Annotated in this window: 52 protein-coding genes, 1 tRNA gene and 1 riboswitch (1 of these 54 only partly in view); of the genes, 13 read left to right on the top strand and 40 right to left on the bottom strand. The window is 71.0% G+C overall.

Annotation, left to right across the window (positions count from 1 at the left end; all coding sequences use genetic code 11):
- A protein-coding gene (locus ABD912_RS01780) for a LysR family transcriptional regulator (protein WP_345148009.1) crosses the window boundary here: on the top strand, positions 1-114 show its 3' end. Its footprint begins 828 nt before the window's first position; only the last 114 of its 942 coding nucleotides appear in the window; its start codon lies beyond the left edge, outside the window; its stop codon occupies positions 112-114.
- A gap of 164 nt (positions 115-278) precedes the next feature.
- Here ABD912_RS01780 and ABD912_RS01775 read toward each other — a convergent pair whose 3' ends face one another.
- The 11 genes from ABD912_RS01775 to ABD912_RS01725 all read right to left on the bottom strand — a co-directional run bounded on the left by ABD912_RS01775 (position 279) and on the right by ABD912_RS01725 (position 11976).
- On the bottom strand, positions 279-1181 hold the full coding sequence (locus tag ABD912_RS01775; RefSeq protein WP_425548008.1) for a spermidine synthase: 903 nt from the start codon (positions 1179-1181) through the stop codon (positions 279-281).
- Positions 1174-1773: a GNAT family N-acetyltransferase gene (locus tag ABD912_RS01770; RefSeq protein ID WP_345148008.1), complete on the bottom strand. Its 600-nt coding sequence runs from the start codon at positions 1771-1773 to the stop codon at positions 1174-1176. Before ABD912_RS01770 ends, ABD912_RS01775 begins: the two co-directional genes overlap by 8 nt.
- Positions 1774-1832: 59 nt before the next feature.
- The gene (locus ABD912_RS01765; protein WP_345148007.1) at positions 1833-2543 is read right to left on the bottom strand and encodes an O-methyltransferase; all 711 of its coding nucleotides are present in this window, start codon (positions 2541-2543) and stop codon (positions 1833-1835) included.
- Positions 2544-2551: 8 nt separating this feature from the next.
- The gene (locus tag ABD912_RS01760) at positions 2552-2887 is read right to left on the bottom strand and encodes a thiamine-binding protein (RefSeq protein WP_345148004.1); all 336 of its coding nucleotides are present in this window, start codon (positions 2885-2887) and stop codon (positions 2552-2554) included.
- A complete protein-coding gene (locus ABD912_RS01755; RefSeq protein ID WP_345148003.1) occupies positions 2884-4230 on the bottom strand; it encodes an acyl-CoA dehydrogenase family protein in 1347 nt (448 codons plus the stop codon). The genes ABD912_RS01760 and ABD912_RS01755 overlap by 4 nt, the downstream gene beginning before the upstream one ends.
- A 91-nt stretch (positions 4231-4321) precedes the next feature.
- Positions 4322-5560, bottom strand: coding sequence for an acyl-CoA dehydrogenase family protein (locus ABD912_RS01750; RefSeq protein ID WP_345148002.1), 1239 nt, complete (start codon positions 5558-5560; stop codon positions 4322-4324).
- 57 nt (positions 5561-5617) lie between these two features.
- On the bottom strand, positions 5618-7054 hold the full coding sequence (locus tag ABD912_RS01745; RefSeq protein ID WP_345148001.1) for an LLM class flavin-dependent oxidoreductase: 1437 nt from the start codon (positions 7052-7054) through the stop codon (positions 5618-5620).
- 99 nt (positions 7055-7153) lie between these two features.
- The gene (locus ABD912_RS01740; RefSeq protein ID WP_345148000.1) at positions 7154-8323 is read right to left on the bottom strand and encodes an ABC transporter permease; all 1170 of its coding nucleotides are present in this window, start codon (positions 8321-8323) and stop codon (positions 7154-7156) included.
- The gene (locus ABD912_RS01735) at positions 8320-9348 is read right to left on the bottom strand and encodes an ABC transporter permease (RefSeq protein WP_345147999.1); all 1029 of its coding nucleotides are present in this window, start codon (positions 9346-9348) and stop codon (positions 8320-8322) included. The genes ABD912_RS01740 and ABD912_RS01735 overlap by 4 nt, the downstream gene beginning before the upstream one ends.
- A complete protein-coding gene (locus ABD912_RS01730) occupies positions 9345-10922 on the bottom strand; it encodes a sugar ABC transporter ATP-binding protein (protein WP_345147998.1) in 1578 nt (525 codons plus the stop codon). Before ABD912_RS01730 ends, ABD912_RS01735 begins: the two co-directional genes overlap by 4 nt.
- Entirely contained in the window at positions 10906-11976 is a 1071-nt protein-coding gene (locus ABD912_RS01725) for a substrate-binding domain-containing protein (RefSeq protein ID WP_345147997.1), read from the bottom strand. Before ABD912_RS01725 ends, ABD912_RS01730 begins: the two co-directional genes overlap by 17 nt.
- A gap of 641 nt (positions 11977-12617) precedes the next feature.
- On the opposite strand from ABD912_RS01725, the gene ABD912_RS01720 reads away from it, so the two are divergent.
- Positions 12618-13691: an aldo/keto reductase gene (locus ABD912_RS01720; RefSeq protein WP_345148239.1), complete on the top strand. Its 1074-nt coding sequence runs from the start codon at positions 12618-12620 to the stop codon at positions 13689-13691.
- 10 nt (positions 13692-13701) lie between these two features.
- On the opposite strand, the gene ABD912_RS01715 is transcribed toward ABD912_RS01720, so the two are convergent.
- The 6 genes from ABD912_RS01715 to ABD912_RS01690 form a co-directional block, all read right to left on the bottom strand.
- Positions 13702-15153, bottom strand: a complete 1452-nt coding sequence (locus ABD912_RS01715; RefSeq protein ID WP_345147996.1) for an NtaA/DmoA family FMN-dependent monooxygenase — start codon at positions 15151-15153, stop codon at positions 13702-13704.
- A 48-nt stretch (positions 15154-15201) separates the two neighbouring features.
- Positions 15202-16908 carry an ABC transporter ATP-binding protein gene (gene nikE / locus ABD912_RS01710; RefSeq protein ID WP_345147994.1) on the bottom strand — a complete coding sequence of 569 codons (1707 nt, stop codon included), beginning with the start codon at positions 16906-16908 and terminating at the stop codon, positions 15202-15204.
- Positions 16905-17825 carry an ABC transporter permease gene (locus ABD912_RS01705; protein WP_345147991.1) on the bottom strand — a complete coding sequence of 307 codons (921 nt, stop codon included), beginning with the start codon at positions 17823-17825 and terminating at the stop codon, positions 16905-16907. The genes nikE and ABD912_RS01705 overlap by 4 nt, the downstream gene beginning before the upstream one ends.
- A complete protein-coding gene (locus ABD912_RS01700) occupies positions 17822-18829 on the bottom strand; it encodes an ABC transporter permease (RefSeq protein WP_345147990.1) in 1008 nt (335 codons plus the stop codon). The genes ABD912_RS01705 and ABD912_RS01700 overlap by 4 nt, the downstream gene beginning before the upstream one ends.
- A gap of 4 nt (positions 18830-18833) precedes the next feature.
- Positions 18834-20492, bottom strand: a complete 1659-nt coding sequence (locus ABD912_RS01695; RefSeq protein ID WP_345147989.1) for an ABC transporter substrate-binding protein — start codon at positions 20490-20492, stop codon at positions 18834-18836.
- A 222-nt stretch (positions 20493-20714) separates the two neighbouring features.
- On the bottom strand, positions 20715-21965 hold the full coding sequence (locus ABD912_RS01690) for an acyl-CoA dehydrogenase family protein (RefSeq protein WP_345147988.1): 1251 nt from the start codon (positions 21963-21965) through the stop codon (positions 20715-20717).
- Positions 21966-22259: 294 nt separating this feature from the next.
- Between ABD912_RS01690 and ABD912_RS01685 the strand changes: the two genes are divergently transcribed.
- Positions 22260-23681, top strand: coding sequence for an amino acid permease (locus tag ABD912_RS01685; RefSeq protein ID WP_345147987.1), 1422 nt, complete (start codon positions 22260-22262; stop codon positions 23679-23681).
- A 33-nt stretch (positions 23682-23714) separates the two neighbouring features.
- On the opposite strand, the gene ABD912_RS01680 is transcribed toward ABD912_RS01685, so the two are convergent.
- Positions 23715-24095 (bottom strand): hypothetical protein, encoded by a 381-nt coding sequence (locus tag ABD912_RS01680; protein ID WP_345147985.1) that lies wholly within the window; start codon positions 24093-24095, stop codon positions 23715-23717.
- A 100-nt stretch (positions 24096-24195) separates the two neighbouring features.
- On the opposite strand from ABD912_RS01680, the gene ABD912_RS01675 reads away from it, so the two are divergent.
- Both ABD912_RS01675 and ABD912_RS01670 read left to right on the top strand, forming a co-directional pair.
- Positions 24196-24825 carry an AAA family ATPase gene (locus tag ABD912_RS01675; protein ID WP_345147984.1) on the top strand — a complete coding sequence of 210 codons (630 nt, stop codon included), beginning with the start codon at positions 24196-24198 and terminating at the stop codon, positions 24823-24825.
- Positions 24826-24830: 5 nt separating this feature from the next.
- A complete protein-coding gene (locus ABD912_RS01670) occupies positions 24831-25142 on the top strand; it encodes a hypothetical protein (RefSeq protein ID WP_345147983.1) in 312 nt (103 codons plus the stop codon).
- Positions 25143-25284: 142 nt separating this feature from the next.
- Here the strand turns inward: ABD912_RS01670 and ABD912_RS01665 are convergent, their stop codons facing one another.
- The 3 genes from ABD912_RS01665 to ABD912_RS01655 all read right to left on the bottom strand — a co-directional run bounded on the left by ABD912_RS01665 (position 25285) and on the right by ABD912_RS01655 (position 27429).
- Positions 25285-25596, bottom strand: coding sequence for an AzlD domain-containing protein (locus ABD912_RS01665; RefSeq protein ID WP_345147982.1), 312 nt, complete (start codon positions 25594-25596; stop codon positions 25285-25287).
- The gene (locus ABD912_RS01660; RefSeq protein WP_345147981.1) at positions 25596-26456 is read right to left on the bottom strand and encodes an AzlC family ABC transporter permease; all 861 of its coding nucleotides are present in this window, start codon (positions 26454-26456) and stop codon (positions 25596-25598) included. The genes ABD912_RS01665 and ABD912_RS01660 overlap by 1 nt, the downstream gene beginning before the upstream one ends.
- Positions 26457-26571: 115 nt before the next feature.
- A complete protein-coding gene (locus ABD912_RS01655) occupies positions 26572-27429 on the bottom strand; it encodes a glycerophosphodiester phosphodiesterase (RefSeq protein WP_345147980.1) in 858 nt (285 codons plus the stop codon).
- 104 nt (positions 27430-27533) lie between these two features.
- On the opposite strand from ABD912_RS01655, the gene ABD912_RS01650 reads away from it, so the two are divergent.
- Positions 27534-28841, top strand: a complete 1308-nt coding sequence (locus ABD912_RS01650; RefSeq protein WP_345147979.1) for a DUF445 domain-containing protein — start codon at positions 27534-27536, stop codon at positions 28839-28841.
- A 39-nt stretch (positions 28842-28880) separates the two neighbouring features.
- Here ABD912_RS01650 and ABD912_RS01645 read toward each other — a convergent pair whose 3' ends face one another.
- From ABD912_RS01645 to ABD912_RS01610, 8 genes are all read right to left on the bottom strand, one after another.
- The gene (locus ABD912_RS01645) at positions 28881-29804 is read right to left on the bottom strand and encodes a hypothetical protein (RefSeq protein ID WP_345147978.1); all 924 of its coding nucleotides are present in this window, start codon (positions 29802-29804) and stop codon (positions 28881-28883) included.
- 85 nt (positions 29805-29889) lie between these two features.
- On the bottom strand, positions 29890-30189 hold the full coding sequence (locus ABD912_RS01640; protein WP_345147977.1) for a toxin-antitoxin system YwqK family antitoxin: 300 nt from the start codon (positions 30187-30189) through the stop codon (positions 29890-29892).
- 90 nt (positions 30190-30279) lie between these two features.
- Entirely contained in the window at positions 30280-31548 is a 1269-nt protein-coding gene (locus ABD912_RS01635; RefSeq protein WP_345147976.1) for an MFS transporter, read from the bottom strand.
- Positions 31549-31670: 122 nt separating this feature from the next.
- Entirely contained in the window at positions 31671-32477 is an 807-nt protein-coding gene (locus tag ABD912_RS01630; RefSeq protein ID WP_345147975.1) for an energy-coupling factor transporter transmembrane component T family protein, read from the bottom strand.
- On the bottom strand, positions 32474-34276 hold the full coding sequence (locus ABD912_RS01625) for an ABC transporter ATP-binding protein (RefSeq protein ID WP_345147974.1): 1803 nt from the start codon (positions 34274-34276) through the stop codon (positions 32474-32476). Before ABD912_RS01625 ends, ABD912_RS01630 begins: the two co-directional genes overlap by 4 nt.
- Positions 34277-34280: 4 nt before the next feature.
- A complete protein-coding gene (locus ABD912_RS01620; RefSeq protein ID WP_345147973.1) occupies positions 34281-34910 on the bottom strand; it encodes an ECF transporter S component in 630 nt (209 codons plus the stop codon).
- A gap of 28 nt (positions 34911-34938) precedes the next feature.
- Positions 34939-35607 (bottom strand): YkoF family thiamine/hydroxymethylpyrimidine-binding protein, encoded by a 669-nt coding sequence (locus ABD912_RS01615; RefSeq protein WP_345147972.1) that lies wholly within the window; start codon positions 35605-35607, stop codon positions 34939-34941.
- A gap of 32 nt (positions 35608-35639) precedes the next feature.
- Positions 35640-35749: riboswitch (TPP riboswitch) on the bottom strand.
- A gap of 202 nt (positions 35750-35951) precedes the next feature.
- A tRNA-Lys gene (locus tag ABD912_RS01610) sits at positions 35952-36024 on the bottom strand.
- 117 nt (positions 36025-36141) lie between these two features.
- Between ABD912_RS01610 and ABD912_RS01605 the strand changes: the two genes are divergently transcribed.
- The gene (locus tag ABD912_RS01605) at positions 36142-36801 is read left to right on the top strand and encodes a hypothetical protein (RefSeq protein WP_345147971.1); all 660 of its coding nucleotides are present in this window, start codon (positions 36142-36144) and stop codon (positions 36799-36801) included.
- 32 nt (positions 36802-36833) lie between these two features.
- Here the strand turns inward: ABD912_RS01605 and ABD912_RS01600 are convergent, their stop codons facing one another.
- A complete protein-coding gene (locus tag ABD912_RS01600) occupies positions 36834-38228 on the bottom strand; it encodes a DUF2252 domain-containing protein (RefSeq protein WP_345147970.1) in 1395 nt (464 codons plus the stop codon).
- A gap of 504 nt (positions 38229-38732) precedes the next feature.
- Here ABD912_RS01600 and ABD912_RS01595 point away from each other — a divergent pair.
- On the top strand, positions 38733-39350 hold the full coding sequence (locus ABD912_RS01595; RefSeq protein WP_345147969.1) for a hypothetical protein: 618 nt from the start codon (positions 38733-38735) through the stop codon (positions 39348-39350).
- A gap of 10 nt (positions 39351-39360) precedes the next feature.
- Entirely contained in the window at positions 39361-40380 is a 1020-nt protein-coding gene (locus tag ABD912_RS01590; protein ID WP_345147967.1) for an inorganic phosphate transporter, read from the top strand.
- A gap of 260 nt (positions 40381-40640) precedes the next feature.
- On the opposite strand, the gene pstB is transcribed toward ABD912_RS01590, so the two are convergent.
- The 4 genes from pstB to pstS form a co-directional block, all read right to left on the bottom strand.
- On the bottom strand, positions 40641-41420 hold the full coding sequence (pstB, locus tag ABD912_RS01585) for a phosphate ABC transporter ATP-binding protein PstB (RefSeq protein WP_345147966.1): 780 nt from the start codon (positions 41418-41420) through the stop codon (positions 40641-40643).
- A 60-nt stretch (positions 41421-41480) separates the two neighbouring features.
- Positions 41481-42587: a phosphate ABC transporter permease PstA gene (gene pstA / locus ABD912_RS01580; RefSeq protein ID WP_345147965.1), complete on the bottom strand. Its 1107-nt coding sequence runs from the start codon at positions 42585-42587 to the stop codon at positions 41481-41483.
- Positions 42587-43447: a phosphate ABC transporter permease subunit PstC gene (gene pstC / locus ABD912_RS01575; RefSeq protein WP_425548010.1), complete on the bottom strand. Its 861-nt coding sequence runs from the start codon at positions 43445-43447 to the stop codon at positions 42587-42589. The genes pstA and pstC overlap by 1 nt, the downstream gene beginning before the upstream one ends.
- 164 nt (positions 43448-43611) lie before the next feature.
- Entirely contained in the window at positions 43612-44721 is a 1110-nt protein-coding gene (pstS, locus tag ABD912_RS01570; RefSeq protein ID WP_345147963.1) for a phosphate ABC transporter substrate-binding protein PstS, read from the bottom strand.
- 331 nt (positions 44722-45052) lie between these two features.
- On the opposite strand from pstS, the gene ABD912_RS01565 reads away from it, so the two are divergent.
- The 3 genes from ABD912_RS01565 (at position 45053) to disA (ending at position 48738) form a co-directional block, all read left to right on the top strand.
- Entirely contained in the window at positions 45053-46123 is a 1071-nt protein-coding gene (locus ABD912_RS01565) for an FUSC family protein (protein WP_345147962.1), read from the top strand.
- 84 nt (positions 46124-46207) lie between these two features.
- Positions 46208-47596, top strand: a complete 1389-nt coding sequence (radA, locus tag ABD912_RS01560; protein WP_345147961.1) for a DNA repair protein RadA — start codon at positions 46208-46210, stop codon at positions 47594-47596.
- Between the two features lie 65 nt (positions 47597-47661).
- Entirely contained in the window at positions 47662-48738 is a 1077-nt protein-coding gene (gene disA / locus ABD912_RS01555; RefSeq protein ID WP_345147960.1) for a DNA integrity scanning diadenylate cyclase DisA, read from the top strand.
- 76 nt (positions 48739-48814) lie between these two features.
- On the opposite strand, the gene ABD912_RS01550 is transcribed toward disA, so the two are convergent.
- Positions 48815-49555, bottom strand: a complete 741-nt coding sequence (locus ABD912_RS01550) for a hypothetical protein (RefSeq protein ID WP_345147959.1) — start codon at positions 49553-49555, stop codon at positions 48815-48817.
- A 104-nt stretch (positions 49556-49659) separates the two neighbouring features.
- On the opposite strand from ABD912_RS01550, the gene ABD912_RS01545 reads away from it, so the two are divergent.
- Positions 49660-50667, top strand: coding sequence for an HhH-GPD family protein (locus tag ABD912_RS01545; RefSeq protein WP_425548006.1), 1008 nt, complete (start codon positions 49660-49662; stop codon positions 50665-50667).
- A gap of 68 nt (positions 50668-50735) precedes the next feature.
- Here ABD912_RS01545 and ABD912_RS01540 read toward each other — a convergent pair whose 3' ends face one another.
- The 5 genes from ABD912_RS01540 to lysS all read right to left on the bottom strand — a co-directional run bounded on the left by ABD912_RS01540 (position 50736) and on the right by lysS (position 56246).
- Entirely contained in the window at positions 50736-51242 is a 507-nt protein-coding gene (locus ABD912_RS01540; RefSeq protein ID WP_345147958.1) for an amino-acid N-acetyltransferase, read from the bottom strand.
- A 236-nt stretch (positions 51243-51478) separates the two neighbouring features.
- A complete protein-coding gene (locus ABD912_RS01535; protein WP_345147956.1) occupies positions 51479-53989 on the bottom strand; it encodes an ATP-dependent Clp protease ATP-binding subunit in 2511 nt (836 codons plus the stop codon).
- A 142-nt stretch (positions 53990-54131) separates the two neighbouring features.
- On the bottom strand, positions 54132-54428 hold the full coding sequence (locus ABD912_RS01530) for a histone-like nucleoid-structuring protein Lsr2 (protein WP_345147954.1): 297 nt from the start codon (positions 54426-54428) through the stop codon (positions 54132-54134).
- A 113-nt stretch (positions 54429-54541) separates the two neighbouring features.
- Complete coding sequence (locus tag ABD912_RS01525; RefSeq protein WP_345147953.1) at positions 54542-54712, bottom strand: hypothetical protein; 171 nt, start codon at positions 54710-54712, stop codon at positions 54542-54544.
- Between the two features lie 7 nt (positions 54713-54719).
- A complete protein-coding gene (gene lysS, locus ABD912_RS01520; protein ID WP_345147952.1) occupies positions 54720-56246 on the bottom strand; it encodes a lysine--tRNA ligase in 1527 nt (508 codons plus the stop codon).
- Positions 56247-56309 lie beyond the last annotated feature (63 nt).

Below are 56309 nucleotides of genomic sequence, written 5' to 3'. Positions count from 1 at the left end.
GCCGTGGCCGCCGTGGCGGAGGCGGTGCGGCAGGCCACCGCCGAGGCGGAGGGGTTCCTGTTGGGCGAGGCGCCCAGCCCCTTCCACGCGGCCGGGCCGCCGCCCTCGGCCTGAAGCGCCCCGCGCTCCGAGCCCCAGCAGCCGGAACCGGAACCAGAACCATCTTGCGCAAGTGGCTGGAATCCGCGCCGGTTTCCAGCCACTTGCGCAATAGGGTTTCCCGGCACGGTCGCGCCGCAGGGCCAGGGCTGCGGCGCCGGCCGCGGGTCCCCCTGCTGTCAGGCGGCGCTGCCCGGTGCGGGATCCCGGTTCGGTTCGGCGTCCCGGGCAAAGGCGCGCACCTGGGCATCGCCCCAGTGCTGGGCCGGGACCGCCCCGCCAAGCAGTTCGCGCAGCAGGCCCGGCCCGGCCGGGATCTCGGCGTCGCTGCCGGCGATGATGACGTTGCCGTAGCGGCGGCCCTTGAGCATGGGCGGGTCGGCGATGATCGCCACGTGCCGAAACACCGCACCGATCGTGGCTGCCTCGGCCCGGGCCCCGGCCAGCGACGGCGTGTCCCCGCAATTGACCACGTACAGCCCGCCGGCGTCGAGCACCCGGTGCACGTGCCCGGTGAATTCGAGGGTAGTCAGCGGCGCCGGCGTCCGGTCCCCGGCGAACACGTCGCGGATGACCAGGTCCCGGGTGGCGTCGGTGAGGGATTCGAGGACCTGGCGGGCCTCCCCCACGCGCAGGCGCAGCAGGGGCGCCCGTGGCAGGTCGAACCACTCGCGCACCAGTTCGGAGAGCCTTCCGTCCAGTTCGACGACGACCTGGCGCGCCTCGGGGTAGGCCGCGTGCACCCAGCGGGCCATGGAGCAGGCGCCGCCGCCCAGGTGCAGCGCGCGCAGCCGGCCGGCTTCCTCCGGCGGGAAGCGTTCGCGCAGCAGCGCCGCGATCCAGCGCATGTACTCGAAGTCCAGCCGGGACGGGTCGGCCAGGTCCACGTGGGAGCTCGGGACCCCGTTGACGTGGAGGATCCACCCGTCCGGGTTGTAGGAGTCCCGCTCCAGGGTGGCGGTGCCGGTGTCGATCGGGTAGTCCCCGGGCACCGGGCCGGCCGGGGCCTTGGCGGGCTGGTTCTTCGTCGCGGGATTTTTTGTGCCGGAGGCCTTCGGCGCCGCCTTGGCGCGCCTAGGCACGCCCGGCTCCCGCCCCCGACTCCGGCGCGGCACGGCGCACGGCGGAGGCGGCGATGCGGCGCACCAGGCGGACCTCGTTCAGCCCGGCCCAGCCGTCGGCCAGGGGCTCGATGCGCCCGTCGGGGACGAAGCCGTGCTTGCGGTAGAAGGCGTGGGCGCGGGGGTTGCGCTCCAGCACCCACACCAGGGCCGGGTGGGCGCCGATGGCAGCGTCCATGAGCCGGGCGCCCAGCCCGGTGCCGTGGGCCTCGGCGAGGACGTAAAGCATCTGCAGTTCGTGCCCCACGCGCGCGCCGGCGTCGTCCTCGCGGGCGGCCCCGCCGCCGGCGCACCCCAGGATGCGGCCGGCGTCGTCCTGGGCGATCCACAGTTCGGCACCGGCCTCGAGGCCGCGCTGCCACCAGTCGGTCTCCTGCTCGCGGGCCGCCTCGGCGCGGGCGAAGAACGCGGCGGGGCGCTGGTCCGCGTAGGTTTCCCGCCACGCGGCCAGCTTCATGGCGAGGGTCGCGGGGATGTCAGCGGCGGTGGCGCGGCGGACCGTGGTGTGGCGGGCGGTGGTGTGGCGGGCGGTGCGGTCGGGGGTGGAGCTCATGCCACCATCTTCCCGCACGCGCACGCCTCAGCCGCGCACCCCATCAAGCGCGAACCCCATCAGCCCCGCACAATGGCGAGCGCGAACCCGTCCCAGCCCTTGGCTCCGGTGGTCTGCACGGCGGTGGCCTCCACCCGCGGGTCCGAACCGAGCAGCTCCAGCGCGGCGCGGGTCCCGTTCGCGTCCCGGCCTTCGACGGTGTCCGGGTCCCCCGGGCGCAGCACCGTGCCGCGGCGCACCACGTTGTCCAGCACGATCAGTCCGCCGGGCCGCACCAGCTCCAGGGCCGCGCGCACGTAGTTGGCGTTGTTTTCCTTGTCCGCGTCGATGAAGGCCAGATCAAACGGAGCGGCGTCGAACGGAGCGGCCCGCTCGGCCCGCAGCGCCGCAAGGGTGTCCAGGGCGGGGCCGGGCCGGATGGTGACCAGGGACCCGACGCCGGCCGCGTCGAGGTTGGCGCGGGCCACCTCCGCGTGGCGGGGTTCGAACTCGCAGGTGACCAGCTCGCCGTCGGGCGGCAGGGCCCGAGCCAGCCAGGTGGTGCTGTATCCGCCCAGGGTGCCGATCTCCAGGATGCGGCGGGCACCGGCCAGCTTGGCCAGCATCATCAGCAGTTTGCCTTGGCCGGGGCTGACCTCGATGGCCGGCAGGCCGGCGGCGGCCGCGGCGCGCTTGCCCGCCCGCAGGGCCTCGTCCTCCCCCACGAGAGTGTCCGCAAGGTAGGCGTCCACCGCCTCGGGGGTGGCCTCCGGCGCCGCGTGCTGGTCCATGGCGGTCGCTACTCCGGCAGGTCCGTTCCGGCCGCGGGGCCGTTGAGGGCCTGCAGCGCGGATTCGAGCCGTTCGACCTTGCCGTCCAGCTCGCCGGTGTGCCCGGGGCGGATGTCCGCCTTGAGCACCAGCGAGACGCGGGAGCCGTGGGCGGCCACGGCCTCGGTGGCGCGCTTGACCACGTCCATGACCTCGTCCCATTCGCCCTCCAGTTCGGTGAACATGGAGGAGGTGCGGTTGGGCAGGCCGGATTCGCGGACCACCTTCACGGCGGCGGCGACGGCGTCGTGGACGGACCCGTCCTCGCTGGAAGTGGACGGGGCGACGGAGAAGGCAACGATCATGCTGGCAAGCCTGCCACCGCCTGTGCTGCGGTGTCGAGTCGCGGGCCCGCTTCGGATGCGCCGGCCACGGGCGCGCCAGGCTCGGACGCTCCGGACTCCCCCGCAACGGTCCCGGGCGCGGAGCCGACGGCCCAGATCGTGGGCCACGTCCGCCCGTTGACGGCCAGGTCGCCGACCAGCCGGGCCTTGAACACCCACGGGTTGTGGTTTCCGGCGGTCCGGGCGTTGCGCCAGTGGCGGTCCAGGTCCTTGCCGGTGCTGGTCGCGGAGGCGGCCAGCGCGTCGAAGGCGTGGGTGACCGCCGCCAGCGCCAGTGGCGTGAGGGCCACCTGCCCCTGGGCGGAGGCGAGTTCGGCGGCGTCGTTGGCCGCGGCGTCCTCCTCCTCGTCCACCTCCCCGGCGTGCAGGCGGAGCGCCGACTCGTAGGCCCCCTGCAGGGCCTCCGCCACGCGCGCGACCGTCGCCGCGCCGGCGAATGCCGCCGCCGAGACCTCCCCGATGACCTGGAGCAGCTGCGGGTCCTCCCGGGCCAGCGCGGCCGCGCCCTGGCTGAAGGTGCGCTTGCGGGCGGCGAGTTCGGCCGCGAAGTCGCGTTCGGCGGCCCGGGCCGTCCCGGCCAGGACCGCCAGGAGCACCGCCTGGTAGAAGGCGGCCTGGTACTTGAAGCGCGTGTCGAAGTCGATCAGGTGGGCCTCGTCGACGGCCGCGTCGTGGAAGACGGTGGTGCCGGTGCCGGTGGTGCGCTGGCCGAAGCCGTCCCAGTCGTCCTCCAGCCGGACGCCGGGCTGGCGCGCGGGAACCGCGGCGATCACCCGGGCCCCGGTGTCGGTGCGCTCGGCGTAGGTGTCGATCCAGTCGGCGAAGATGCTGCCGGTGGAGTAGTACTTGGTGCCGTTGACCACGAAGCCGCCGCTGCCGTCGGGGCTGACCTTCGTTCCCACCTCGCCCAGGGCGCCGTCGCCGACCTCGGTCCAGGCGTTGCCGACCAGGTCGCCCGCCACGAAGCGCGCCAGCCAGGCGTCGCGCTCCGGGCCCGGCGCGGCCACCAGGCGGTCCTCCACGAACGCGAAGTGCCCGCGCAGGGCCTGGGCGATGCTGGGATCCGCGGCGGCCAGCTCGGTGAGCAGGCCGAAGAGCTCGGGCAGGGTGGCGCCGGCCCCGCCGTCGGCCTCGGGGACGCGCACGGCGCCGAAGCCCGCCGCGGCCAGGGCTGCGATCTGGGCGTGCGGCAGGGCCTGGGTGCGGTCGCGCTCGGCCGCCCCGGCGGCGATCTCCTCGAAGAGCGGGCGGAACCGGGCGGAGAGGCGGGCCTGGCGGCTGCGGGGCAGGGAGGTGGCGGTCATCGGACCCTTCCAAGGTAGTGCGTATGTGGTGGTGCGGGTGGCCGGCAGGGCGGCCGGCACCGGGGTGCCGGCCGCCGCCGGGCCGTGGGGCCTAGGTGTAGAGCGAGAGCGGCTGCAGTTCCCCGTGCAGGAAGTACGCGCCGACCTCGATCTTCTTGTAGTCCACCGGGTCGTGCAGCGAGTGGGTGCGCACGTTGCGCCAGTACCGGTCCAGTCCGACGGCGTTGCTGGTGGAGCTGGCGCCGGTCACCTCGTAGATCCGGCTGGCGACCTCCACGCCGACCTCGGTGGCCACGACCTTCAGCTCCGCGATGGCGACGGCGTACTCGCCGCGCTGCTCGGCGGTCAGCGCCGACGAGCGGGCCACCTCGGCATCGAAGCGCCGGTTGAGCTTCTCGGCCAGGGCGGCAACGGCGGCGGTGCGCGCCTTCAGCTCGCCGAGCACGCGCTGGAACACCTTGTCCTGCGCGTAGGTCTCCGCCTCGGAGAGGAACCAGGCGTTCTTGCGGGCCAGCAGCAGTTCGCGGCCCTGGGCCAGCGCCCCCTCGGCCACGCCGAGGTAGAAGTTGCCGAAGCCCAGCTGCACGCCGGGGGTCAGCAGCGTGGCGATCGGCTCCTCGGTGACCTCGCCGAGGATGTCCTCGGGACGGACGGGCACGTCGGTGTACTTCACCGAGCCGGAGGCGGTCAGCCGCTGGCCCAGGTTGTCCCAGTCGCCGAGCAGCTCCAGGCCCTCGCGGGTGGTCTCCAGCACGAACGCGTAGACCTTGCCGTGGTTCTGCCCGCCCTCGACGGCGGCGTTGACGATGATCATCTCGCCCACGCCCGAGCCGGTGGAGAACCGCTTGAGGCCGTTGAGCCGGTAGCCGTCGCCTTCCGGGGTGAGGACCAGGGTCGGGTCGACCGGGTTGACCGAGTCGCCCCAAAGCCAGCCGCCCTCGACCGTGCGCCGCCACCAGCGGGGCTGCTCCGCCGGCTCCGCGTAGAAGCCGATGCCGGCTTGGTTGAAGTAGTGGTAGGCCAGCAGCTGCGAGATGGAGCCGTCCGCCGTGGCGAGGATGCGCACGGTTTCGAAGGCCGTCTCGAAGTGCCCTCCCCCGCCACCGAACTCGGCCGGGACCAGCAGGTCCAGCAGCCCGGAGGAGCGCAGCAGCCCGGCCTCGGCGACCGGGTTCAGGTTGGCGCGGTCGCGTTCCAGCACGTCGGCCGCCAGGCGGTCGGCAACGCCGCGGGCGACGGCCCTCCAGTGCTCGAGTTCCGCCTCGTCGGCGGTTCCGGACCAGGGGGTGCGCAGCGTGTTGGAGGTGCTCAGGGCGTCGGTGGTGCTCATCGTGTTCCTTCCGAATTCGGGTGGGCCGGGCGGGGCCACGGCGGGGGTGGGGCGTGGTCAGCCCTGGGCGAGGATGGCCTCGGGGGTGTCGGTCGCCTGGGCGTCCGTGGCGCTGGGGCCGCCGGCGAAGGCGCCCCGGTAGGCGGCGGCCGGGTGGGTATCGCTGACGCGGCTGTTGCCCTCGCCCGCGAGGTACTCGCGGAGCGTGGAGCCTTGGTACTTGTCCCAGACGCGGCCGCGCTTGCGCAGTTCGGGAACCACAAGGTCGGTGAACTGCTCGAAGGAGCCCGGCGAAATGGCGTAGGCGAGGTTGATCCCGTCCAGGCCCGCGACGTCGACCCAGCGTTCGATCTCGTCGGCGACCGTCTCCGGGGACCCGACGAGCACCGGTCCGATGCCGCCGATGCCGAGGTAGTCGGCGATCGAATTCGGGGTCCACGAACGCCCCGGGTCCGCCGTGGTGAAGATGGACAGCGCCGAGCGGGCGGCGTTGGTGTCCAGGTACTTCAGCTCCTCTTCGCTGGCGTACTTGGAGAGGTCCAGGCCGGACCATCCGCCGTAGAAGGTCAGGGCGCCCTCGCGGGAGGAGTAGGACAGGTACTCGCGGTGCAGCTTTTCGGCCTCGGCGTCGGAGTCGGCGACGACGGCGGTGACGAGCGCATAGAACTTGGCGGCGTCGCGCGGACGGCCGGCGGCCTCCAGCTCGTCGCGGGTCGCGTCCGTGGCCTTGCGGGTTATCTCGGGGCGGATCGAGTTCAGGAAGATCCCCTCGGCGTGCTTGCCCCCGAAGGCCCGGCCGCGCGGGGACGCGCCGGCCTGGAAGATCGCCGGGGTGCGCTGCGCGGACGGCTCGGAGAGGTGGATGCCCGGCACGTCGAAGTACCGTCCGTGGTGGTTGATCGGGTGCACCTTGGCCGGGTCGGTGTAGACGCCGCGCTCGCGGTCCTTGACCACGGCGCCCTCATCCCAGGACCCCTCCCAGAGCTTGTAGACGACCTCCATGAACTCGTCGGCCAGGTCGTAGCGGGCGTCGTGGTCCAGCTGGCGGGTCATGCCCAGGTTGCGGGCGGCGGATTCCAGGTAGCTGGTGACGACGTTCCATCCGACGCGTCCGCGGGTGAGGTGGTCCAGCGAGGAGAACTTGCGCGCCAGGGCGTAGGGCAGCTCGTAGGTCAGCGCGCTGGTGACCGCGAAGCCGAGGTTCTTGGTCACGGCGGCCATGGCGGAGATCTGCATGAAGGGGTCGTTCAGCGGCACCTGGTCCGCATCCAGCAGCGCCGGGGCGGAGGAGTTCCGGTAGACGTCGTAGATGCCCAGGACATCCGCGAGGAACAGCGCGTCGAAGGTGCCGCGCTCCAGGATCTGGGCCAGGTCGGTCCAGTACTCGAGGGTGTTGTAGGTGTCCGCCCGGTTGTCCGGGTGGCGCCACAGCCCGGGGCTCTGGTGGGTGGGCGTGGTCATGTCGAAGGCGTTGAGGCTGATGCGCTGTGCCACGGGGATCCTTTCCGGGAAGGCATGCTGCGGGCGGAGTGGGGTGACTGGATGAGGTGGCCGGATGCCGGGCGGGGCGAACCGCCCCGCCCGGCGGCGCCGCTAGCGGCGCGCGGAGGCCAGCAGGCGGCGCAGCGGACCGCCGCCGCCCTCGCGGGAGAGCACGACGCCGGCGAGCAGGATCAGCAGCAGCGCCACGCCGCGGCCCAGCCCCTGCCAGAAGAAGGAGAGCCCGATCAGGTTCATCCCGTTGGCCAGCAGCGCGAAGATCAGCACCCCCACCAGGGTTCCGGGCACGCTGGGCCGCCCGATGCGGCTGAGCGTTGCGCCGATGAAGACGGCTCCGATCGCGTCCAGCACGTACAGCTGCCCGCTGGCCGGGACGAACCCGTTGGTGCGGGCCGCCAGCAGGACGCCGGCGACGGCGGCCAGCAGGGAGGCGATCACGTAGGCGCTGAACGTCAGCGCCGAGACGCGCCGCCCGGCGATCGCGGCCGCGCGGGGCTGTTCCCCGGCCGCGGTCAGCGCGCGCCCGAAGCGGGTGGTCTCCAGCAGGGCCCATCCGAGGACGGCGACCGCCAGCGCGGCGACGATGGCCACCGGGATGCCGACGATCAGCCCGCTCCCGCCGAGGAACGCGAACTCCTCGGGCACCCGCGGGCCGGAGAGGTAGATGGGGGCGCCGCCGCCGGTGAGCAGCTGCTGCACGCTGGTGCCCACGAACCAGACGCTGAGGGTGGCCAGGAACGGCGGGATGCGCAGGCCCACGATCAGCAGCGCGTTGACCAGGCCCACCAGGGCGCCGAACCCCAGACCGGCCGCGATCGCGACCCAGGCGTAGTAGCCGTCGGCGATCAGCGCCGCGGCGGCCAGGGCCGCCAGGTCGATCGCCACGCCCAGGGACAGGTCGATGCCTCCGGCGCGGACGACCAGCGTCATGGCGACGGCGGCGAGCGCCAGCAGCGCGCTTTGGTTCAGCACCGCCGCCAGGTTGTCCGCGCGCAGGAACTGGTCGCTGAGCAGGGTGAAGACGAGCAGGATCGCGGCCAGGGCCAGCGGGGCCACGAGCTGGCGGGCATCCAAGCGGCCAAGGACGCCGCGGCGTCGGGACGCCCTGTCGCGTCCCGGTTCGGGGGTCCCCTGAGCCGGTGTCCCCTGAGCTGATATCCCCTGAACCGTGGTCCCCGGAGTTGGGGCAGCGTGGGCCGGGGCCGTCGTGGCGGCGGGGTTCACGGGCGCGTTCACGGGTGCTTCCGCGGGTGAGTTGCTCATCGGTTTCCTGCCTTGGATCGAAGGACGACGACGGTGAGCACGGCCAGGATCAGCGCGCCCTTGACGGCTCCGACCCACTGGCTGGCAATGCCGGCCAGCGTCATGCCGTTGGACAGCGCGGTCACGAACAGGGCGGCCAGCAGCGTCCCGCCGATCGTGATGACCAGGCGGCGGGAGAAGACCGTGGACATGTAGGCGACCAGGATGATGTCCAGCAGGATCTGGGTGCCGATCCCGGGCACGGCCGCCGAGAGGCGGGAGGCCAGCAGGATGCCGGCGACGCCGGCGAGCCCCGAGGAGATCAGGTAGCTGGCGAAGCGGTAGCGTCCGGGATTCAGTCCGGCCACGCGCGCGGCGGTCGGATTCTGTCCCACGGCGTAGGCGTTCACGCCCAAGCGGGTGCGGTGGAAGACCCAGATCAGGGCCGCGGCCACCACCAGCAGCACCACCACGGCGCCGGAGACGCCGAGTCCGCTGGCGTCGCGCAGCCAGGTGAAGGTCTGCCCGTCGAGGGCGATCTTCATGTTCTGGCTGATCACCAGGTCCAACGAGGTGGCGATGCCCATGGTGGCGAGGGTGGCCAGCAGCGGGCGCAGTCCCAGGCCCACGGCGACGCCGTTGACCGTACCGATCAGCAGCGTGGTGCCGAGCGCGGCGAGGATCGCCAGCACCGGGGGCACCCCGGCGGTGGTGAGCACCGCGGTCACCGACCCGGCCACGGCCGCGGTGGCTCCGACGGAGAGGTCGATGCCTCCCTCGACGACGTCGTCGCCCCCGACGATGATCACCACGGCCAGGCCCATCCCGGCGATGGCCGTGACCGTCGCCTGGTTGATGATGGAGGCTATGTTGGCCGGGTCCGTGAACACCGGGGAGACCACGGCGAACAGGGCGAGCACCAGCACCACGACGCCGTAGCCGGCGTAGCTGGTCCACCCGGTGGTGCGGATCGACCGGGGCCGGGCACCGGCGGGGGTCGGTGCGGCGGCCGCGGCCGGCACCTGCTCGGGAGCGGTGGTGCTCATGCTGCCTCCTGCGTTGTGGTGGTGCGGCTGGCGCCCGAGGCGTAGCCGAGCACCGCGTCCACGGTGGTGTCCTCGCGCGCCAGTTCGGCCACGCGTTCGCCGCGGTAGAGCACCACGGTCCGGTCGGCCAGTCCCACCAGTTCCTCCAGGTCGACGGTGATCAGCAGCACCGCGGCGCCCTCGTCGACGAGCCGGTTGATCTGCTGGTAGATCTGCGAGCGGCTGCCCACGTCGACACCGCTGGTGGGCTGGTCCAGCACGAAGATGCGCGCCTTGGCGGCCAGCCAGCGGCCCAGCACGACCTTCTGCTGGTTGCCGCCGGAGAGCCGCGAGGCGATCGCGGTGGCATCGGCGGGGCGCACGTCCAAACGGGTGATCAGTTCGTCGGCCTGCCGCCGCTCGGCGCCCCGGCGCAACAACCCGAGACGGGTGCTGATGGACCGCAGGGAGGCCAGGGACAGGTTCTCGCGCAGGGATGCGTTGACCAGGAGCCCGTCGCGCCGCCGGTTGGCCGGCACGTAGGCGCCTCCGCGGGCCACGAAGCCGACGGCCCCGCGGTAGCGGCGCCCGGCGGCGAGGGTCTGGCCCTCGTGCGGGCGGCGCCCGGCGATGGCGTCGGCCAGCACCTCCACCCCGGAACCGACCAGGCCGGTGATTCCCACGATCTCCCCGGCGCCGACCTCCAGGCTCAGCGGGGCCAGGTGCCCGGGGACGGCCAGTTCGCGCAGCCGCAGCAGGGGTTCGCCGGGCCGGGCGGTGCGGGATGCGCGCTGCTCGAACTCCTCGACGCTGCGGCCCACCATCAGCTCGACCACACGCTCGAGCGCGCCGTGGTCGGCGTGTTCGCCCAGCGCCACCTCCCCGGCGTTGCGTCCGTTGCGCAGCACCACCGCGCGGGTGGCGATCTGTTCGAGTTCCTGCAGGTAGTGGGAGATGTAGATGATCCCCACCCCGCGCTCCCGCAGCGTGCGCAGCGTCGTGAACAACTGCTGCACCTCGGCGGCGGCCAGCGGCGCGGTCGGCTCGTCCAGCACCAGGAGCCGGGGCTCGGCCAGCACGGCACGGGTGAGCTGGATCAGCTGCTGCTGGGCCACGGTGAGGTCATCGATCAGCACGCGGGGATCAAGCCGCTGCCCGGTGGCCCGCTCGATGTCGGCCGCCGCCCGGGCCTCCAGCGCGCGGCGGGAAGCCCCGCGCGCGGCCGGCGTGCCCAGATACAGCTGTTCGGCCACGGTCAGCCGTCCGGCCAGGTGCTGGTCCTGGTGGATGACCCGGATGCCGAGGCGTTCGGCGTCGGCCGGACGGCTGATCTGCACGGGCTGCCCGTCGATCCGGATCTGCCCCGCCTCGGCGGTGTGGAACCCGGTGAGCACCTTGATCAGCGTCGACTTGCCGGCGCCGTTTTCGCCCACGAGTCCAACGATCTCCCCCGGCTGGACGCTCAGCTCCACCGCGTGCAGCACCGTGGCCGCACCGAAGGACTTGGTGATGCCGTCCAGGTGCAGCAGTTCCGGCGCGGATGCGGCCTGCGCGCCCGCCGAGGTGGCCTCCGGGGTCTTAGATGCCGAGGTCACGGCGCACCTGTTCCACGTTCTCCTTGGTGACGAACACCGGCTCGAGGTAGCTGGTCGTGGTCACCTGGTCGGCCTTTCCGCCCAGGAACAGCGCCACGTTGTCGGCGGAACGGTCGGCCATCGCGGTGGTCTGCTGGGCGACCGTGAACTGGTAGGCGCTGTCCGGATCGGCGATCAGGTCGAGCGCGCCGGGCTCGGCGTCCACGCCGTAGACCTTGACGTCGTCGCGGCCCGCGGCGTCGATCGCCTGGGCGGCACCGATCTGCGGCATGTCCCAGCAGGACCAGATCGCGTCGACCTCGCCCTCGGGCAGGCGGCGCAGGTTGTCCTCGATCTGGCGGCGGGCGTCCTCAATGGTGCCCTCGTACTTGTCCTGCAGTTCCGGGGTGATCAGTTCGATCTGCGGGTAGTCCTCAAGCACCAGCTTCAGCTCGTTGTAGCGGATGCGGCAGGGGGTGACCCCCGGGAAGCCGTTGAAGACCAGCACCTTGCCCTTGCCCCCGATGTCCTCGGCGAGGGTACGGCCCAGGGTCGAGCCGATCGTCCAGTTGTCGCTGGTGACGTTGTTCTTGGAGTACTCGGACTGGAAGTCGACCGTGAACAGCGGAATCCCGGCCTCGTCGACCTTCTTCAGCGCCGGGGTCAGGGTCTGCGCGTCGCCCAGGATCACGACGATCGCGTCGGGCTTCTGCGCGATCAGGTTTTCGACGTCGGCCACGTGCTTGTCGTCCTTGGCCTCGGCCTGGGTGGCCACGACGGTGCCGCCGAGCTCCTTGACGCGGGCCTGCAGCTCCTCGTAGACCTTGCGGCTGAAGTCGTGCACGATGTCCTTGGCCGCGATGCCCACCGTCTTGCCCTCGAGGCTGGGCACATCGGTGATGGCGGCGGCCGTCTCCTGCGCCGCGGCGGTGGAGGACGCGGCACCGGTGCCCGGGTCCTTGAGCGAGCATCCGGTGACCAGCAGGACCCCTGCGGTCATAACGACGGCGGCCTTGGCCAGTGCTCCACGGCGGTTACGGCGGGCGAGGGTGGGGGCGGAAAGCTGCTGATTCACGGTGAGGCGTCCTTGTTTGGGGTGCTTGTGTGGGGTGCTTGCTTGGGGTGCTGGGTCTGGCATGGTGGGGCGTGATGGACGCGCCACTGCACCCCTCGATCGCGGCACGGGGCCGCGACGGAGGGCCTTCAGGAGCAAGCCCATCGGTCCTGGCGGGAGCACGCACGGCCCCCAAGGGGCGTCGTTGCTGCGGCGTCGTTGAACCAGGTCTCTCGGCCGCTCTTGATGGTGATGTCTTATATCTAAGCAACCGGGTCCCGGGCGCCCCATCCGCGGCGTCACACTGGATCGCGGGACGACGCCGGGCGTCACGGGAGGACGCGAAACGTCCCAGAACCTCCGTCACGTTTCGTCACGCGGGGTTAGGCGAGTCATCCCGCGTCACATCCGGCCTCCAGGACGCCGGGAACGCGCAGAATGCCGCCGGCAGGCGCTCGCCGGAGCCTCATGTCCCCGCAACATAACGCCGGCCCGTGTCGCTGGCCCCTGTCCCCCTGTTTCCCCATGTCTTCCCTTTGCACGGCCTCGGCCGGCGCCGGGTGAACGGGAAGAATGGGGGGCGGCGGTTCGGCGTCGCCCCCGCCCCATCACCCGCCCCCGCCCATCTCCCACGGAAGGCCACCATGTCCTCACCGAACAGCATGCCCACACCGATTCAGGAAGTCCGATTCCCCCGCGTGCCCGAATCCCACCGGCCGTACGTGGCGGCCGAGGACCGGTACGATTCCACCGGCTACCGCCGGGTGGGAAACAGCGGCCTGCTGCTGCCCCCGATCAGCCTGGGCCTGTGGTGGAACTTCGGCGACAACCGCCCCTATGGCACCCAGCGGGAGATCCTGCGCCACGCCTTCGACCGCGGCATCACCCACTTCGACCTGGCCAACAACTACGGCCCGCCCTACGGCTCCGCCGAAGAGAACTTCGGCCGCATGCTCCGCACCGACTTCCGGCCCTACCGCAACGAACTCATCGTCTCCTCCAAGGCCGGCTGGGACCAGTGGCCCGGACCCCACGGCAACCTCGGCTCGCGCAAGTACCTGATCGCCTCCGCCGAGGAGTCGCTCACCCGGCTGGGCCTGGAGTACGTGGACATCTTCTACTCCCACCGGGTGGACCCGGACACCCCGCTGGAGGAAACCATCGGGGCGCTGGACACCCTGGTCCGCCAGGGCAAGGCCCTCTACGTGGGCATCTCCTCCTACTCCGCCGAACGCACGCGGGAGGCGGCCCGCATCGCCAAGGACCTGGGCACCCCGCTGGCCATCCACCAGCCCGCCTATTCCCTGTTCAACCGTTGGGTGGAGGACGGCCTGCTGGACACCCTCGACGAGCAGGGCCTGGGCTCGATCGCCTTCACGCCGCTGGCGCAGGGCCTGCTGACCAACAAGTACCTCGCGGACAGCAGCGCAGTGCCCAGCGGTGGCCGGGGCTCCCTGGCCGGGCACGTCACCGAGGAGAACATCGCCAAGGCCCGGGCCCTGAACAAGGTCGCGGCCGAGCGCGGCCAGACCCTCGCGCAGCTGGCCATCGCCTGGCTGCTGCGCGACGGCGGGGTCACCTCCGTCCTGGCCGGCGTCTCCTCCACGGCCCAGCTCGACGAGAACCTCGGCGCCCTCGGCAACACGGAGTTCACCGCGGAGGAACTGGGGCGCATCGACGCGATCACGGCCGGGGACACCGACATCGACCTCTGGAAGGTCTCCGCGTCCCTCTAGCGCTCCGTCGCTACACCCAAGCCTTCAGCCCGGCCGACGCCGGGGCGGGCTCCGCAGGGAGTCGGCCCCCGGCGTCGTCCGCGTCAAGGTGCGCCCCGCCGCGGTACCGGGCACCGTAGTGGGACTGCGGCAGCCGGGCCTTGCCCGGCCCGTAGATGCGCTCGCGCAGCGTCTCCTCCGGGACGTAGCCCTCGCGCAGCCGGCCGCGGCGGCGCAGTTCCGGGACCACCAGTTCGCCGAAGTCCCGGGCGGTGCCGAAGGAGTGGTACTGGCGCAGGTTGATCCCGTCGATCCCGTCCTCGTCCAGCCAGCGTTCGATCTCGTCGGCCACCACGCCGGGCGTTCCGGCCACGAAGTAGCGCTCGGAGCGGCCCTTGCGGACCCGCTCCAGCAGCTGGCCCGCCGTCGTGCCGGGGGCGATGGTCGCCGCGAACGGGGTGTCCGCCTTGCCCTCGCGCACCAGGATCTCGTGCACCGGGGTTTCCGGCGGGTAGGCCGTCGGGTCGATCGCGAAGCCCGCGTGGGCCAGGATGCCCTCCACCGAGGAGTGTTCCCGGTACAGCGCCAGCTTCCGGGCGACCTCGTCGTCGGTGCGGCCCACCACGACGCCGGCCTGGACGATGCACTTGATGTCCCCGCCGTCGCGGCCCTGGCCCTCCGCGGCCCGCCGCATCGCCGCCGCGTTGGCGCGGAAGTCCGCCGCGGTGCGGCCGCCGGTGAACACCACCTCCGCGTGCTTGCCGGCGAACGCGATGCCCGCCGGGGAGCCGGTGGCCTGGAACAGCACCGGGGTGCGCTGGAGCGAGGGTGCCACCAGGTGCGGACCGGCCACGGAGTAGTGCTCCCCGGAGTGGTTGATGTAGCGGATCGCGGCGGGGTCCGAATAGACCTTGGCGGCCCGGTCCTCGACGATCGCGCCGTCGTCCCAAGAGCCCTCCCACAGCTTGTAGAGCACGTTCAGGTACTCGTCGGCGATCGCGTAGCGGGTGTCGTGCGGGATCTCCTCGGCCAGGCCGAAGTTCCGTGCCGCGTTGGGCAGGTAGGAGGTGACGATGTTCCAGCCGAAGCGGCCCTTGGTCAGGTGGTCCAGCGTGGCGGCCCGGCGGGCGAACGCGAAGGGGGGCTCGTAGCTGGTGGAGAACGTGGCGCCGAACCCGACGTGCTTGGTCACGGCGGCCATGGCCGGGACCACGGTCAGCGGGTCGAAGTTCGGGATCTGCAGCCCTTCGCGGATCGCGGTCTCCGGGCCATCCCGGAAGACGTCGTAGGCTCCGACGACGTCGGCCAGGAAGATCGCGTCGAAGCCGGCTCCCTCGGCCACCTGGGCCAGTTCGGTCCAGTACTCCAGCTCCGCGGTGCGGTGCCGGTTGTTGCCCTCAAGCACCCACAGGCCGTGGGTGATGTGGCTGACGCAGGCCATCTCGAAGAGGTTGACGATGAGCTTCTTGGGTTCGATGGCCACGGAGGGTCCTTTCGGGGGTGTCGGGTTGGGCGGTGGTGGGGCCCGGGCTCACGCGCCGGGCAGCAGCACCCTCCCGGACCGCCGCCCGGGGATGGAACTGATCAGCCGCCGGGTGTAGTCGTTCGGACTGTCGTCGAAGACCTGCCCGACGGGGCCGCTCTCCACCAGCCGGCCGTGCTCCAGCACGGAGACCTCGTCGGCGATCTGGCGCACCAGGCTCAGGTCGTGGGAAATGAACAGGTAGGTGAGGTCCTGGTCCTCGCGCAGCTCGAAGAGCAGTTCGATGATGCGGGCCTGCACCGTCACGTCGAGCGCGGAGGTGGGTTCGTCCAGGACCAGGATTTCCGGGGCCAGGACCAGGGACCGCGCGATCGCCACACGCTGGCGCTGCCCGCCGGAGACCTCGCGGGGCCTGCGCTCCAGCACGCTTTCCGGCAAGGCCACGCGGTCCAGGACCTCCTTGACGCGCCGGGCGCGGGCAGCCGCCGAGCCGCCTTCTGCCGAGCCGCCTTCCGGGGCGCCGCCGTGCAGCCTGAGGGGTTCCTCGATGCTGCGCCGGATGCTGAACTTGGGGTCCAGCGCCGAGAGGGGGTTCTGGTAGACCAGCTGCAGTTGGCGGGCGTAGGGGTTGGTGTGCCGGGGCTGGCGCTCCAGCGTCCTTCCGTCGACGCTCACGGTGCCGGAGGTGAACGGTTCCAGTCCGGCGATGACGCGCGCGATCGTGGTCTTGCCGGAGCCGGACTCGCCAACCAGCGCATGGGTGGAACCGCGCCGGACAGTGAAACTGACGTCGTTGACCGCGGGCGGGCGCCCGCCCTGCTGCCGCGGGTCGCCGTAGTGCTTCACCAGGTGTTCGACAGCGATGGCCACAGGCCGGTCCGCCGCGGCCGCGGCGTCCAGCCGCCGGCGGTACTTGTCCGGGGAGGTTGCGGGCACGTCGGCGAAAAGCCGCCGGGTGTACTCGTCGGCGGGGTCGGACAGCACCCGGTCCGTGGGGCCCGAATCCACCAGTTCGCCATGGTTCAGCACGGCAATGCGGTCGCTGCGGTCCCCGGCGAGCGCAAGGTCGTGCGTGATGAACAGGATCGCGGAGCCCAGCTCGCGCTGCAGCTCCCCCAGCAGGTCCAGGATGGTCTGCTGCACCGTGACGTCGAGCGCCGACGTCGGTTCGTCCGCGATGAGCAGTTGCGGCCGGCCCGCGATGGCGATCGCAATGAGCACGCGCTGCAGCTGGCCTCCGGAAAGCTCGTGCGGGTGGGATTCCGCCCGGCGTTCCGGCTCCCGGATCCCGACGTGCCCCAGCAGCTCGACCGTGCGGGCCCGCACGGTGCGGCGGGTGGCGTCCGTGTGCAGGAGCAGCGCCTGGTCCACCTGGTGCCCGATGCTCTGCAGCGGATCCAGCGAGCTGAGCGGGTCCTGGGGGATGTAGCCGATGCCGGTGCCGCGCAGCGAACGCCAGTCCCGGCGGCTGAAGCCGGTGACCTCCGTCCCGGCCACCCGGACGGTTCCGGCCACGATGTGTCCGTTGGGGGGCAACAGGCCGCCGGCGGCCTGGGCGATGGTGGACTTCCCCGAACCGGACTGACCGACGAGGGCAAGGGTTTCGCCGCGGCGCAGGTCCAGGTCCACCCCGTGGACGACGTCGGTCCGGTGGGCTCCGTGGCCGTAGGCGATCCGCAGCCCGCGGATCTCCAGGGCCGCGGGGGCCGCGTCCTGCGCGGTGGAGGGAGCCGGGTTTCCCATGAGGAGTGTCATTTCTTCGTCTCCTGGTTCGTGCGGAACAGTGCGCTGACGCGGCTGATGGAGAGGACGGTGAGGACGATGACGATGCCGGGCAGGACGGTCAGCCACGGCGAGGACACGATGTATTCGCGCCCCTCGGCCACCAGCAGGCCCCATTCCGGCTGCGGCGGCGGGGCGCCGTAGCCCAGGAAGCTCAGCGCGGCGATCCACAGGATCGAGTGCCCGAACTGCAGGGCCGTCATTGACAGCACCGCCGAGTACGAGTTCGGCAGGACGTGCCTGAACAGCACCGTCTTCGAGCCGGCCCCTATGTGGTGGGCCGACTCGACGAACGGCAGGTTCCGTACGGTCAGCACCTCCGAACGCATGAGGCGGGTGAACGTGGCCACGGAGGCGATGCCGACGGCGATGGCCGCGTTCAGCGTCCCGAAGCCCAGCGCGACGACGATCACCATCGAGAGCAGCAGCCCCGGGATGGACAGCAGCACGTCGACGATGCGGCTGACGACCCCGTCCACCCACCGGCCGAAGTAGGCGGCCACGAGCCCCAGTAGGGAGCCGGCGCCGAGCCCGATCGCGACGGCGACCAGCGACGCGCCGATGGTCCGCCCCGTTCCGTGGATGACCCGGGAGAGGGCGTCGCGTCCCAGGTAGTCGGTGCCGAACGGGTGGGCGAGGCTGGGTGCCTGGAGCGTGTTTCCGGGCGAGACTTCCAGCGGGTCGTAGGCCGCGAGCAGGCCGGGGGCGGCGATGGCCAAAAGCAGGATCCCAAGGAATCCGACGGCGATCCAGTCGGCCGCGCCCAGCCGGCGGGCCAGGGCCACGAGCGGGCGCCCCGGGCGCCGGGGGCGGACGGCCGGCGTCGTGCCCCGTTCGGGGCCGGTGGCGTTTCCGACGGCGGGAGCCTGGGTGAGGGTGGGCTGGCTCATGGCGTGAGCACCTCCTGGCGGGTGTCGAGGTCGGCGGCGGGCGTGCGGGATCCCGTTCCCGAACCGAGGGTCTTCGCGGCGATCCGCTTGTCGATGACCGGGTAGAGCAGGTCGGTCAGGAGGTTGACCAGGGTGAAGATGATCGCGACGAGCATGACCACCGCCTGGACCACGGGGCCGTCCTGGGCGCGCACGGCCTGCTCGGTGACGAAACCCAGCCCGGAGCGGTTGAACACGGCTTCGGCGATGACGGACCCGGCGAGCAGTTCCCCGACGGTCAGGCCGAAGAGGGTGAGGGCCGGGATGGACGCGTTTTTCAGCGCGTGGCCGCCAAAGATGCGGGACTCGGGAACGCCCTTGGCGCGCAGGACGGTGACGAACGGTTCGCCGTAGGCCTGGCGCAGGCCCTGGATGAGGACCTGCGCGATCGGGGCGCTCACGCCCACCGCCAGGGTCAGGGCGGGCAGGATGAGGGACTTGAAGCCCTCGTCACGGATCGACGAGAACCAGCTCAGCTGGTAGGCGAAGACCTGCAGCAGCACCAGGCCCACCAGGAAGCCGGGCGTGGCCAGGGCAACGACGGGCAGCTTGTCGGCCAGCCCGCGGGCCCAGCGCCAGGGCGCCAGGACCGCGGTGGCCGCGATGGCCACCGCGAACGCCAGCGCGAACACCAGCGCCAGTCCGGCCAGGGTGAGGGTCTCGGCGAAGCCGTCGCGGATCAGCTCGGCCACCGGCCGGCCGGTACCCAGCGAAAAGCCGAGGTCCCCCTGGAACAGCCGTGTCACGGAGATCCAGAACTGTTCCAGCCCATTGCGGTCCAGGTTGTAGTAGGCCAGGATCGCGGCGGCCTGCTCGGCGGGGATGGGGTTCTGCGGGTTGACGATCCGGCTTTCGATCGGGTCGCCCGGCAGCAGGAACAGGACGTAGAAGACGAAGACGTAGGTCAGCGCGATCACCAGCAGCGACTGGCCGATCCTGCGCAGGAGGAACTGGGTCCGGCTCACGGCGCTACTTCTTCTCGGTCCAGGTTTCGTAGAAATGCGGACGCGCCTCGGAGCTGAACGTGAGGTCGTGGACGGTCGGGGCCAGGCCGAACACCTGGGTGTCGTTGATGATCGGCAGGGCGTAGGCCTGCTCGACGATCCGCTCCTGGATCTCCCCGATGGTCTTCTCGCGCTCTTCCACGGTGGAGGCGGTGAGCTGGTCCTCGAGCAGCCCGTCCAGTTCCTTGTCCGCGGCCTGGAACTTGAAGGAGTTCGATCCGGCGCTGTGGTAGCCGATGCTCAGGCGGGTGGTGTCCGCCTCCGGCCAGCCGTTGCGCAGGGCGCCGACGGAGTCGTCCGTGTACACGGAGGCGTAGTTGGCGTAGTCCGTCTCCTTGATGTCCAGGTTCACGCCGATCTGCTTGAGCTGCCACTGGACCAGCTGAAAGAGCGGCTTCGCGGTGGAGTCGTACACGTCGACGTAGGTCAGCACGTGCAGCTGCTCGCCGTCCTTGGTGCGGTATCCGTCGGCGTCCCGGCCGGTCCAGCCGGCCTCGTCCAGCAGGCGGTTGGATTCCTCAGGATCGTAGGCGAAGAGCTCGGAGACGTCCTTGTAGCCAACGGATCCGGGGGTGATGATGCTGGTGGCCGCGCTCCAGTTCCCGGTGTAGAGGTCATCGATGATCTGCTGCCGGTCGATGCCGTGCTGCAGGGCCTGGCGGACCTTGACGTCATCGAGGAACGGGGCGGCCTGCTTCAGGTCCCACACGTTGGCGTTGCCCACGCCCTGGCGGGCCACGATCTGGAAGCCGGCCTCGGCGAGGGTCTTCTCCTCGCTGGGCTGGATGTAGCGGATGAAGTCGGCTTCGCCGGAACGGAGCGACCCGAGGCGGACGCTGTCCTCGGTGACCGGGACGACGGTGACCTTGTCCAGGTACGCCTCGCCCTGGTTGGCCAGTCCTTCGGGCGCCCAGGCGTAGCCTTCGCGGCGGGTCAGCACGATCTCCTCGCCGTACTTCTCCGACTCGACGACGAAGGGTCCGGAGCCGATGACGCCGCTGAGCTGCTGCTGGGTTTCGATCGGCGCCTCGATGGTGGCGTCGGCAACCAGGGCCGAGCGCCAGAAGGACAGGATGGCCAGGAAGGCGGTGCTCGGGTGGCCCAGCTTCACGGTAACGGTGCCTGCGGCGTCGTCGGCGGTGACGGACTTGACCTTGGGGAACCAGTTGTTGGCCGGAATGCCCTTGTCCGTGTCGCCCTTGATCTGCCAGTCGAGGTTCCGCTTGACGGCCCCGGCGTCCAGGACCTGGCCGTTGCTGAAGGTGACGCCGTCGCGGATCTTGAACTCGTAGGTCAGCCCGTCCTCGCTCACCGTCCAGCTCTCCGCGATCCAGGGCTTGATCTCCTGGGTTTCCGGGTCCCGGTAGACCAGCCGGTCGGCAATGTTCTCGATGTAGGCGCTGTCCTGCCACGTGCCGCTGGCCTGCAGCTGGGTGCTGCGCGACAGCTCGGCGTCCAGGTACACCACCTCGCCGCCCCGCTTGTCCTCCGCGCTCGCCGAGCCGGCGTCGGTGTTCGTGGTGGCGCCGGCAGAGCCGCTGCAGCCGGTGGCCAGCAGGGCGATCGCCACGGCGGCGGACGTCAGGGCTGCCGTCCGCTTGATGCTGCTGAAGATGTTGCTCATGGTCCTGGTCCTCTATCGGAGTGTGAGTGGTGCGGATGACGGGGTGGCCCCTCCCGGAACGGGTGGCGACGGGGCGGGTTTCAATGGAGCGGGCGCGCGACGGATCGCGGCTAGGGCAGCTGGCACGCGTCCCGGGGGATGGGCCCGCGGTGAATGGCCGCCGTGGCGGGAACTGCACGGTGGTGAACCACGCGGCGGCAGGAGCTACGGGCGGGGCGAATGCTACGGGGTGGGGCGGGTGCTTCCGGCCCCGTCGGGCCGGCTTCCCCACAGCTGCACGCGTCCGTTGAGCAGATGGTCGCCCACGGCGCGGGCCCGGTACTTGGCGGGGTTGTGGGAGGCAACGGTGCGCGCGTTGCGCCAGTGCCGGTCCAGCCGGGAAGCCGTGCTGGTGGCGGAGGCGCCACCGACCTCGAACAGTTCGGTCGCCGTGTCGAGGGCGAGCTTGAGCACCACCTGCTGGGACTTGAAGACGTCCAGCGCCAGCCGGTCGGCCTCCTCTTTGGTCCCAATGGCGGCGGTGGTTCCCGCCGCGCGGGAAGCGAACCGCTCCAGCTCGCGGGCCTGCCCGGCGACGATCAGGCGGGCCGCATGGACCTTCCCGGCCAGCTCGCCGACGACGGTCTGCACGATCTCCTGCTCGCGCGGAACCAGTTCGCCCGGGTTGGCGAAGGTCCGGCGGCGCGGACGGACGAAGGCGACGGCGTCGTCCAGCGCCGCCTGCGCGATCCCGGCGGCCACCGCGAGCAGGACGGTCTGGAACACGGCGACGCCGAACCCGGTGAAGGGATCGGCCTGGTCGAAGGGCTGGACGTCCGCGGGATCGACCGGCACGTCCTCGAGCACCAGGCTGCCGCTGGCGGTGAGCTGCTGGCCGAAGCCGTCCCAGTCGTCGGTGATTTGCACGCCCGGGTGGTGCGCGTTCACCAGCACGCTGTGGCGGATCCCCGCGCGCACGGCCGTGAGCGAGACCCAGTCCGCGTACAGGCTGCCGGTGGTGTAGTACTTGGTGCCGCTGACGACGGGGCGGCCGCCGCGTTCCTCCAGCCGGGTGGTGACCTCGTTCAGTTCCTGGCGTTCGGAGTTGGCGTTGCCGATCAGCGCGCCGGCCCCGATGCGGCGCAGCCAGCCGTCCCGGTGGGCGTCGGGGGCACCCAGCAGCAGCCGCTCGACGAACGCGACGTGCCCGCGGAGCAGGTGCGCGACGTTCGAGTCGGCGGCCGCGAGATCGGTGAGCAGCTCGATGTAGTCGGCCAGGCCCACGCCGCGGCCGCCGAACTCCGCCGGGATCCGCAGGGCGGTGAAGCCGCTCTCCTTGAGCTGTTCGACGACGAGGAATGGCAGGTCGCGTCCGCGCTCCCGCTGGACCGCCCCGGAGCGGATCGCCTCGAAGACCGGCGCGTACTCGGCGCGCAGGTCCCCAAGCGACGGGGTGATCTGATGGGGGATGGACGCTGCTACGGCTGTAGTCATTTGCCTGTTCCTCTCGGTCGGATGTGCCGGATGGACCCAGTATTTCCGCGCCCCGGACGGCTCCGTAAATGGCCGCTTCACGGGGGTACTTCCGCGTCACGCGGCTCAATCCGGCGCCATCTTCCGGGGCGCGGGAGCGCCCGCCGGCGTCACCAGCCGTCATGCCGGGCCACGGGCCGTCATCTGGCGTCGCGCCTTGGGCGGCTGGACCCCGGCTGAAGTATGGGAAAATTAGTGGCTTGCACCCACGCCGTGCATCCTTCCCCCATTTCCCGCAACACCACGGGCAGGACCATGACCACCCACACCGCTTCCGGCCGCCCCCCGCGCCGCGAACCCCACGCCCCGGAGCTGGAACGCCGGCTCCAGCCCCGCCACATCCGCTTCATCGCGCTCGGGTCCGCCATCGGCACTGGCCTGTTCTACGGATCCGCCGAGACCATCCAGACCGCCGGACCGGCGGTGCTGCTGGCCTACCTGGCCGCCGGGTGCGTGGTGTTCATCGTGATGCGCGCCCTCGGCGAAATGGCCGTGCGCCACCCCGTGGCCGGATCGTTCGCGCGGTACGCCGACCGGTACCTCAGCCCGCGCGTGGCGTTCCTGACCGGGTGGACGTTCGTCTTCGAGATGATCGTCGTCGCGATCGCGGACATGACGGCCGTCGGCCACTACATGGGCATGTGGTTCCCGGACACCCCCGGGTGGTTGTGGATGCTGGCGGCGATGCTGCTGGTCGGCGGCCTGAACCTGCTGCGCGTGAGCGTCTTCGGCGAACTGGAGTTCTGGTTCTCGCTGATCAAGGTCGTCACGATCATCGCGATGATCGTCGGCGGCCTGTACCTGATCGTCTTCGGGATCAGCATCGGCGGCTACGAGCCGGGCGTGCACAACCTGGTGGACCACGGCGGCTTCGCCCCCTTCGGCGTCTGGGGCATCATCATGAGCCTGGGCATCGTGGTCTTCTCCTTCGGCGGCATCGAAACGCTGGGCATGACCGCCGGCGAGGCGGACGCCCCGGCAAAGGCCATCCCGAAGGCGGTGAACTCGGTCCCGGTGCGGGTGCTGATCTTCTACGTGCTCTCGATCGGCGTCATGCTCTGCCTGTTCCCCTGGGACCGCATCGGTTCGGAGGGCAGCCCGTTCGTGCAGGTCTTTGCCGGCCTGGGCCTCCCCGCCGCGGAGCACCTCATCAACGCCGTGGTGCTGACCGCGGCCCTGTCCGCCATGAACTCCATCTTCTACGCCGCCGCCCGCACCATGTTCGGGCTCGCCGAACAGGGCCACGCCCCGGCGTCGTTCACGCACGTCTCCCGCTTCGGCGTGCCGTCCTGGCCGGTCTCCGTGATCGCCGCCTGCCTGCTGGCGGGTCTGGGGCTGTATTTCTGGATCCCGGACCAGCTGTTCCTGGTGGTCGCCTCGATCGCCACCTTCGCCACCGTGCTGACCTGGACCGTCATCCTGCTCTCCCACCACCGGATGCGCCGGAGCATGCGCGCCAGCGGCGAGCGCACCGCCTTCCCGCTGCCGTGGTGGCCGGTGCCGACCTACATCGCGCTGGCGTTCATGGGCGCGGTGGTGGTGATCCTGGGCTTCAGCGCGTCCGGCCGCACCGCGCTCGTGGTGGGCGCGGTGTGGCTGGTGCTGCTGCTGATCGCGTACAGGCTGTGGGTGCCGGCGGCCGGGCACGAGCGCATCGAGCTCGAAACCCGCCGCTAGCCGGATACACCCGGCAGCCGGTGCCCGGTCCGGTCAGCGCGTTCCGGTGGTGTAGAACCACTCAACCGCGACCTGCGCGAAACGGCGCAGTTCGTGCGGCAGGGTGGCGAGCTCGTCGTCGGGCTCCTCGCTGCGGATCATGAACCAGCGGTCCAGCTCGCGCGCCTTGGCCCACTCCGCCGGGGTGGCCCGGCGGGCGACGCTGAATACGCGCTCCCCCGTGATCGCCTGGACGATCCGCCGCTCGGCGTCGAGCAGCTGCGTCCGGATGCACTCATGCACATCGATGTATATCCGGTCCGGCGCATCCTCGTCAGCCGAAACCAAGACGTCGTAGACTCCCGGAAGCACGGGCCCCGAAAGCAACTCACCCAGCTGGCGATCCAGCTGGTCCCCAATATGTTCCCCCATCATGGGCATGAATATACGGTTCGGGGACACCCCGGACCAGACCTTGGTCCCCGCGGCAGCCAAAACCGCGCCGCGGGGCAGCACGGGCGCCTAGGATGCGAACATGACACCGCCGAACGCGTTCCGGCTGCCGCCGTCCCCGCTGCCGAGCTTCCGCCGCCGCCGAGGACAGGTCGCCGCCCTGGAGGCGACGCCCGTTCCCCCCGGCGAAGGGCCGCTGCTGGTCGCGGTGTGCGGGCTGCCCGGGGCCGGCAAGTCGAGCTTCGCGGCCGCCTTGGCCGAGCGGCTGGGGCTTGCCGTGGTGGGCGTGGACCCGCTGGAGGCGGCCCTGGTGCGGGCCGGGATCGACGACCGGCAGCCCAAGGGCCAGGCGGCGTACCTGGCCGCGGAGACGGTCGCGGAGGCTCAGCTGCGCACCGGCCTGGGCGTGGTGGTCGACGCCGTCAACGACCTCGCCGAGAACCGCTCCCAGTGGATGCGGCTGGCCGGACGGACCGGGGCCGACCTGCGCTGGATCGAGGTGGTCTGCTCCGACCCGACCACGCACCGCCTGCGCCTGCAGCAGCGCGAACGCGAGGAGGACCCATTCATCGGCGCGCCGGAGTGGGACTCGCTGAACCGTCGCCGCCGCCAGCTGGCCATCTGGAAGGACCCGAGGCTGGTGCTCGATTCGCTGCACCACACCCCGGATGAGCTGGCCGCGCTCGCGGTCAAGGAACTCGGGTTGGGGTAGGCGGCATGGAGAAGGATTCCCCCAACGGCGCCGAGGGCGCCAACGAAGAGCCGGAGGAGGCGCCGTGGAGCGCCGGCGTCCCGGAGGGCGCGCCCCAGGGGTTCGGCTTCCGGACCGGAAAGCGCAGCTCCCGGGTGGCCTACGGGTTCGCCGTCTTCATCCTGGTGATCGAGACCGTGCTGCTGGTGCTGGGCGGCATCCTGCTGGCCCGCGAGGGCCAATGGGTGGGCGTTGGCCTGCTGGTGCTGGTCGAGGCCGCGTTCATCGCCGGGTTCCGCGCACTGGCCCGGCAGGCCCGCCGGCGGAGGAGCGGGTAGGCGGCCGCTTCCACCCGGCCATCCGGAAACGGCCTGCCCGGCCCTCCGGAAAAACCGGTCCCTACGGGAACGACCCGGGGGTGCGCGGGCGGGAGTTTTCCGGATGCTCCGGTCCCGGCGGACGACGGCGTCCGGGGCCCGCCTAGCCGAGTCCGGCCAGCCGCACCAGGGCCGCCGCGGCGGCCCCCACCAGCACCACCGCCAGGAACGGAGCCCGCAGCAGCAGGGCGATTGCGGCGGCCACCAGCGCCGCGGCCCGCGCATCGATGGCCAGCGACTGGCCTGCGGCGAACGCGTTGACGGTGGTCAGGGCCGCCAGCAGCCCAATCGTCAGGGTGCCGGCCACGCGCGTCATCCGCTCGTTCTCGAGCAGGCGCGCCGGAACCAGGTACCCGGACAGCTTGGTCAGGAACGCGGCCGCGCAGGCCAGCAGGATCCACGGCCACAGGTCCATCACCGGCCTCCCTCCTGCCCGTCCGCATCCTGTCCGGCCCTATCCTGTCCGGCCCCATTTCCCCCTGCGGCGTCCTCCGCCGTCCCGCCGCTCCCCTGCGGGCCCGGCGCCTGCCGATCCTGCCCCTGCCCGCCGTGGCGGGCGCCGCCGTCGTGCCCGCCGTACGGGTCGACGTCGGGCTCCAGGCCCTCGCGGGCCGGGCCGTGGCCGAACCAGCCCCACAGGCCGGCCACCACCGCAGCCACCAGGATCGGCACCCCGGGCGGAGCGAACGGAACCGCCAGAGCGGTGGCCAGAGCACAGACGACGGCGATCGCCACCGGTTCGCGGGTGCGCAGGCGCGGCCACAGCAGGGCCAGGAACGCCGCCACCGCGGCCCCGTCCAGGCCCCACGCCTTGGGGTCCCCCAGCACGTTGCCGAGCAGGGCCCCGGCCACCGTAAAGATATTCCAAAGGACGAATACGCCCACGCCGGCGGCCCAGAAGCCGCGCCGCTGTTCGTCGGGGTCCGTTTGGCCGGAGGCGGTGGCGGCGGATTCGTCGATGGTGACCTGCACGGCGGCGAGCTTGCGCCATCCCGCCGGACGCAGCAGGGCGTTCATCTGCATCCCGTATACGGCGTTGCGCACCCCCAGCAGCGTCGCCGCACCGAAGGCGGCCGCACCGGATCCGCCGCCGCCCAACACGCCGATGAACGCGAACTGCGAACCGCCGGTGAACATGAGCGCGCTGAGCGCCACGGCCTGCGGCAGATCCAGCCCCGCGGCCACCGCAAGCGCGCCGAAAGACACACCGTAGACCCCGGTCGCGATCGAGATCGACAGGCCGATCCGCACGGCGGGCGAGGGGGCGAACTTCACCCCGCCAGCTTAGCGAGCACCGCAGCTCCGGCCCCGCCCTCCGGAAACGGCCCGGGGTTCCGCGGGCGGGAAATGTTCGGGTGTTCCGGCCCGGACGGACCGCCGCGTCCAGCGTTCAGCCGCCCAGCCGGGCCCTCACGTGGGCCGGGCGGTTGCTGGTGAGCTGCTGGATGCCCAGATCCCGGAGGTAGTCGACGTCGGCGTCCCTGTCCACGGTCCAGACGCGGAACACCAGCCCGGCCTCCAGCCAGCGGCGCACCAGGCCGGGGTGCCGGCGGACGAACCCCACACCCGGTCCGGCGATTCCCACCCGGCCGGCATCCAGCTGCGCGACCGCGGCGACGGCCTCGCGGGCGAGGGTACGGACCACCTCCTCCCGCCCCGCCGGCTCCACCCGCAGGACCTCCTCGACCCATTCGGCGTCGACGTTGTTCACCAGCTGGCAGACGAACGCCGGCGGGACCGTCGTGAGCAGGTGCCGTACCGAGCCGGGGTCGAAGCTCATGAAGCTGACGGCGACGTTGCCGATGCGGGAGGCCTCCGGGTCCCAGCCGAGGGCCTTCAGCTCGGACAGCACCTTCTCCTCGAGCAGGCGCCCGAACGGGCTGGGGTGCTTGAGCTCGACGGCCAGGCCCACCTCCCGCCCCGCGCCGCGGAGCAGCCCCACGAGCTCGGCCAGGGTGAGCACCTGCTCGGCCGGGGTGCCGTAGGCCTGCGGAAGGGCCGCGCCCTTCCAGCCGCTGAAGTCCAGGGCCCGCAGCTGCTCCAGCGTGTGGGCCGAAACCGGGCCGGTGCCGTTGGAGGTGCGGTCCACCGTAGGGTCGTGATGGCACACCACGTGATGGTCGGCCGTCAGATGCACGTCGCACTCGACGCCGTCCGCCCCGTCCGCCAGCGCCTGGAGGAAGGCCGCGCGGGTGTTTTCCGCGAACGCAGCGCTGGAACCCCGGTGGGCGTAGATCAGCTGCTTCATGTTCTCCACGCTACCCGCGCGCCCGGCCGGGCCGCCGCGCTCGGCGGGCAGGACCGGGTGAACTATGTTGGAAGCCTTGGCGCCACCGATCCCCAGGAGCCCGCATGAGCATGTCCACCACACCCCAGTCGCGGCAGGATCCGGGGAGCAACAGCCCGGACAGCCCTTTCGCCACGGAGGCCGAGCGGGCCGATGCCCTGCGCCGCATGAAGCGCCTGGCCACGGGCCTGCTGGTCCTGATGACCGTGATCTTCGTGGTGGCCTTCTCGCTGCAGGAAAGCATTCCGTGGATGGGATATGTCCGGGCGGCGGCCGAGGGCGGCATGGTGGGCGCCTTGGCCGACTGGTTCGCCGTGACCGCCCTGTTCCGCCATCCGCTGGGCCTGCCGATTCCGCACACCGCCATCATCCCGCGCAAGAAGGACCAGATCGGGGAAAGCCTGGGCGGGTTCATTCAGGAGAACTTCCTCTCCGACGCCGTGGTGGGGCGCAAGCTGAAGGACCTGCGCTTCGCCGAGACGGCCGGCGCCTGGCTGGCCACGCCGGCCGGCTCCGAACGCGTGGCGAAGGAGGCGGCCACGGTGGTGCGCGGCGCCCTTGAGATCCTGGACGACCGCGACGTGCTGTCGCTGCTGGAGTCGCTGGCCCGCAAACATATGCTCGCTCCGGAATGGTCCTCGACCCTGGGCCGGATCCTGCGCACCGTGGTGGAGGACGGGCACCACCGCCAGGTGGTGGACCTGCTGGCCGACCGCGCGGCCGACTGGGTCGCCGCGAACCGGGCCACCGTCATCGGGCTCGTCGCCGAGCGCTCCCCGGGCTGGATCCCGAGCGTCGTGGAGCGGCTGCTCGGGGAGCGCATCCACCGCGAGCTGTCCGCGTTCGTCGATGCCGTGCGCCGGAACCCCCACCACCGGGTGCGCGCAAGCATCGATGCCTGGCTGCAGGACTTCGCCCGGGACATGCAGTCCAATCCCGAGACGATCGCCAAGGTGGAGCGGCTCAAGCACTCGCTGCTCGGCGACCCCCAGCTGCAGGAGCTGGCAGCCACCGGCTGGTCCAGCATGAAGGCGGCCCTGGTGGAGGCCGTGGAGCACCCGGAGTCCGAGCTGCGCCGCTCCTTCGTGCGGGCGGTCGCCGAGTTCGGCACGCGCCTGACGGAGGACCAGGTCCTGGCCGGGAAGGTGGATGCCTGGATCGCCAACGCGGGTATGTACCTGGTCACCACCTACCGCGGGCAGATCGCCGGCCTCATCCAGGACACCGTCTCCCGCTGGGACGGGGAGGAAACCAGCCGCAAGCTGGAACTCCAGGTGGGCCGGGACCTGCAGTTCATCCGGATCAACGGCACCGTGGTCGGTTCGCTGGCCGGCTTGGCCATCTTCACCGTGGCCACCCTGCTGCTGGCCTGAGTCCCGCCCGGGGGGTGCGGGCCGAGCGTCGTGGGCCGCCTAGTGTCCTGCGCGGCGGGCCCGTTCGGCCTCGATCAGGGCCTCGACCTCGGCGGCGGGCCCTTGGGCGGGTTCCCCGGTGAGCGCCGGCGGCGAGCCGGCGGCGGGCTCTTGGGCGGGTTCCCCGATGAGCGCCGGCGGCGAGCCGGCGTCGTGCCCGCGCAGCTGCCGTGCCGCCACGTCGGGCGCCGGGGGGTGCGGCGCTTCCGCCAGTTCGCCGGGGATGGAGGTCGGCAGCTTGCCGAAGGCGAGCTTGGCCGCCCTGACCACCTGCTTCCCGAGAATGCGGTTGCCCGCGCCGCCGACGACGGCGCCGATGCCGAACGGGATGGCCCGCCCGAAGAACGTGGCGCTCTGCGTGGCCAGCATGTGGCGCATGAACTTTTTCTGGATGGAGGCGGAGGCCACTCCCCACAGGCCCAGCGGCTGCTTGCTGCCGAACACCGAACCCCACCCCTTCACCGGCCCGGCGCCCCTGCCGACGGCCTGGTGGGTGAGTTGCGAAATCAGCGCGCTGCCCTCGTCGCCCAGCAGGATGGCCATGACCAGGGCACGGGACTTGTCGGGGTCGTCGGTGGCGATGCCGTGCAGCTCGGCCAGCGACTGCGCGTACAGGGCGCTGGCCTCCAGGAACCCGAAGACGGCGGCGGCGGACAGGCCCAGCGACGCGGCGGTTCCGATGCCGGGAACGACCGCGCTGGCACCAACGGCGGCACCGCCGCCGGTGACCGCCACCATGAAGTCCCGCTCCACGAGCACCGCCAGCTGGGCGGCGTTCAGTTCCGGATGGCGGCGCCGCATCCGGCGCAGGTAGGCCAGCACCAGCGGACGCTGCAGGCTCACCGCACCGAGGATGGCGCCCTGGACGCCCGCAACGGGTTTGCCGTCGGGGCCGATGATGGCGGAGGCAAGGGGATTCTTCATGGTGGTTCCAGTGTAGGAGCCACGGGGCCTCACGTCCCGGTGGTTCGCGGAGGGTGGACGACGCCGGCGGGCCAGGCCCCGCGGGTCAGGCCAGGGCAGGCCCGGTCTTGCGCCCGCGGTCGAAGTGGCGCACGTCCAGCGGGGAGCCGTCCGCGGCGAAGCGTTCCCACGGGCCGTGCTGCTGTCCCTCGAGGAAGCTGCCGCGCTGGAGGAGGTTGCCGTTCTCGTGGTACCAGACCCATCCCCCGGCGAGCTCGCCGTCCTCGTAGCGGCCGTGGGCCTTGAGCTGCCCGTTGCGGTGGAAGTACGTCCACTCCCCATGCTTGTTGGGGCCCAGGTAGCCGCCTTCGCCGGCGACCGTACCGTCCTTGTAGAGCTCGTTCATGCTGGACACCCTACTGTGCCGGCCGGACAGCCGGACGGAAACGCAGGTCAGCGGGCAGGCGGAGCGCTGGCTCGCCGGCTACGGCGCTGGCTACGGTTCAGGGTGCCGGGAGTCGTAGCGCAGGAAACCCGGCTGCCAGCGCATGAGCAGCGCGGCGAGGCCCACGCAGGCCAGGCCCCCCAGCACCAGCGTCAGCCCCTCCCCCAGTGCTGCGGCGGCACCGCCGGAGACCATCTCCCCCAACCGGGGGCCGCCGGCGACCACCACCACGAACACGCCCTGCAGCCGCCCGCGCAGGTGGTCCGGCGTCGCGGTCTGCAGAATGGTGGTGCGGAAGACCGCGCTCACGGCGTCGGACATCCCGGCGAGCGCCATGCAGGCCGCGGCCGCCCAGAGCCACCCGGAGGCGGCCGTTGTGCCGCCGCCCGCGGCCAGCACCACGGCCCCGAAGAGCGCGATGCTGGCGCCCCAGCCAACCACCGCCCAGAACACCGCCACGCCCTGGCGGTGGATCCGTCCCAGCGGGCCGGAGAAGAGCCCGGCCAGGAAGGCGCCCAGGGCGGTGGCCGCCAGCAGGATGCCCACGGTGGCTTCGCCACCACCGATCAGCGCCGCGCCGATGGCCGGCAGCAGCGCGCGCGGGGCGGCCAGGACCATGGCCACGAGGTCGATCAGGAAGGTCATGCGCACGTTGGGCTGGGTGCCCAGGAAACGGAAGCCTTCGACGACGGAGCGGATTCCGGCCTTGGCGTGCCCGCCTTCGGGCGGGATGGACGGCAGCCGGTACACGGACCAGAGCGCCGCCAGGAAGGTGAGGACGTCGATCGTGTACGTCCAGGCGTAGCCGACCTGGGCCACCAGCACGCCGCCGAGCAGCGGGCCGACCATCTGGGAGATGCCGAACGTGACCATGCTCAGCGAGTTCGCCGCGGGAAGGAGCTTGGTGCCGACCAGCTTCGGGATGATCGCCCCGCGGGCCGGCTGGTTGATGCCGCCGGCCCCGGAATGCACGGCCACCAGGGCGTAGAGCACCCAGACGTTGTCGAGCCCGGCCCAGGCCTGCGCGGCGATGGCGACGGTGCTCAGCCAGAGCACGGCCGAGGACGCCAAGGCGACCTTGCGGCGGTCGCGGGAGTCGGCGATCGCCCCGCCGTAGAGCCCGGCCAGCACCAGCGGGACCAGGGCGAACAGCCCCAGCAGGCCCACGGCGAAGCTGGAGCCGGTCAGCGCGTAGACCTGGAGGCTCACCGCGACCAGGGTCAGCTGGCTTCCCACCGCCGAAAGCGCGCTGCCGATCCACAGCCTCCGGAAGGCGGGGCTGAGGCGCAACGGGGTAAGGTCGGCAAGCAGTTGGGGCACCCGGCGAGCCTACTCCCCCGTTTCCTCGGTGCGGAAAAGGGCGGGGAGCCCGTTTCCGCGCTTTACGCCCCGGGTCCTCAAGCGAAGCGGGGCGGAGGAGTCAGGCGAAGCGGGCCGGGCCGTCAGGCGAAGAGCGAACCGTGGCCTTCCCAAAAGCCCAGGGCCGCGCTGGCGGCGAAGACCAGTGCGATGGCGAGCAGCACCGCGACGGCCAGCCACCCGTCCGTCCGCCCGAGGGGCACCGGGCGCCACGTGGTGCGGGGTCCGAGGCCAAGGCCCCGCGACTCAAGGGATTGGGCCATCCGTTCCCCACGGCGCAGCGAGACCACCAGCAGGGCAAAGGCGGAGCGGCCAAAGGAGAGCAACCCGCTGCGCGGGCGCCCGTCGGACCGCAGCGGGGCACGCACCTGGTGGGCGGAACGGATGGTCTGCCATTCGGCCGGCATTTCCTGCAGCATGCGGTAGCCCGCCAGCACCGCATAGGTCATCCGCACGCCCAGCCTGGCGTGCTGGTGCAGGCTGGTCATCAGGGCGACCCCGTCGGTCGAGGCGACGAAGCCGATGGAGAGCATGCCGATCACCATGCTGCGCAGGCCCAGGGAAGCGCCGACGGCCAGTCCCTCGGCGGTGACGCCCAGTCCGGCCACTTCCCAGACCGTGGTTCCGGGACGGCTGAGGGCGTTGACCACCAGCAGGCCGAGGCCGAACCCCACTAACGGGATGTGCGACAGCAGCAGGATCCGCGCCGGAATCCGGGCCGACGCCGCCACGGCCGCCAGCGCCAGGACATACAGCACGGCCGGCGTGACGGGGTCGAAGACGAAGAGCAGCGCGACCGATACCGCAAACAGCAGTCCGAGCTTGACTGTGGGGTTGTGCCTCCCCAACGGCGAGTCCGTGAACCGTCGAGGTTCAATGCCGGCGCTCACGCCCCGCGCTCCTCTCCGTGGCGGGGGACGGCGGCATCCAGGGCGGTGAGCACGGCGCACATCTGGCCCGCTGTTTCGAAAGTCTCCAGCAGCCACTCAAGGAGCGGCGGCACGGAAAGGCCGGCCCGTGCCAGCACCTCGCGCTGGGCGAGCACTTCGAAGACCGGCCCGTCGGCGATGACGGTCCCTTCGGCAATGACCACCGCGCGGTGCGCCACCGTTGCCGCGGTCCGCAGGTCGTGGGTGGAGAACAGGATGGCGCGGCCTGCCGCCGCAGCCAGCCGGAAGGATTCCATCATCGCGATGGCCGCCCGCCGGTCCAGCCCGAAGCAGGGTTCGTCGGCCAGCAGGGCGGGCCGGGGGTGGGCAAGCATGGCGGCCACGCTGAGCCGGCGTTTTTCGCCGCCCGAGAGCCGGAAGGGATTCTGGTCGGCGAGGTGCTCCAGGCGGTGTTGCCGCAGCAGCTGCTCCACCACCGGTTCCGCTCCGGCCGCGAGCCCGTAGCCCAGTTCGCCGCGGACCGTTCCCGCCACGAACTGGTGCTCCGGGTTTTGGAACACCATGCCGGGCCGCGCGCCGGTCACCTGTCCCGCGGCGGGCTCCAGCAGTCCGGCCAGGGTCAGCAGCAGCGAGGTTTTCCCGGTGCCGTTCGCGCCGAGCAGGGCGACGATCTCGCCGGGGTTGACGGCGAGATCAATGTCCGTGAGCAGTGCGCCGGGGCCCGCCGTTGCCGGGGTGGAGGAGCGGCGCTTGCGGCGGCGCTGGCCGGCCGCATTCCGATCCACCGACAGGCCCACCGCCCGCAGCGCCGGCGCTTCCCGGTGGGACGGAGGCCCTCCGGCGGGTGCGGGAAGGGGGTGTGCGCCGGCCAGGTCCTTCAGTCCGGCGCGCACCGTCTCGGCGCCGAGGCCGCCCGGGCAGCCGAAGACCGCCTGCAGCTCCGTTTCCAGCGGCAGCCAGCAGCCTCGGGCCTGCAGCTGGGGAGCCGCTTCGGTCAGGACCTCCGTGGTGGGTCCGTCGAGGAGGATTTCGCCGTCGCCGTTCAGCACCACGGCCCGGCCGGGCAGGCCGGCCAGGCCGCGGCGTCCGGCGTACTCGTCCATGCGGTGCTCCACCAGGACAACGGCCGGCCCGTATTCGTCGACCGCCCGCTCGATCGCCTCCCGGACGGAGGCGATGCCCTCGGCGTCGAGCATCGAGGTCGGCTCGTCGAGCAGGAGCACCGCGGGCTCGGCGATGAGGCTCGCGGCCAACGCCACCCGCTGGCCTTCCCCGCCGGAGAGCTGGGAGGTTTTGCGCAGCCGCAGTCCACCCGCGTGGACGGCGTGCAGCGCCGCATCGATGCGGCCGGAGATGGCAGCAGGATCAACGGCCCGGTTTTCCAGCGGAAGTGCCAGTTCCTGTTCCACATCCGGCAGGCAGACGGCGGAGGAAGGGTCCTGGGCCAGGACGCCGACGCTGCGGGACAGTTCCGCCACGTCGGTGTCCAGGGTGTCCGTTCCCCGCACCCGCACCGACCCGGACAGCTGCACCGCCACGGCGTGCGGGATGACCCCGTTGACCAACTGCAGCAGGGTGGATTTTCCGGCGCCGGAGGGGCCGAAAACCATCAGCTGCTCACCCGGTTCCAGCCGAAGGTCCACCTTGCGCAGCACCGGCCCCGTCCGGCGGGGAAATTCCACCGAGACATCGTTCAGCTCCACGGCCGGAACCGTGGACGGGGCCTGCCGGGCAGCCGTTCGGCTCCGGGCAGCGGCGCCGGGCTTGGGTTCGACGGTCCCGGGGTGGGCAGCGGCCATCAGGCTAGACCTTGCTGATCGGGTCGGGGCTGATCCGGTCGCGGCCGATCGCGAAGTTGTCGACCACTCCGGTCTTCGCCAGGGCCCCGACGATGGTTTTTGCCAGCAGGCCGCCCAGGATGAGCCCGGAGGCCAGTTGCAGGACCAAGCGCAGGACGAACAGCTCCTGGCCGTACCAGCCGAAGCGGAAAGCGGAGAAGAGGAACACCAGTCCTGCCCCGAGCAGGCCCGAGAGGGCGAAGGTGCCCCAGCCGAAGGAGCGGTAGCCGCGCAGCGCGAACGGGATCTCGCTGCCCAGGCCCTGGATCGCGGCGGAGACGAAGAGGATCGGGCCCACGGCGGAGCCAAGGAACACCACTTCGATGACCGATGCCAGCACCTCGGCGATGATCCCGACGAAGGGCCGGCGGATGATGGCCACGGCGATCGGCGCCACCAGGAGCCAGCCGCCGATCAGGAAGTGCTGGGCCAGGTCTCCGGCCGGGCCCATGAGGATGGACAGGCCGGTCCAGGCCTGGACCAGGACCCAGTAGAGGAAGCCGAATACCACCCCCAGCACCACCATGAGGACCAGGTCCTTGAGCGCTAAGGCGGGGCGTTTGCGGGCAGGGGTCAGCGTGCTGTGAGAAGTCATGGAAGTAACCCTTGAAGTAGGTGGAGGCTTAGCGGGCCGAGGGGCTGTTGATGGAGAGCGTGAGGTGGGTGGTCACGTGCTGGACGGTGCGGCCGACCAGGACCCAGCCGGCAGCCACTGTCTCGAGGATGCGGGCGATGTCGCCCTCCAGGCGGGTGACAAAATGTTCCGACTTCACGAACGTGCCCTTGGCCTTGGCGTAGTCGACGGCGGCGTAGATGTCCCGCATGTGGTCCGGGTCCACGCCGTCGCGGCCGGTGTCCTCCAGCGGGTACAGGGCCCACTCCGCTGCCGCCTGCACCCCGGTCTCCTCCAGTTCGACGATCTCGCTGCGCAGCGGGCCGGCTCCGCCGGGAAGTTCGCATTGCACTTCGCCGGGGCAGCCGCGGGAGAGGTGCACGGTGGCAACAACGTGGGCACCGCCGCGGCCGGCCGCCGAAATGAGCTGGCTCAGGTACCGCAGCAGGTCCGGCTCCCGGCCGGCCACGAAGGTGCTCACGTCGCCCGTCTGAACCTCCAGCCCGGTGGCATCGGCCTTCTGCAGCGACCCGAGGATGACCTCGGCGTAGTCGGCACTCATCACGGCCAGGGTGACCCTGGCACCAATGCCGAAGTTGTCGTGACTCAGGGTGGGGCTGCCGGCGGCGGCAGGCGCCAAGGCAGGGTCGGTGACTTCAGTGGGGTAATTCGGATGCATTTTCGCGCCCTTCTGTTGTGAGAAACAGGGCACAGGATTCGATGTTGACTCCCTGCGCTGGCATGATCCAGATCAGGTTCAACGGTCGAAACTTGAGAAGTTTCCTCTCAGCCCGGCTCACCGGACTCCCGTGTTCAGCCACGACCCTACACCGGCCCGCGTGGCCGCCGCCTGCCGCAGCGGGCGGAAGGCGGACTGTGACGCAACGGGGCTCTGACGCACCGGGAATCTGACGCAACGAAGGAAGGCCGGCGCGCAGCCGAAGCGCCCGGGCAGAGAGGCCCCGGCAAAGGGGCCGGCAAAAAGGAATCCCCGCCTCCGCGGGGAGGACGGGGATTCGGCGGTGGGCCCCGCGGGGATCGAACCCGCGACCCGCGGATTAAAAGTCCGATGCTCTACCAACTGAGCTAGAGGCCCGCCAGACCGTAAAGGCCTTCAACAATGCTAGCGGATCTCCCGGCGTTGCCTCGTGCACTCGCCGCGGACACGCCCTCCCGGCGCCACGCCCGCGGCACCGGAGTATCCTCTTGTCGCATGAGCGCAGTCCCAGCCAGCGGGTCCGGAGCCTCGGCCCCGCGCCCGCACAAGCCCGTCCCGTTCGCGCCGGTCGACTTCGAACCGTTCGTGGGCGGGGCCGATCCGGCCCGCGTGTCCGAGGCCGCCCACCTGGCCGCCGCGGCCCTGGTGCATCAGGGGCGCGCGAGCACCGATCCGGCGGTCACCCGACGGCTGGTGAAACTGGCGGACAAGGAAGGCTTGGAGGCGATCGCCGAACTGTGGGCGGAGAGCCCGCCCCGGTCCCTGCCCGGTGCCCTGTGGCGGCTGTACGCGCTGCGCGCCGCCACGGTGCAGAACCCCGAACGCATGGCGGCCTACTTCCGCGAGGGCCGGTACGTCGCGCAGGTCCAGCACGTGGTCGCCGGCGTCGCCGAGCCGCCCGGGGCGGATGAGCTGCGTTCGATGGCGGATTCGATCCTCTCCGGCGCGTTCGACGGCGAGTTCGACGTCGCGCTGGAACGTTCCGCCGCGTACTGCCGCGTCGTTGCGCTGGGCCAGACGCACCACGCGGACGCCGCCGAACAGGCCAACGAACCGCACGCGACCAAGCTGACCCGCAGCGCACGCCAACTGGTCAAGACCGCCGAGGACCTGGAGGCTTCCGCGCGGGCCTGGCGTCGCGGCGAGCTGATCTAGCGTCCACGACTCCTCCCCACCCTCGCTGCGCGTTACACGTCCCGCAGGGCCTCTAGCCGCCCGACGCGGACGGCTTCCTCCAGGGCGGCGTGGTCGGCTTCCGTCTGGTCCGCGTACCGGCCCGCCCAGGTGGTGACGGCGACGTCGAAGCTGTCGCCGTTGCCGAGGTATCCGGAAAGGAAGCGGCTGCCAGGGCTCTGGCAATGCGCCCGGGCCAGGAGTTCCCCGCACAATTCGCCGTAGGTCTCCGCCGCGGACGGGGACAGTTGGGCGAGGTCCAGCGAACCCTTCAGGTCGCGGTACTGGCGCAGGTAGTGGTCGCGAACGATGCCGTCCTCCCCCTTCACGCCGCGGACCCAGCCGAGCATGGGATCCGACTGGGCCTGCAGGATCCGTTGCGCCGCCACCACGCGGAAGCCGTGGCCGTGGAGGATCAGCTGCTGGGTGACGGCGTTCGGCGCGTCCGTGACTTTCCCGTGGGTCTCCAGGACCGAACGCCCCGCTTCCTTGGACTGCATGAACAGGAGGTCCCCGGAGGGGCCGCGGAGCATGAACAGGAAACAGCGGGTGCCGACGCTGCCCACGCCGACCACGCGCGAGGCGCAGTCCACCATGCTGTATTGGCTGAGCAGGAGGGCAGTATCGGTGCGCAGGGTCCTGCGGTACTCCTCGAAGAGGCCGGAGAGGCGGTCCCAGTCGGGGTTGGCGGGCCGGCGGACCAAGGGAGGCTGCTCGGCGATGCGCTGGATGCCGTTCTCCGTCACGGTGGTCAGCTTCTCCATCACGCGTTCGGAGGTGCTCTGGCGGGCCTTGCGGGCCGCCTGGTGGGCCATTTTCGGCAGCGCCTCCGCCTCCACTTGGTAGTAGTAGCGTTCCAGGACGGACATGTCGTACAGGCGGTGCACCGTGGTGCGGTAGGAACGCACGGAGGCAGCGGCAGCGTCCCTGCAGCGCGCTTCCGGATGGCCGTTGGCGCGGCCATTCAGCCACAGGCTGGCCGCCAGCCGCTTCACGTCCATCTCCCAGGCGCCGGGGTAGGCCTCATCGAAGTCGTTCAGGTCGAAGACCAGCCGCCGTTCCGGCGAGGCATAGAGCCCGAAGTTCGCCAGGTGCGCGTCGCCGCAGGCGATCACGCGGTAGCCGGTGGCGGTGTCGCGGGCCAGGTCGTGTGCCATCACGGCCGCGGCGCCCCGGTAGTAGGCGAAGGGCGATTGCAGCATGCGCCCGATCCGGACCGGGACCAGGTCCGGCTCGCGGGTGGTGTGCTGCCCGGCCAGGATCTCCACGGGGTCCCGCTCCGGCAGCTCGAAGCGCGCGTGGTTCCTGCGTGGAACCAGCGCGCGGACGCGCCGGCCGGCCTGCAGGTCTTCCTCGTCCGGACGGGAAACCTCCGGGCCGGGACTGTCCGGGCGGGAAACGTTCGGCATGGCTCCCCCTCGATCTGCCGGTATGTGCAGCGGTGTGGGCGGTGCCGGCTTAAATTGCCGGCGGGCCTACGGCGATTGTAGTCACTGCGGGTTTTCCGGCACCATGGATGGCCGCGACCGGGTGGGGGCGTATTGACAGAAAGGCCCGGTGGGAAGAAAACTATTGGCGGTGCCGGATCGCGGCAGCCCCGGGCTCCATCTTTCAGCCGCTACGAGCGGCCTGCCGCCGAGAGGCGCTCCCGGTTCGGCACCATAAGCTTGAGAAACGGCCCCAATCAGTACACCTAGGCCACCGACCGGCGAAACGGGCCGGAACGATGGGCCGGAGCAATTGGGCCCAGCGCAGAGGGCTTCAACAAAGACGCCGACGCCCCCGGATCCCGCACCCGTGCGACGTTCATCGCTTCCGGCCCCCGGCAGGTGGCCCGTGGTCTGTGGCCGCGGATAGCATGCGTAAACTTGTTCACGTCCGTTTCCCCCTTTGAATCCGCGGCGGTAAACCACGTGAAATTCAGCCTGTTCCCTGCGGAATACCGCGGCCTGGAACTGCTTCGCGACCTCTCCTCCGAGGTCCTGGACGGCGTGCAGATCCTCTCCCAGATGCTCGGGGCCGCCGACAACGAACAGGAAGGGCTGGCCGCCGGCCTCAACTCCACCGAGGCCCGCGCCACCGACCGGCACTACGCCGTGCTCACCCATCTGCGCACCAGCTACGTGAACCCCCTCCCGCGCGAGGACCTCTACACCTTCTCCCGGTTGCTGCACGAGGCCGTGGAGCAGCTCAGTGGGGCCGGCGACCTGCTCGTGCACACCGGAGCTGGCCGGCTTTCCCGGCGCGCTGCGGAACAGCTGGAGATGATCGGGCGCCAGGCCGAACTTGCCTCCGCCGCGATCGGCCAGCTGAACAACCTCGACGACCTCGAGGACACCTGGCTGGAAATGGTGCGCCTGTCCAAGCGGGCCAGCCGCACCCACCGCGTCTGGGTCGCCGAGCTCTCCGACCTGCAGAAGGCCTCCCTGATCGTCAAGCACCGCTACGTGGCCGACCAGCTGCTCGCCGCGGTCCACACCCTGCGCGCGGTCGCGGACCACTTGGGCCGGATCCTGGTCAAGGAATCCTGAGCACGCCCGGATGGAACAACTCCTGCTGGGCCTGGTCCTCGTCGCGACGTGTGCCTATGCGTTCCTGAACGGCTTCCGCGACGTGTCCAACTCGGTGGCCGCCGCCGTCAGGACCCGTTCGCTCACCCCGACCATCGCCGTCGTCGTCGCCGCGTTCTTCGCGTTCGTCGGCACCATGCTCAGCCAGGCGTTCGGCGCCTACCTGGTTTCCGCCGTCGAACTCAACGTTCCCGCCCACTCGCTGGGGCTGGCGATCCTGCTCGCCGGACTGGTCGCGGCCGGCGGATGGGGACTGTTCTGCTGGTGGCGGGGCATCCCGGTCTCCTCCACGCACGCGGTGATCTCCGCGCTGGCCGGCGCCAGCGGCGCTTCGGCGCTGCTGGGCGGGGACGGAGTCCACGACGCGCTGCGCATGCTGCTGCTGGGGGTGGTGGCGCCCCTGCTGCTCACCCCACTGGTCGCCTATGGGCTGTCCTTCGCACTGGTGGCCCCGGCCACGTGGCTGGCCCGCCATTCCAGCTCCGACGACGTCAACACCTGGGGCAGGGCCGCCCAGTCCATCAGCGCGTGCGCGGTTTCGCTCGGCCACGGACTGCAGGACGGCCAGCGCACGGGGGCGCTGCTGACCCTGGCGCTGGTGGCCGGGAACGTCGTGCAGCCGGGCACCTATCCGCTGGCCGCGCAGCTGACCGGCGGCTTCTTCCTGGCCGCGGGGGCGCTCTTCGGCGGCTGGCGGATCTCCCACACCCTCGCCTACCGGCTGGTGACCATTGATGCGCTGCGCGGAGCCACGGCGCAGAGCGTCTCCGCCTCGATGCTGTTCTTCGGCGCCATGGTGATGCACCTGCCGCTGTCCACCACGCAGGCGGTCACCAGTGCGATCGTGGGGGCCGGGGCCAACCAGCGCTTCGAATCCGTGATGTGGCGCAACGTGCTGCGCGTGCTCTCCTACTGGTTCGCCGCGCCCGTCACGTGCGTGGTGCTGGGCGGGATGCTGTTCCTGGCGCTGTCCCCTCTGCTGGGCGGGTAAGCGCGCGGGGCAGGCCCTCTCGCGTCGACTCCGTCGCCACGAAGGGAACCCGGCCGCCCCACGCTTGCGGGGCAGGCCCTCTCGCGTCGACTCCGTCGCCACGAAGGGAACCCGGCCGCCCCACGCTTGCGGGGCAGGCCCTTAAACGGGACGGCGGCGGCCGGCACCGTGGTGCCGACCGCCGCCGCGATCCCCCTCAAGATCCCCTGAAGATCCCCCTCCAGGGCCGTTCCCGCCGTGGCGGGAACACCTAACCCGGCCTATCCGAAGCGGCCGGAAACGTAGTCCTCCGTGGCCTTCACGGAGGGGTTGCTGAAGATGATCGCCGTGTCTTCGTACTCGATCAGCTTGCCCGGCTTGCCGGTGCCGGCGATGTTGAAGAATGCGGTCTTGTCGGACACGCGGGCGGCCTGCTGCATGTTGTGCGTGACGATGACCACCGTGTAGTCGTTCTTCAGCTCGTTGATCAGGTCCTCGATCGCCAGCGTGGAGATCGGGTCCAGCGCGGAGCAGGGCTCGTCCATCAGGATCACCTCGGGCTTGACGGCGATCGTGCGGGCGATGCACAGGCGCTGCTGCTGGCCGCCGGAGAGACCGGAGCCGGGCTTGTCGAGGCGGTCCTTGACCTCGTTCCAGAGGTTGGCGCCCTGCAGCGAGGATTCCACGAGGTCGTCGGCGTCGGCCTTGGAGATGCGCTTGTTGTTGAGCTTGATCCCGGCCAGCACGTTGTCGCGGATGGACATGGTCGGGAACGGGTTCGGGCGCTGGAAGACCATGCCGATGTGGCTGCGCACGGTCACCGGGTCGACGCCGCTGCCGTAGAGGTTGTCGCCGTCGAGCATGACCTTGCCCTCCACGCGGGCGCCCGGGATGACCTCGTGCATGCGGTTCAGCGTGCGCAGGAAGGTGGACTTGCCGCAGCCGGACGGGCCGATGAAGGCCGTCACGGACTTGGGCTCGATGCTGATGTTGACGCCCTCCACGGCCAGGAAATTGCCGTAGTAGACGTTGAGGTCTGTGACGTCGATGCGCTTGGACATGGTGTTCCTTTTCAGGTGAATTCTGTGGTGCCCGGCGCCGTGGGCGTCCGGGCGGCCGGGCTAGCGGCCGGTTTTCGGGGCGAAGACGCGGGCGATCAGGCGGGCGCCGAGGTTGAGCAGCATGACCAGGACGATCAGCACCAGCGCGGCGGCCCAGGCCCGCAGCGTGGAGGGCTCCGGGTTGGTCGGCGAGGTGGGATTCAGGATCTGGTAGTAGATGAACGCCGGCAGCGAGGCCATCCAGTCGGAGAACACGTTGGCGTTCATCCGGGTCACGAAGCCCGCGGTGACGATCAACGGGGCGGTTTCGCCGATGACGCGGGCGATGGCGATGGTGACCCCGGAGGCGATGCCGGAGATCGCGGTGGGGATGACCACCTTGACGATGGTCCGCCACTTGCGCACGCCCAGCGCGTACGCGGCTTCGCGCAGTTCGTTCGGGACGATCTTGAGCATTTCCTCGCTGGAGCGCACCACCACCGGGATCATCAGCACGGACAGCGCGACGGCGCCGACGATGCCGGCCTTGAAGCCGGGCCCGGCAATCACGGCGAACAGGCCGGCGGCGAACAGGCCAGCCACGATCGAGGGGATGCCCGTCATGACGTCGACGAAGAACGTGATGGCCCGGGACAGGCGGCCGCCCTGGCCGTACTCCACCAGGTAGATGGCGGTCAGCAGGCCGATCGGGATGGAGATGATCGAGGCCCAGAGGGTGATCAGGAAGGTGCCGACCAGCGCGTGGGCGATGCCGCCCATCAGCGGGCTTTCCCCGGCGGCGGTGGCGTTGTCGACGCGGCCGCGCACGCCCTGCATGTCGCTGGTCAGGAAGTCCAGCGAGAATCCTGCGATGCCGTTGGCCAGCACGGTCCAGATCACGGAGACCAGCGGGACCAGGGCGACGATGAACGCGCCGAACATCAGGCTGGTGGCGAACCGGTCGGCGGCCTTCCGCGCGCCTTCGACGGCGAAGGAGACCGCCCAGTTGGCGGCCACGAACAGGATGGCGGCCAGCACGGCCCATCCCCAGACGTTGAAGCCGGCCAGGGCCAGCAGGGCGGCGGAAACGACCAGCGCGCCGGCGGCCACCGCCCAGGGGGCCCAGTTCGGAAGCTTGTTGCGGGTGAGTGCGGACCGGCGGCTGCGGACCTCAGTTGTGACGGTCATTAGTTGGCTCCCGAGAATTCCTTGTGGCGGGCCACGATCCAGCGGGCGACCATGTTGACCGCGAGCGTGATGACGAACAGCACCAGGCCGGCGGCGAAGAGCGCGTTGGTCTGCAGGCCCGAGGATTCGGGGAACGCGAGCGCGATTTCCGCGGCGATGGTCTGGTTGCCGGACTGGATGAGGCTGGCGATCATGGGGCCCGAGGAGAGGACCAGGGCGATGGCCATGGTTTCGCCCAGCGCGCGGCCCAGGCCCAGCATGACGGCGGAGACGATGCCGGGGCGGGCGAAGGGCAGCACGGCCATGCGCACCATTTCCCAGCGGGTGGCACCCAGGGCCAGCGCGGCCTCCTCGTGCAGCTTGGGTGTCTGCAGGAAGATTTCGCGGCTCAGGCTGGTGATGATCGGCATGATCATCACGGCCAGCACGATGCCGGCGGTCAGCATGGTCTTGCCGGTGGCGGAGGCCGGGCCGGCGAAGATTGGGATCCAGCCCGCGTTCTCGGACAGCCACACGTAGCTCGGGACCAGGGCCGGGGCCAGCACGGTGATGCCCCAGGCGCCGTAGATCACCGAGGGGATCGCGGCCAGCAGGTCGACGACGTAGCCCAGGCTCTGCGCGAGCCGGCGCGGGGCGTAGTGGGAGATGAAGAGCGCGACGCCGACGGCAACGGGCGTCGCGAGGAGCAGGGCGATCGCGGCCGCGATGAGCGTGCCGACGATCAGCGCGCCGATGTGGGTGAAGAAGCTGACTCCGCCCTTCAGGTCGGCGGGGTCGGCGGTCAAGGCGGGGATCGATTCCTTGACCAGGAAGACGGCGACGCAGAACAGGACAAACAGGATCAGGGATCCGGCGGCCATGGCGGCGGTGGAAAAGATCTTGTCGCCTGTGCGTCCGGCACTGCCGGATTCAGTCAGAGCGTTGGAGGACACTGGGATTCCTTAGGTACTGAAGCTTGAGGGGGCTTCACACCAGGAGGCTCCGTCCCGCCGCGGGGCGGCGGAACGGAGCGTTCCGGGGCGTGCTACTTGACGGAGATCGTCGCGATGGCCTCGGCGGCCTGGGCGGTGAGTTCGGCGCTCAGCGGGGAGGATCCGGCGTCGGCGGCGGCGACTTCCTGGCCCGCGGCGGAGGTGATGTAGGTGCCGAAGGCCTTGACGAGGTCCGCGGTCTCCTGGTCGGCGTAGGAGGAGCAGAACAGGCCGAAGGTCACCAGCGAGACCGGGTAGACGCCGGCCTCCGTGGAGGTGCGGTCCAGGTCGAACGCGATGTCGTGGTCGGCGCGGCCCTCGACGGCGTGGGCGGTGTCGGCGGCCTTGGCCGCGCCCTCGGCGGTCGGGGCGGAGAATTCCTCGCCGACCTTCACGGAGGCGATGCCCAGGCCGGTGGTGCGGGAGGCGTCGGCGTAGGTGATGGCACCGGCGGTCTTGGCGACGGTCTCGACGACGCCGGAGGTGCCCTTGGCGGACTCGGCGGCGAAGGCGGTGGGCCAGTCGCCGGACTTCTCCTCGGTCCAGACCTTCGGAGCGGCCTGGGAGAGGTAGTCGGTGAAGTTCTCGGTGGTGCCGGACTTGTCGTTGCGGTGCACCACGGTGATCTTCGTGTCCGGCAGGGTGACGCCCGGGTTGAGGGCGGCGATGGCCTCGTCGTTCCAGGCGGTGATCTTGCCGGAGAAGATGGAGGCGATGGTGTCGGCGTCCAGGTTCAGGGACTCGACGCCTTCGAGGTTGAAGGCGACCGCGATCGGGGAGACGTAGATCGGCACGTCGAAGGCGCCGTCCGGGCCGCAGGTGGCCTTGGAGGCCTCCAGTTCCTCGTCCGTCAGGTAGGCGTCGGAGGCCGCGAAGTTGACCTTGCCGTCGATCAGGCCGGTGCGGCCCGCGCCGGAGCCCTCTTCGGTGTAGTTGACCTGCGCGCCGGAGTTGGCGGCGGCGAATTCCTCGGCCCAGGCAACCATGGCCGCGCCGACGGAGGAGGCGCCGGTGCCGGTCAGCGTGCCGGAGACGGCAGCCTCGGAGGTGCCGCCGGCCGCGGAAGAGGTGGTGCCGGCGGTGCTGTTGGAACCGCAGGCGGTGAGCGCCAGGGCGGCGACCGACAGGACGGCGGCGGTCTGGCCGATGCGAAGAGCCTTCACGTGTTGTTCCTCTTTTCGGGAGTTGGGGATCTGGTCCCCGTCAGAGAGTGGGGAGCGGTGCAGTGGGTGACCGGGTGCGGGAGGCGCCATGCGTCTGCCCGCTCCTCAGTTGAGGTTAGGGACGGCAGGTAAAGGAACGTTCCGGCGAAGGTGAACGGAGGGTGAACGGAGGCCGCATTTTTGGTTGACAACCCCAGGCGCCCCTTGCATCCTCCGGACCGCGGGGCTAGGGGATGAGACGCGGATCACCGGGCGTCCGTGAAAGACTGGACCAATGCCATCCCACTCCGCCTTCCGCCGAGCCGCGGGGTTCATTCGCCGGAGGACGCGGGTGGGCATCTTGCGCGTGCGTTCCTCGCTGCTGAAGATCGTGCAGATCACCGTCTGCGCGGTGGCCGCCTACTGGTTCGCCGAGCAGGTCCTTGGCCATGAGGAGCCGATCTTCGCGGCGACGTCGGCGATGATCGCCTCCGGCTTCGGCCGGGACACCACGCTGCGGCGCACCCTGGAGGTGGCCCTCGGCTGCACGCTGGGCATCGCGGTGGGCGATCTGCTGCTGAGCCTGCTGGGCACCGGAATCTGGCAGGCCGCCGTCGTCGTCGCCCTGTCCCTGGCGCTGGCGCGGTTCCTGGACAGCGGCACGATCTTCAGCACGCAGCTGGGACTGCAGTCCCTGCTGGTGGTGCTGCTGCCGGTCCCGGCCGCGGGGCCGTTCGCCCGCAGCCTGGACGCGATCGTCGGCGGGCTGTTCGCGATCGCGATCGCGATCCTGATCCCGCGCCACCCGCGCAGCGAACCCGTGAAGGAACTGCGCGGGCTGCTGGGCGAGCTGTCGGGGGTGCTGCGCGAATGCGCGGCGGCGCTGCTCTCCGCGGATGCGACGGCGGCCTGGCACGCCCTGGTACGGGCGAGGACCACACAGGAGCTGATGAACGCGCTGCCGGCGGCGCTGAAGTCGGCGCAGGAGACCGCGATGATCTCCCCCGCCTTCCGCCGCTACCGCGGCGAACTGGAGCGGCTGCGCCGGGTGGCGGACGGGACGGACCTGGCGGTGCGCAACGCGCGCGTGTTCACCCGCCGGATGGCCAACGCGCTGATGCACGGCACCCCGGGTCCGGAGGCCGCGGAGGACCTGGCCGCGTTCCTCGAGGAGCTGGCGGACGCGGTGGACCTGCTGGAGCATTCGGTGTCCGAGGCGCACCAGTCCGCCCGGGACCGGGCCGAGCACGCGGCGCGCAACGAGCTGGCCGCCTCCGCCTCCCGGCTGGCACCGGGCGCGTTCGGGGTCTCCGGGCTGGAGGGCGAGGCGCTGGTGCTGCTGCTGCGCCCCATGCTGGTTGACCTGCAGGAGGCCGCCGGGACCAGCCACGAGGACGCCGTCCGGTACCTGCCGCGCATCTGAGCCCCAGCCTCTGGGCACGGCCGCCCGAAGCGGCCCCGGACCTTCCCGGGCAGACTGTCAGGGGCGCGGGATAGCATCGACCCCATGGCCACCAAGACCTCCGCCCGCCCGAAATCGGCTCCGAGTTACCGCTGCGCCGAATGCGGCTGGACCACCGTGAAATGGGTGGGACGCTGCGGCGAATGCCAGGCCTGGGGAACCGTCGAGGAAACCGGGCACGTCGCCGCGCGGACCACCGCCGCGGCCACCGTCGCCGAGCCGGCCCGCCCGATCGCGCAGATCGACGCCTCCGCCGCCTCCTACCGGCCCACCGGGGTCGGCGAACTGGACCGCGTGCTTGGCGGCGGCCTGGTGCCCGGCGCCGTGATCCTGCTGGCCGGCGAGCCCGGCGTGGGCAAGTCGACCCTGCTGCTGGATGTCGCGGCCCGAACGGCCCGCGGGGGCGCAAAGGTGCTGTACGTGACCGGCGAGGAGTCCGCGGCCCAGGTGAAGATGCGCGCCGAGCGGATCCATGCGATCGCTGACACCTTGTTCCTCACGGCGGAAACGGACTTGGGCATCGCCCTGGGGCAGATCGAGAAGCTGGATCCGGCGCTGCTGATCGTCGACTCGGTGCAGACCCTGGCCTCCGGCGAGGTGGAGGGCACCGCCGGAGGGGTCACCCAGGTCCGCGAGGTCGCCGCGTCGCTGATCAACGCCGCCAAGAAGCGGAACATGGCCACCCTGCTGGTGGGCCACGTGACCAAGGAGGGCTCCATCGCCGGCCCTCGCCTGCTGGAGCACCTGGTGGACGTCGTGTGCCAGTTCGACGGCGAGCGCCACTCCCGGCTGCGCCTGCTGCGCGCGGTGAAGAACCGGTACGGCCCCACCGACGAGGTCGGCTGCTTCGACCTGACCGAATCCGGCATCGAGGGCTTGGCCGATCCCAGCGGCCTGTTCGTGACCCGCACCAAGGAGCCGGTCTCCGGCACGTGCATCACCGTGACGCTGGAGGGCCGGCGGCCCCTGGTGGCGGAGGTGCAGTCGCTGCTGGCCAAGACCACCAACGCGCAGCCGCGCCGGGCGACCAGCGGGCTGGATTCGTCCCGGACGGCGATGATCCTGGCGGTGCTGCAGAGCCGGGCCAACCTGGACCTGTCCTCGCTGGACTCCTACGTGGCAACGGTGGGCGGGGTGCGGCTGAGCGAGCCGGCGACGGACCTGGCCACCGCTCTGGCCATTGCGGGTTCCCGGCTGGACCGCCCGCTGCCGCCGAACTTCATCGCGTTCGGGGAGGTGGGCCTGGCCGGGGAGGTGCGCCCGGTGCCGGAGATCGGACGGCGCATCACCGAGGCCGAGCGACTGGGGTTCAAGTACGCGGTGGTCCCGGCATCCCCCAACGGACCGGGCAACGTGCCGGAGGGTTTCCGGGTGTGGCAGGTCAGCACGCTTCACGAGGCGATGGAGGTCGCATTCAACCAGCGAAACCGCTAGCCACCCGTAGAATAGGCGCAAGGTCGCGCCATTTCTGTGTTCCGGCCGGCCCGGAAGGAACGGTCATGGCCAAGAGCCCCGAAGAAGCGCTGCGGACCACGCTGGCGCGCGTCGCCCCCGGAACGCACCTGCGTGACGGCCTGGAGCGCATCCTGCGTGGGCGCACCGGTGCCCTGATCGTGCTCGGCCAGGACCGCACGGTGGAGAACATCTGCTCCGGCGGCTTCGACATCAACATCGCGTTCTCGCCCCAGCGGCTGCGGGAACTGGCCAAGATGGACGGCGCGATCGTGTGCGACCGGGACGCCTCCAACATCCTCAAGGCGGGCGTGCAGCTGGTCCCGGACCACACCATCCCCACCGAGGAGACGGGCACCCGCCATCGCACGGCCGAGCGCGTGGCCATCCAGACCGGCTTCCCGGTGATCTCCGTGTCCCAGTCCATGCAGATCATCGCCATCTACGTGCAGGGCCTGCGGCACGTCCTGGAAGGCTCCGAGCCCGTGCTGGCCCGCGCGAACCAGGCGCTGCAGACCCTTGAGCGCTACCGCGCCCGCCTGGACCAGGTCACCAGCACGCTGTCCGCGCTGGAGATCGAGGCAATGGTGACGGTGCGCGACGTCGCCCTGGTGCTGCAGCGCCAGGAGATGGTCCGCCGGATCTCCGAGGAGATCGCCCAGTACGTGCTGGAACTCGGCGTCGACGGGCGCCTGCTGGCGCTGCAGCTGGAGGAGCTGAGCACCGGGCTGGGTCCGGGCAGCGACATGCTGCTCAAGGACTACTCGGAACTGGGCACCGAGCCGCTGGACATCGAGGTGGCCCTGGCGCAGCTGCACGAGCTTTCCTCCACGGACATGATCGACCTGTCCCGGATCGCCTCTCTCCTGGGGTACGCCCCGGACACGAACTCCCTGGAGACCGTGGTGCACCCGCAGGGCTACCGGCTGCTGGCCGGGATCAAGTCCGTGCCGCGCGCCGTCGCCGACCGCCTGGTGGCGACCTTCGGCGGGCTGCAGCGCCTGATGGCGGCAAACATCGAGGACCTGATGGCCGTGGACGGCATCGGGGAGCAGCGCGCCCGCACGGTGCGCGAGGGCCTGTCCCGGATCGCCGAGTCCAGCCTGCTCGACCGGTTCATGTAGCCCGATCGGTTCATGTGGCCCGATCGCTTCATGTGGCGGCCCGCGGGAGCGGGACGCCCGGTTCCGGGTGCCGGCCTCACTTGAGGACGAACGGCACCTTGCCGCTGGTGGTCTCGCCCAGCTTCACGGTCACCACGTAGGTTCCGGGGCGGGGCTTGGCGGAGACGGGCTTGCATCCCGGGGCGCTGCGCCTGCGCTCCCAGGTGAAGCGGGCGGTTTCCGAGCTTCCGGCCTTCATGGTGATGTCCACGTCCGTCGGGTCCGCCAGGCAGTCCGAGGAGGAGTAGATCCGGTCCGAGCCGCTGGAAACGCTGAAGTCCTGCTGGCTGGTGCCCACGTTGAGCCGGCAGGCGGAGGACCCGACGTTGGTGATGGTCATAACCAGCACCGGCGTCTGGGAGGACGCGTACGACTTCCTGCTGGTGGACGCGGCCACGGCAATGTCCGCCTCCGTGCAGGCGGCAGTCCCGTCAGAGGATGCCGTGGTGGCCTCGCCCTCCGCGGATTCGTCGTCCGTGGCTTCCCCGGCCGCGGCGGCCACGGAGGACGCGGAGGGATCAGCGGCGGCGGGGGCCGGCTGCGAGGCGGTGGCGGAGACGCTCGGGGCAACCTGCCCGGCGGCCGCGGGCTCCCCGCGGAACAGGCCGATGATCGCCGCGCCGCCCCACACCAGCAGGGCAAGGACAGCCAGCAGCAGCGCCAAGGCCACTATGCGCCGCCGGCGGTACACGGCGGGGCTGGGACGCGTGGGGCGGGGCTGGGCCGCGCCGGGCTGGGCCACGCCGGAGGAGGCGGGGCGGGACTGCTCTGGTGCCATGTTAAGAGGCTAGGGATCAGCGGGCCCGGAAGCCGGTTCCCACGCCGGGCGGTAGAGTATTGGTGCCTGTTCCGCGCCGCCGCCATCCGCTAGGAGTCCCACCCGTGTCCCATTCCGACCTCGGAGAGCCCCGCCTGGGAGAGCCCGGTTTGGGAGAGCCCGGCCTCGGGGGGTTGCACCGCCGCGTCACGGACTGGTTCGCCGTGAACGCGCGCGACCTGCCCTGGCGCCGCCCCGAATGCACCCCGTGGGGCGTGATGGTCAGCGAGTTCATGCTCCAGCAGACGCCCGTGGTGCGCGTGCTACCCGTGTGGGAGGAATGGATGGAACGCTGGCCGGAGCCGGCGGACCTCGCCGCGGAGCCCGCCGGGGAGGCGCTGCGCGCGTGGGGACGGTTGGGCTACCCGCGCCGAGCGCTGCGCCTGCACGGCGCCGCCCAGCGGATCGTGGAGGACCACGGCGGCCGCGTGCCCTCGGCGCACGCCGACCTGCTGGCGCTGCCCGGCGTCGGCGCCTACACGGCCGCGGCGATCTCCTGCTTTGCCTTCGGGTCCCCGGAGACCGTCGTGGACACCAACATCCGGCGCGTGCACGCCCGGCTGGTCTCCGGCCGCGCTTTGCCGGAACCGACCTACACGGCGGCCGAGGCGCGCCTGGCGGAGGCGCTGATGCCTCCGCAGGGGCACGACGGCGGGCGGCTGGCCAACGCCTGGAACGCCGCGGTCATGGAGCTGGGCGCGCTGGTGTGCACGGCCCGCTCGCCCCGCTGCCAGCAGTGCCCGGTCGCCGACGCGTGCGCCTGGGTCGAGGCCGGGCAGCCGGAGCCGCACTACGTTCCCAAGGGGCAACCGTGGGCGGGCACCGACCGTCAGGTGCGCGGTGCGTTTATGGCCGTGCTGCGCGAATCCGACGGCCCGGTCCCGCGTGCACAGCTGCTCGGGATTTCCGGCCAGGTTTCCGCCACCGAGCAGGCCGACCCGGCCCTCGCGGCGGCCTGGAAGCGGCTCACCGGGCTCTCGGCGGCAGCGGAGCAGCGGCTGCGCTGCCTCGACGGCTTGCTCGCCGACGGGCTGGCCCATGAGGGGCCGGAGGGCGTGGCACTCCCCCACTAGCGTGCGGGGACCCCTGGCCGCTCTCTTGCAGGGACCCGGCTGCCCCGCGCTTGTCAGCTGCCTCCGTCCTAGAGGCGGCGGATCATCCGGGTGTTGCCCAGGGTGTTGGGCTTGACCCGGGCCAGGTCCAGGAACTCGGCGACGCCCTCGTCGGTGGAGCGCAGCAGTTGGGAGTAGACCTCCGGGTCCACCACTGACTGGTCGGCCATGACCTCGAACCCGTGGCGCTGGAAGAACGGCACCTCGAAGGTGAGGCAGAAGACCCGGTCGACGCCGATTTCGCGGGCATCCTCCACCAGCTGATCCAGCAGGGCGTGGCCCACGCCCCGGCCGCGCCAGTCCTCGGAGGTGGCCAGCGTGCGCACCTCGGCAATGTCCTCCCACATCACGTGCAGGGCGCCGCAGCCGATGATCGCTCCGGCGTCGTCCTCGGCAATCCGGAACTCCTGCAGGCTTTCGTAGTAGGCCACCGCCTCCTTTTCCAGCAGCACGCGCCGGTCCGCCAGCGGCTTGACGAGGGCGCGGATGCTGTCGACGTCCGCGGTGCGGGCGCGGCGCAGGAAGAAGGAGCTCATGCGGCCATCCTATGCCCAGCGCGAATCCCGGACCTGCGCGGTCCGCGCCGCACGGCGGCGGGGCGGCACCCACGCCTCACTTCCCGCCCGCCGGCCGGGCGGGAAGTGACGCATGCGAAAGGACCCCGGTTTCCGCCTCCTGTGAGGGGTGCGGAAACCGGGGTCCTTTCCGGTGGGGCCAGGTGCATCCGGGGTGGCTTCCCCCGGACCTTCCTTCGCTGGCTAACTTTCGATGGCTAGCCTTCGATGGCGGCCGGTTCCGGTTCCCCGGTGATGGCCTCGGGGCCGGAGTGGCCGACGAAGGTGAACTTCGCGGCGTCGTCCTCGCCCTCGACGTCGACCATGATCCGCTGGCCGGTCACGATCTGGCCGAAGAGGATCTTCTCGGAGAGCTGGTCCTCGATCTCGCGCTGGATGACGCGGCGCAGCGGGCGGGCGCCCATGGCCGGGTCGTAGCCCTTGCTGGCCAGCAGGACCTTGGCCGCCGGGGTGAGCTCGATCGTCATGCCCTTGTCGTCGAGGCGCTTCTGCAGGCGCTTCACGAAGAGGTCGACGATCTGGACGATCTGCTCCTGGGTCAGCTGCGGGAACACCACCACGTCGTCGACGCGGTTCAGGAACTCGGGACGGAAGTGCTGGCGCAGCTCCTCCTGAACCTTGGCCTGCATGCGCTCGTAGCCGGTCTTGGTGTCCGTGGCCGACTGGAAGCCGGTCATAACGCCCTTGGAGATGTCCCGGGTGCCGAGGTTCGTGGTCATGATGATCACGGTGTTCTTGAAGTCCACGACGCGGCCCTGGGAGTCGGTCAGGCGGCCGTCCTCAAGGATCTGCAGGAGCGAGTTGAAGAGATCGGCGTGCGCCTTCTCCACCTCGTCGAACAGCACCACGGAGAACGGGCGGCGGCGGACCTTCTCGGTGAGCTGGCCGCCCTCCTCGTAGCCCACGTACCCCGGGGGGGCACCGAAGAGGCGGGAGACCGTGTGCTTCTCCGAGTACTCGGACATGTCCAGGGTGATCAGGGCGTCCTCTTCGCCGAAGAGGAACTCCGCGAGCGCCTTGGCCAGCTCGGTCTTGCCGACGCCGGTGGGGCCGGCGAAGATGAACGAGCCGCCGGGGCGGTTCGGATCCTTCAGGCCCGCACGGGTGCGGCGGATGGCCATGGAGATGGCCTTGATCGCCTGGTCCTGGCCGATGACGCGCTTGTGGAGCTCGTCCTCCATGTGCAGCAGGCGGGAGGATTCCTCCTCCGTGAGCTTGATGACCGGGATGCCGGTGGAGTTCGCCAGCACCTCGGCGATGAGCTCCTCGTTGACCTCGGCGATCTCGTCCAGGTCGCCGTTCTTCCAGGCCCTCTCCTTGTCCGCGCGCGCCTCCTGGAGCTTCTGCTCCTTGTCGCGCAGCGCGGCGGCGCCCTCGAAGTCCTGGGCGTCGATCGCGGCTTCCTTCTCGCGACGGACGGAGGCGATGTCCTCGTCCATCTTCTTCAGCGCCGGCGGAGCCGTCATGCGGCGGATGCGCAGGCGGGCTCCGGCCTCGTCGATCAGGTCGATCGCCTTGTCCGGGAGGAAGCGGTCAGAGACGTAGCGGTGCGCCAGCTGCGCGGCCGCGGCCAGCGCGCCGTCCGTGATGGAGACGCGGTGGTGGGCCTCGTAGCGGTCGCGCAGGCCGCGCAGGATCTCCGTGGTGTGTTCCACGGAGGGTTCCTTGACCTGGATCGGCTGGAAGCGGCGCTCCAGTGCGGCATCCTTCTCGATGTGCTTGCGGTACTCATCCAGGGTGGTGGCACCGATGGTCTGGAGCTCGCCGCGGGCCAGCATCGGCTTGAGGATGGAGGCCGCGTCGATCGCGCCCTCCGCCGCGCCGGCACCGACCAGCGTGTGGATCTCGTCGATGAACAGGATGATGTCGCCGCGGGTGCGGATCTCCTTGAGGACCTTCTTCAGGCGTTCCTCGAAGTCGCCGCGGTAGCGGGAACCGGCCACCAGGGAGCCGAGGTCCAGCGTGTAGAGCTGCTTGTCCTTGAGGGTCTCCGGCACGTCGCCGCGCACGATCGCCTGGGCCAGGCCCTCGACGACGGCGGTCTTGCCCACGCCGGGCTCACCGATCAGGACCGGGTTGTTCTTGGTGCGGCGGGAGAGGACCTGCATCACGCGTTCCATCTCGAACTCGCGGCCGATCACCGGGTCGAGCTTGCCTTCGCGTGCGGCCTGGGTGAGGTTGCGGCCGAACTGGTCCAGCACGACCGAACCTGCCGGCGCGCCCTCCTGCTGGCTCTGGCCGGTGCCCGAACCGGGGGTTTCCTTGCCGCCCTGGTAGCCGGAGAGCAGCTGGATGACCTGCTGGCGGACGCGGTTCAGGTCGGCGCCGAGCTTGACGAGCACCTGCGCGGCGACGCCCTCGCCCTCGCGGATCAGGCCAAGCAGGATGTGCTCGGTGCCGATGTAGTTGTGGCCCAGCTGCAGCGCCTCGCGCAGCGAAAGCTCAAGGACCTTCTTCGCGCGCGGGGTGAACGGGATGTGGCCGGAAGGGGCCTGCTGGCCCTGCCCGATGATCTCCTGCACCTGCTCGCGCACGGCGCCGAGCGAGATGTTCAGGGACTCCAGGGCCTTGGCGGCTACCCCCTCACCCTCGTGGATGAGGCCGAGCAGGATGTGCTCGGTGCCGATGTAGTTGTGGTTGAGCATGCGCGCCTCTTCTTGGGCGAGCACGACAACGCGACGGGCACGGTCGGTGAATCTCTCAAACATGCGGCACACTCCTAGCTAACGCGTACCTCCGATGCTACGCACGAATTGCGCCCCTGTGGGGCTTGTTCGCCGTAGGGAAAACGAGGCGCGAAATCGGGTGTGCCCGGCCGGCCGCCGGAGGGACCTGCGGGCCCGCCCCGGGCTAGGGGTGGGCGGCCCGGTAGGCCTCGATGACGTCCGAGTGCAGGCGGCCGCGTTCGCTGACCTGGAACCCGTGCTCGGTGGCCCAGGCGCGGATGGCCGGGGCCTCGGCGGCGGAGTAGGCGTTGGAGCGGCGGGAGGCCTCGATGTAGGGCGCCAGGAGCTCGCGCAGCCGGGAGGCGTTGACGATTCCGAGGTCGATCTCGTAGTGGTTTCCGTCGAGCCCAAACTGGACGGTCTCCTCGGCCGGGCTTCCGTCGAGGTCATCAATCAACGTGATTTCGACTTTCCGTGCCACGCGGAGCTCCTTGGTTGGGGGACAGGCTGCCGCGGCTATCGTTTCCGACGGTGCGGCACGCCAGTCTAATCACATCCGGATAGTCCCAACCAATCTTTGTCCGCTTCAGGAAATCAATTTCCGTCGTCGTTCTTTTCCGTTTCCTGCGCGGCCTCGGCACGGCGCGCCTCCGCCTCGGCCTCCGCACGGCGTTCGGAGCGGTCGGCATTCATGACGGCCCGGATGACCACCCAAAACAGCAGGGCAACCACGATCGTCGGGGCCAGGACCTCCACGTACTCCATGGCGGGCCTACGCTTCCGGCTTGAGCAGCGGGAAGAGGATGGTCTCGCGAATGCCCACGTCGGTGAAGAGCATGACCAGGCGGTCGACGCCGAGGCCAATGCCGCCCATCGGCGGGGCGCCGTACTCGAGCGCGCGCAGGAAGTCCTCGTCCAGCTGCATCGCCTCCGGATCGCCCTTGGCCGCCAGCAGGGACTGCTGGGTGAGGCGCTCGCGCTGGACGACCGGGTCGATCAGCTCGGAGAACGCGGTGCCGCGCTCCATGCCGCCGATGATCAGGTCCCAGGCCTCGATGACGCCCGGCTCGCTGCGGTGGTGGCGGGCCAGCGGCTGCGCCGACGGCGGGTAGTCGTAGACGAAGGTCGGGTCCATCAGGGTCGGCTCGACGATCTCGCCGAACAGCTCGATGGCCAGCTTCTCGGCGTCCCAGGCGGGGTCGACCTTCACCTCGTGCTTCGCGGCGACCGCCAGCAGGGTTTCGGCCGGGGTTTGCGGGGTGATTTCCTGGCCGACGGCTTCGGACAGGCCCGGGTACAGGCCCAGCCAGCGCCATTCGCCGTCGAGGTTGATGGTGCCCTTGGAGGTTTCCAGCACGCGGCCGACGCCGGCGGCGTCCGCGGCGGCGAGGATGATCTCCTTGATGCGGTCGGCCATCACGAACTGGTCTGCGTAGGCCTCGTAGCTTTCCAGCGTGGTGAACTCCGGGGAGTGCGTGGAGTCCACGCCCTCGTTGCGGAAGATGCGCCCGATCTCGAAGATGCGGTCGATGCCTCCCACCACGGCGCGCTTGAGGAACAGCTCGGTGGCGATGCGCAGGGTCATCGGCTGGTCGAACGCGTTCAGGTGGGTGTGGAACGGCCGGGCCGAGGCGCCGCCGTGGATGAGCTGGAGCATCGGGGTCTCCACCTCCACGTAGTCGCGCGCATGCAGGGTGTCGCGGATGGCACGGGTGATGGCGGCACGCTTGTAGACCATCTCGCGGGCCTCGTCGCGCACGATCAGGTCCGCGTAGCGCTGGCGGACGCGGGTTTCCTCGTTCAGTTCCGCGTGCAGCACCGGGAGCGGGCGCAGGGCCTTGGAGGCCATCTGCCACTCCTGGGCCATGATGGACAGCTCGCCACGGCGGGAGGAGATGACCTGACCCTGGATGAAGATGTGGTCGCCGAGGTCCACCAGGCGCTTCCACTCGGCGAGGGCCTCCTCGCCGACGTTGGCCAGGGAGACCATGGCCTGCAGACGGATGCCGTGGCCTTCCGGGCCGCCCTCCTGGAGGGTGGCGAAGCAGAGCTTGCCGGTGTTGCGCAGGAACACGACGCGGCCGACGACGCCGACGGTGTCCGTGGTCTCCTGACCCGCCTCGAGGTGGGCCCACTGCTCGCGGACCTCGCCGAGGGAATGGGTGCGCGGAACGCCGACCGGGTACGGGTCGCGGCCGGCAGCGATCAGTTCAGCGCGCTTGTCCAGGCGCACCTGGCGCTGGTCGCTGGTCTCGGGGTGCTTGGCGGCGGCGGGGGCGGCGGTGTTTTCGGCAGTCACGGTAACCAATTCTACGTGGTATTGGGCAGGGCGGACGCTGGGGGTGGCGGGCACGACGGGGGG

Origin of the sequence: Arthrobacter ginkgonis (assembly GCF_039540195.1) — a bacterium.
Classification (GTDB): Bacteria; Actinomycetota; Actinomycetes; order Actinomycetales; family Micrococcaceae; genus Zafaria; species Zafaria ginkgonis.
The sequence above is the reverse complement of the archived record's forward strand: the minus strand, read 5'-3'. Positions and strand labels throughout refer to the sequence as shown.

Excerpts from the sequence above, each read along its gene's own strand:
- ABD912_RS01600 (WP_345147970.1), bottom strand. The coding sequence starts at position 38,228 with ATGCCGAACGTTTCCCGCCCGGACAGTCCCGGCCCGGAGGTTTCCCGT.
- ABD912_RS01540 (WP_345147958.1), bottom strand. The coding sequence starts at position 51,242 with ATGAGCTCCTTCTTCCTGCGCCGCGCCCGCACCGCGGACGTCGACAGC.
- ABD912_RS01690 (WP_345147988.1), bottom strand. The coding sequence starts at position 21,965 with ATGACTACAGCCGTAGCAGCGTCCATCCCCCATCAGATCACCCCGTCG.
- ABD912_RS01550 (WP_345147959.1), bottom strand. The coding sequence starts at position 49,555 with ATGGCACCAGAGCAGTCCCGCCCCGCCTCCTCCGGCGTGGCCCAGCCC.
- ABD912_RS01735 (WP_345147999.1), bottom strand. The coding sequence starts at position 9,348 with ATGAGCACCACCGCTCCCGAGCAGGTGCCGGCCGCGGCCGCCGCACCG.
- ABD912_RS01685 (WP_345147987.1), top strand. The coding sequence starts at position 22,260 with ATGACCACCCACACCGCTTCCGGCCGCCCCCCGCGCCGCGAACCCCAC.
- ABD912_RS01605 (WP_345147971.1), top strand. The coding sequence starts at position 36,142 with ATGAGCGCAGTCCCAGCCAGCGGGTCCGGAGCCTCGGCCCCGCGCCCG.
- ABD912_RS01755 (WP_345148003.1), bottom strand. The coding sequence starts at position 4,230 with ATGACCGCCACCTCCCTGCCCCGCAGCCGCCAGGCCCGCCTCTCCGCC.
- ABD912_RS01765 (WP_345148007.1), bottom strand. The coding sequence starts at position 2,543 with ATGGACCAGCACGCGGCGCCGGAGGCCACCCCCGAGGCGGTGGACGCC.
- ABD912_RS01525 (WP_345147953.1), bottom strand. The coding sequence starts at position 54,712 with ATGGAGTACGTGGAGGTCCTGGCCCCGACGATCGTGGTTGCCCTGCTG.
- ABD912_RS01590 (WP_345147967.1), top strand. The coding sequence starts at position 39,361 with ATGGAACAACTCCTGCTGGGCCTGGTCCTCGTCGCGACGTGTGCCTAT.
- ABD912_RS01770 (WP_345148008.1), bottom strand. The coding sequence starts at position 1,773 with ATGAGCTCCACCCCCGACCGCACCGCCCGCCACACCACCGCCCGCCAC.
- radA (WP_345147961.1), top strand. The coding sequence starts at position 46,208 with ATGGCCACCAAGACCTCCGCCCGCCCGAAATCGGCTCCGAGTTACCGC.
- ABD912_RS01740 (WP_345148000.1), bottom strand. The coding sequence starts at position 8,323 with ATGAGCAACTCACCCGCGGAAGCACCCGTGAACGCGCCCGTGAACCCC.
- disA (WP_345147960.1), top strand. The coding sequence starts at position 47,662 with ATGGCCAAGAGCCCCGAAGAAGCGCTGCGGACCACGCTGGCGCGCGTC.
- ABD912_RS01645 (WP_345147978.1), bottom strand. The coding sequence starts at position 29,804 with ATGAAGAATCCCCTTGCCTCCGCCATCATCGGCCCCGACGGCAAACCC.
- ABD912_RS01705 (WP_345147991.1), bottom strand. The coding sequence starts at position 17,825 with ATGAGCCAGCCCACCCTCACCCAGGCTCCCGCCGTCGGAAACGCCACC.
- pstA (WP_345147965.1), bottom strand. The coding sequence starts at position 42,587 with ATGACCGTCACAACTGAGGTCCGCAGCCGCCGGTCCGCACTCACCCGC.
- ABD912_RS01695 (WP_345147989.1), bottom strand. The coding sequence starts at position 20,492 with ATGAGCAACATCTTCAGCAGCATCAAGCGGACGGCAGCCCTGACGTCC.
- ABD912_RS01620 (WP_345147973.1), bottom strand. The coding sequence starts at position 34,910 with ATGACTTCTCACAGCACGCTGACCCCTGCCCGCAAACGCCCCGCCTTA.
- ABD912_RS01640 (WP_345147977.1), bottom strand. The coding sequence starts at position 30,189 with ATGAACGAGCTCTACAAGGACGGTACGGTCGCCGGCGAAGGCGGCTAC.
- ABD912_RS01720 (WP_345148239.1), top strand. The coding sequence starts at position 12,618 with ATGCCCACACCGATTCAGGAAGTCCGATTCCCCCGCGTGCCCGAATCC.
- ABD912_RS01650 (WP_345147979.1), top strand. The coding sequence starts at position 27,534 with ATGAGCATGTCCACCACACCCCAGTCGCGGCAGGATCCGGGGAGCAAC.
- ABD912_RS01680 (WP_345147985.1), bottom strand. The coding sequence starts at position 24,095 with ATGATGGGGGAACATATTGGGGACCAGCTGGATCGCCAGCTGGGTGAG.
- ABD912_RS01615 (WP_345147972.1), bottom strand. The coding sequence starts at position 35,607 with ATGCATCCGAATTACCCCACTGAAGTCACCGACCCTGCCTTGGCGCCT.
- pstC (WP_425548010.1), bottom strand. The coding sequence starts at position 43,447 with ATGGCCGCCGGATCCCTGATCCTGTTTGTCCTGTTCTGCGTCGCCGTC.
- ABD912_RS01535 (WP_345147956.1), bottom strand. The coding sequence starts at position 53,989 with ATGTTTGAGAGATTCACCGACCGTGCCCGTCGCGTTGTCGTGCTCGCC.
- ABD912_RS01675 (WP_345147984.1), top strand. The coding sequence starts at position 24,196 with ATGACACCGCCGAACGCGTTCCGGCTGCCGCCGTCCCCGCTGCCGAGC.
- ABD912_RS01670 (WP_345147983.1), top strand. The coding sequence starts at position 24,831 with ATGGAGAAGGATTCCCCCAACGGCGCCGAGGGCGCCAACGAAGAGCCG.
- ABD912_RS01750 (WP_345148002.1), bottom strand. The coding sequence starts at position 5,560 with ATGAGCACCACCGACGCCCTGAGCACCTCCAACACGCTGCGCACCCCC.
- ABD912_RS01655 (WP_345147980.1), bottom strand. The coding sequence starts at position 27,429 with ATGAAGCAGCTGATCTACGCCCACCGGGGTTCCAGCGCTGCGTTCGCG.
- pstB (WP_345147966.1), bottom strand. The coding sequence starts at position 41,420 with ATGTCCAAGCGCATCGACGTCACAGACCTCAACGTCTACTACGGCAAT.
- nikE (WP_345147994.1), bottom strand. The coding sequence starts at position 16,908 with ATGACACTCCTCATGGGAAACCCGGCTCCCTCCACCGCGCAGGACGCG.
- ABD912_RS01665 (WP_345147982.1), bottom strand. The coding sequence starts at position 25,596 with ATGGACCTGTGGCCGTGGATCCTGCTGGCCTGCGCGGCCGCGTTCCTG.
- ABD912_RS01760 (WP_345148004.1), bottom strand. The coding sequence starts at position 2,887 with ATGATCGTTGCCTTCTCCGTCGCCCCGTCCACTTCCAGCGAGGACGGG.
- ABD912_RS01625 (WP_345147974.1), bottom strand. The coding sequence starts at position 34,276 with ATGGCCGCTGCCCACCCCGGGACCGTCGAACCCAAGCCCGGCGCCGCT.